Genomic DNA, 57,671 nt, shown 5'->3' with positions numbered 1-57,671 from the left:
GGACACCATGGCTTTATCACCCGTGTTAGAAGATTACTCGTCTAAAACATATTTGGAAAAACTTGATGCATACTGGCGTGCAACGAACTACATTTCAGTAGGTCAGCTTTATTTAAAAGACAATCCTTTGTTGAGAGAACCTTTGAAAGATTCGGATGTAAAGGTTAAGCCTATTGGACACTGGGGTACGATTCCAGGCCAAAACTTTATTTATGCTCATCTTAATCGTGTTATTAATAAATATGATTTGAACATGCTTTACATTGAAGGTCCTGGTCACGGCGGCCAAGTTATGGTTTCAAATTCATATCTTGATGGAAGCTACACCGAAATTTATCCGCAAATCACGCAGGATATCCCAGGTATGAAGAAACTGTTCAAACAATTTTCATTCCCTGGCGGTATTGCTTCACATGCTGCGCCTGAAACCCCTGGATCTATCCATGAAGGCGGGGAGCTGGGCTATTCCCTTTCTCATGGTGTAGGTGCTATTCTAGATAATCCGAATCTGATCTCGGCTGTTGTTATTGGGGATGGTGAAGCTGAAACGGGTCCATTGGCCGCTTCGTGGTTCTCTAACCGATTTATCAATCCAATCACGGATGGCGCAGTGCTGCCGATCTTACATTTAAATGGCTTCAAAATTAGTAACCCAACGATTATGTCTCGCCAATCAAAAGAAGAGTTAACCTCGTTCTTTAAAGGTTTGGGTTGGGAACCATTCTTTGTTGAAGGTGAAGATCCTGATCACATGCACCCAGAAATGGCGAAAGTATTGGATACTGCCATCGAAAAGATTGAAGCTATTCAAAAGAATGCGCGTGAAAATAATGACCTTACTCGTCCGGCGTGGCCAGTGCTTATCTTCCGTTCACCTAAAGGCTGGACAGGTCCAAAGGAATGGGATGGCGTGCCGAATACAAATTCGTTCCGTGCCCATCAGGTTCCAATTCCGGTCGATCAAAAAAATATGCAGCACGCGCCTGCTTTATTAGAATGGCTGAATAGCTATAGACCGGAGGAATTGTTTGACGAAAACGGTCGGTTAAAAGCAGAGATTGCTAAAATTTTGCCTACTGGCGATAAACGAATGGGAATGAACCCTGTTGCGAATGCAGGTAACCTTATTAAAGATTTGAAATTGCCTGATTTCCGTAACTATGCGCTGGATAACTCCACGCCTGGTAAAGTGATTGCGCAAGATATGTCTGTGTTAGGTAAATACGTTAAAGATGTGGTCGTTTTAAATGAAGAGAATCGTAATTTCAGAATCTTCGGGCCTGATGAAACGATGTCTAATCGCTTGGCACCTGTTTTTGAAGTAACCAAACGCCAATGGATGGATCAAATTATTGAGCCTAATGATGAATTCTTGTCATCGTATGGTCGTGTCATTGATTCCCAATTATCCGAGCACCAAGCTGAAGGATTGCTGGAAGGTTATGTGTTAACAGGTCGTCATGGTTTCTTTGCAAGTTACGAAGCCTTCCTGCGTGTGGTTGACTCGATGATCACTCAACACTTCAAATGGCTGCGTAAAGCAACGGATCAAGGATGGCGTGCAGATATCCCATCATTGAATGTTGTAGCTACTTCAACGGTCTTCCAACAGGATCATAATGGGTATACACACCAAGATCCAGGCTTGTTGGGACATTTGGCTGATAAGAAACCAGAATTTATTCGTGAGTATTTGCCAGCTGACGCCAACTCTCTTTTAGCTGTTTTTGACACTATTTTAAATGACCGTCAAAAGATCAATTTGGTTGTTTCGTCCAAACACCCACGTCCACAATGGTTCTCTGCTGATGAAGCGAAAGAATTGGTAGACAAAGGGTTGAAGATTATTGACTGGGCAAGTACAGATCAAGGCGGAGAGCCTGATATTGTCATCGCTTCTGCTGGTACAGAGCCAACGATTGAAAGCTTAGCTGCGATCTCGATCTTGCATAAAAAACTGCCTGACTTGAAGATTCGCTACATCAACGTAGTAGACTTACTGAAGCTGAGAAGCCAAAAGTTAGATCCTCGTGGATTATCTGACGCTGAGTTTGATCAATTTTTCACAAAGGACAAGCCAGTCGTATTCGCTTTCCATGGTTACGAAGGTCTGATCAAAGATCTGTTCTTTGATCGTCATAACCATAATCTGCATGTACATGGTTACCGTGAAAATGGCGATATTACAACACCATTTGATATGCGTGTATTGAATCAAATGGATCGTTTTGACTTGGTGAAGGAAGCTGTTCTAAGCTTGCCTAACGCTGGAAAGTACGCAAATATTGCGGATGAAATGGATGCAATAGTTAAGAAACATCATCAATTCATTCGTGAAGAAGGTATTGACTTGCCAGAGGTAGAGAACTGGGTATGGGAAGGCTTGAAATAAAAAAGTATAGTACATTTCAGCTTTGTGTTGGACAACCAAGCAGTCAAGCATGAACTGGAATATATGATTTGGTAGTATTATGGAAGTGCCTGGCCCCTTGAATTCAAGTATGATTTCAACGGGGATCAGGCACTTTTTGATGTAGCACACTGAGAATTTAATAGGGAAGTCACGAGCAAGTGGGTAATAAGTATATGGGAACCGAATGGTTCACTGTATTTTGTCTGAATATTGAAGAGGTGTTATGGTATAAGAGAATAGGAGAGGAGGCTGTTAATATGAACCATCAAATTCCAGAGAAGGTATTGAATGATGGCACTAAGGTGCCTGCCATTGGATTTGGAACTGCTGGGTTGAAGGGTGCAGATGGAGTAAAAGTGATAACCGGCGCGATTGATGCGGGTTACCGTCTGATTGACACAGCTTTTAACTATGAAAATGAGGGCGCTGTCGGGAAAGCTGTCCAGCAGAGTTCAGTACCGAGAGAAGAATTGTTGATTTGCTCCAAACTTCCAGGTCGTCGACATGCATATCAGGAAGCCATTGTCACGATCGAAGAGTCACTATATAGAGGCGGTTTAAACTATTATGATCTGTATTTGATCCATTGGCCGAATCCCAAAATTGATCGGTATGTTGAAGCCTGGCAGGCATTGATTGAGGCGAAGAAGCGGGGCTATATTCGTTCGATTGGAGTCTGCAATTTCCTGCCTGAGCATACTGAACGATTGATTCGGGAAACAGGTATCGCGCCGAGCATCAATCAGGTTGAACTGCATCCATTATTTAATCAGGAGCATCAGCGTACCAAAGATGCTGAACAGGGCATTGTGACGGAATCGTGGAGCCCTTTGGGTCGCGGTCACAGCATGATGGAGAACGAGGAGATTGGGAAAATTGCCGCTGCTCATGGCAAAACCGCGACACAAGCGATTTTACGTTGGCACATCCAACTAGGAGCGATCCCAATTCCTAAGGCTTCTTCTGTAAAACATCAGACGGAAAATCTGGACATTTTTGATTTTGAGTTGTCACCAGAGGAAATGAACGTGATTTCAGCGCTTAGCAGGGAAGATGGACGGCTATGGGACCAGGACCCCAATTCCTATGAAGAACTGTAATCTACAACAATGAATTCGAAGGGTTCAAAAATCTGTAGAGGGTTTTTGAACCCTTTGCTTTTTAGTAATAGTGGAAAGGATGCGATAGGCCTGAATATAGCTATGATGAATGATGAACATTTTTAACCGGATATGATGTATGATATGGGGGAATGCAGTCTTTTTGAAGGAGGGCATCATGGGGATTTTGTCAAGGTTTAGGGATATTATGAAGGTGAATATCAGCGCCTTATTGGATAAGGAGGGTGATCCAGAGAAGACCATTGATGATTATATGCGGAACTTGAACAGTGATCTGGGCAAGGTGAAAGCGGAAACGGCCTCGGTACTAGCTGATGAGAAAAGAGCGAAAAGAGCACTGGATGAATGTAGAGCTGAGATCAAAAAGCTCCAGCATTATGCAAGTAAGTCTGTGGAAGCTGGCAATGAAGATGAGGCTCGAAAGTTTCTGGAACGTAAAATCTTGCAGGCAGAGAAACTGGAATCGTTACAGACCTCCTATGAATTAGCTTCGGCAAACGCCGTACATATGAAACAAATGCAGGAGAAATTGGTGTCCGATATAGGGCGTCTGGAAGTGCGGCTTGCCGAACTTAAAGGGAAGCTGGCGATCGCCAAAGCACAGCAAACCTTGAATGCTATGGGCGACCATGATTCTGGCTTTGAGGCCTTGGAAGAGAAGGCAAACAAGGCATATGATGAAGCGATGGCGATAGCTGAACTCCGGGGAGAGACGAAGGACGACCTAGATGCGTTATTCACGCAATATGAGAAGAGTACCAATGCAGAAGATGAGCTGGCTGCAATCAAGCAGAAAATCAATTCCAAAGAATCATAATAGTTTCTACATGAAGAGGTGAGCAGATGCCGGTTATCGAATACAAATGCCCCAACTGCGGCAGCGGCATGGTCTTTGACAGTGAGACAGGAATGTTATCTTGCCATAGCTGCGGAAGAGAGGACAACATCGATACGATTCCTGATCCTCTGACCAATCGTGTTTTTTCAGAAGATGAGGCCCATGAGTATCATTGTAATAACTGTGGAGCAGTAATTATGACCGAAGTGGAGACGAGTGCAACGGTGTGCAGCTTTTGTGGTTCTGCCGTGGTACTGGGTGATCGACTGACCGGGAAGCTGGCTCCGGCGCAGGTTATTCCCTTTTCGATCAGCAAGGAAGAAGCCATAGCTGCGTTCAAAAAATGGTGCAAGAATGGCCGTCTGACACCGAACCGATTTATGATAGCCGATCGAATCAAGGGAATAACCGGTATGTATGTCCCCTTCTGGTTATATGAATTACATAATCAAATTGAGGTTCAAGGTGAAGGTAACCAAGTGAGAACCTATACGAGCGGAGATTACGAATATACAGAAACGAAGCATTTTGATGTATATCGGAAAATCCGTTTGAATTACGTGAAGGTTCCGATTGATGCTGCGGAGAAAATGAATGACGAGCTGATGGATAAATTGGAGCCTTTTCCTTATGATCAGCTCAAACCTTTTAAAACGCCATATTTAGCGGGCTATATTGCGGAAAAGTATAGTTATAACGAAGAGGAGCTTTTCCCGCGCGTGAAAGACAAAGTGAAGGAATATATTGATGCTTATATTCAGTCCACGGTGTCAGAGTATACGTCTGTGAGTTACACGGAAAAGCAAATTGATACTACATTAAAACAAGCGGATTATGTCCTGCTCCCAGTATGGGTCATCCACTATGACTACAATCAATTGGAGCATACGTTTGCGATGAACGGTCAGACGGGCAAAGTAGTTGGTAAGCCTCCGATTAGCAAGTTCAAAGTGACAGCTTGGTTTGCAGGCATTTTCGGCATAACTCTCTTTTCATTAAGGTTCATAACTTGGCTAATAATGGGGGGAGGATTCTATTGAAAAAATATAGAGCCATTGTGGCTGTTTTGTTGTTCTTTGCTGTTTTTCTAGCGGTTCCTATGGAAATGAAGGGCGAAGTAGCAACGACAGAGATGAAGCCATTGATTTTTGACGAGGCGAGTCTACTTAATCAGGAAGAGTATGATGTGTTGAACTCTATGGCTAATCAATACGGTGCCGCGAGAGAGACAGACATTATTATTTATACGACCAACAATCCCGACAATATGGATGTTATGAAAATGACACAGGATTTTTATGATGATCATGGTCCGGGGTATGACAGGGCTCATGGAAATGCAGTCATTTTAACGATGGATATGAGGAATAGAGAGGTGTACTTGGCCGGATTTTATAAGGCAGAACGGTATCTGGATGACGACAGGCTTACTAAAATCCGCCATGAAATTACCCCGGATCTGACGAACGGCAACTATGGACTTGCCTTTCAAAAGTATATTCTCGGCGCGCACAAATATTTGGCTATCCGCCCAGGGGTGAATCCGGACAGTATATTTTTCAAAGGCTGGCTTCACTTGGCGATTGCGCTGGGATTGGCGTCTATTATTGTAGGTAAGATGGTTTCGAGTTCCGGCGGTCGGGTTACGGTAAATCGGCAGACCTACGAGGATGCAAGCACCTCAGGGGTTCTTGCACATCAAGATCTGTACACTCACACCACGACAACGAAGCGGAAGATTGAAAAGAGCAGTAGCAGCAGCTCATCAGGCGGAGGGGGCGGAACCACCAGCGGCGGTCATTCGCATAGCGGCAGCAGAGGATCATTTTAACGGAAGGGATGGATACAGCACATGGGATTCTTCAGAAATCAATTTGCAAATGTAGTAGAATGGGAAGAATTTAGGGATGACATGATCTTTTGGAAGTGGAGCAATCGTGAAATTAAAAAAGGCAGTAAATTAATCATCCGCTCCGGTCAGGATGCGATTTTTGTCAATAACGGCAAGATCGAGGGTATCTTTGAGAATGAAGGGTCATATAACATGGACTCGGATATTATTCCATTTCTATCGACATTAAAAGGGTTCAAGTTCGGTTTTAATAGCGGCATGCGGGTGGAGGTCTTGTTCGTTAATACGAAGGAGTTTACGGTCAAATGGGGAACACAAAATCCGGTTTTGATTCCGACCCCCCAATTGCCAGGCGGGATGCCGATTCGTGCCAATGGTACATTTAATTTTAAAGTAAACGATTATGTTACGCTTATTGATAAGATTGCCGGGGTAAAGGACAGTTATCTTGTAGAGGACGTTAAAATACGCATTACTTCGGTGTTGGATCAGTTATTGATGAAGTGGATCAGCAGAGAAGGCAAGGACATGTTTAATCTACAGGCAAATGCTTCTGATATTTCGAAGGGCATTCAAGAAGACCTGGATATGCAAGTGATGGACAACGGTATGACGATTACAGGCTTTCATGTGATGAGCTTCAATTATCCTCAAGAAATCCAAGATATGATTACGAAGACGGCTTCTCATGAAATGATCGGTAATCTGCAAAAGTACCAACAAGTGACGATGACCGACGGTATGGCATCGGGGAATGTAAAAGGCGGCGGTGCTGCGTCGGATATGGCGAGTATGATGATGGGCATGAATATAGCCAATGAAATGATGAAAAATTTGAACCCAAGTCAACAGCCTCAGGCTGAGACTCAGCCTGCACCCGATGCCCCCACTCCTTCTGGCGACGGTAAAAGGCCAAATTTTTGTCCGAATTGTGGTACAAAAAACGAGGGAGCTAACTTTTGTCCGAATTGTGGACATAAATTGAACGGATAGCTTTGTAAACCAAACAGCAGTTGTTGCAGAGTATTCTCTGTGATGACTGCTTTTTTATTGTAGTTTGTTCAAGCATTTTCTTTATAAATCTGATTTATTGGATTGAAAAAAGTACACAGGATAAGGTACTATAGCTATATAGTACGCATTTACATTAACTAATTAGGTATTACATTAATAAACTATAGGTATAGGAGCCACAAAGATGACCAAATTCCAAGATCAAATCATTGCGCGGTACAAGTTTGATGATGCAGAGAACGTCGGCAAGGATAGCTCCGGACAAGGTAATGACGGGATTGCTTCAGGCACAGCAGCACCTACGATCTCCCATGCTACAGGAAGAGCGGCTTTGGCACTTGAGGGAGGACCCAACGGAACATCTTATATTCAGCTCCCTTCTGATCTGTTTAAAGATGTAAGCGATAACACCGGTGTTACAGTGACGGCTTGGGTAAACTTCGGCAGATTCACAGATATGTGGGAACGTGTTTTTGACTTTGGTAAAGCGCATACTGGGCCTTATATGTTTATGACACGGAATCTGCGCGGAACTCTTTTCACTGAGGTGGATTTGTCCGTAGACCCAGGAAGAGGCTTTGTCAGGGATGAGTGGATGCACATAGCCCTGTCTGTAATCGGCACAAAAGGCGGTACGTTAAGCAGTGCGGGACCGGTGGTATATGTTAATGGTGAAGTGGCAGCAGACGGTTCCATTAGCCAAACCTCCAGTGGTAACTATGCCAAGCTGCGCAAATGGTTCGAAACGTTTGCAGATACGACCAACTATAGCAACAATTTTATCGGTCGTTCCCAACATGCAGCCGATGTAGACTTTGCTGGCTCGGTTTCGGACTTCCGAATTTATAAAGCAGGTTTGACGGCGGATGAAATTATTGAGGTCATGTGCGATTCATTGACAGATGAAGAGATCGTGAAGCTTGCTCGAGATAAGTATTTATCATTTCCGACGACAATTATAACCAAAGACATAGCTCTGCCAACGGTTCTGATGGGTGGAAGAGTAGAAGTGACCTGGAAATCCAGCCAGCCTAGCATACTCTCTGACCATGGGCAGGTTCAGGCGATTACCTCCGCACAGGGAGTCACCGTTACGGCTCTCTTGACCAGAGGTTCAAGCAGGATAGAAGAAAGCTTTGAAGTATCCGTTCTTCCAGAACAGTTGCCTCCATACACGCTGACCATTCATGGGAATAAAGAAGTTGTGGATGTCAGCGAAGTGATGTACGGCTTGTTCTACGAAGATATCAATAACGCGGCAGATGGTGGGATTTATGCAGAACTCGTGCAAAATCGTTCTTTTGAATCCTTTGAGTTTGATACGTATTCCCATGCTTCTGGTGAATGTGGCTGCTCTACAGGACGGAACCGCAATCCATTGTTCGCCTGGTCTGGTGATACGGACAAGATGGCTCCACAACATAGCGGTGGATTAAATGAGTTTTTGGGCGCAAAAGACAAGGATGTGAACTCTTATTATGTGACGGTAGCGGATGGGGCAACGATTCGGAACAAAGGCTTTTCTGATTCTAACCAGAATTGTGCCATGTCCATCCGGGAGCGTGCCAAGTATGAGTTCACCATCTGGGCGAAGGCCGATTCTGCGGGTACAATCACACTGCAACTGCAAGACTCAAAGGAAAAGGCCATCAGTGATTCGGTAACCGTACAGGTGGAAGGTGGCAACACGTGGAAAAAGTACGGCGTCGATTCCAAGCTGGTGCTGACAGGTACAGCTACGGTTCTGGGACAACTGGCGCTTACATTTGAAGGCGACATTTCCATTGATATGGTTTCCTTATTCCCACAAGATGTATGGGGGGCGGGAGAGGAAGAGCACTCCCCATCGGCACACGCCAACTATCAGGGTAATCCGAACTACCGATTGAGAAAAGATCTGGTGAACGCACTGGTCGGCATGCATCCGAAGTTTTTGCGTTTTCCAGGGGGATGTATTTCCGAAGGATCGTTTATATGGGAAAACGTATATGACTGGAAGGAATCCATTGGGGATATCGAGCTGCGCAAGGAAAACTTTAATGTATGGGGCTATATGATGACCATGGGTCTTGGTTATATGGAATACTTCCAGTTGGCAGAAGACCTCAATGCAGCTCCGCTTCCAGTTATGGCCTGTGGTGTGCTCTGCCAAGCCCGCTCGGATTATGCTCATCCGGCTGGCGGCGCATTAAGAGAATACTATATCAAGAATTTTACGGATCTGATCGACTTTGCGATCAGCGTTGATTTTGAACATAATGAATGGGCTGCCATGCGTAAAAAAATGGGCCATGAAGCACCGTTCGATCTGCGTTATCTGGGCGTGGGGAACGAAAACTGGGGCACAGAGTTCTTCGCCAACTTTGAAGTGTTCAAGACATCGATTGATGAGTACATGGAGAAAAACTACCCAGGATATGAGCTGCACATTATCTCCACGGTTGGCGCTCAAGCAGACGACGATGCCTATCAACAGGGCTGGAAGTTCCTGAGCGGTAATATGGAGGGCTCTGCCAAGGTTGCTTTTGCGGACGGTAACCAGGTGACGGAAGAAACTGTAACCTGGTATGAGAAGCAAAAAGACTATATGGACACCATTGCCGATGAGCACTATTACCGTTCTAATGAGTATCTGTTGAATAATGTGGACCGCTATAATTATTACTATAGAGCTTATAACGCTGATGGCAGTGTCAACTGGAAAGAAACGTCGAAGGTGTTTGTTGGGGAGTATGCCTCGACAGATAAAAATACATTGGCAGGCGCAGTCGCAGAAGCAGCAGTGATGACGGGCTTCGAAAATAATGCCGACGTCGTCCGGTTGGCCGCGTATGCGCCGCTGTTTAACAAAGTCCTGACGGATGGAACGTACAGATGGACACCGGATTGTATCTGGTTCGATGACGAAACTGTATGGTTTACACCAAACTATTATGTGCAGCAAATGTATGCCCAATATTTGGGTAATAAAGTATTGGCCACTTCGTTCTCTACTTACAAAAACGGCCAGCCAATTGACCTCATTCCTCAGGGTGGAATTGAGATCGCGACAGGTAACGCCGAGGTTGTGGTTAAGCGTGTGACTGTTACTTCGAATAAGGACGGCAGTGTGCTGCTGGATCAAGATTTTACCAAGGCATTGAATTCAGCCTGGAAGGTTATTCCTGGTTCCGTGGGATATACGGTGGAGGAAGGCAAGGGGCTTGTCCTCAAAGCCCAAGATAGCGGGCTGAACGGCCTGTACATCTTGAACGACAGCTGGAACAACTATAAGGTAGAGGTCGTTGCTTCCCGCATTTCCGGCACGGACGGTTTTTATGTGGGCGCAGGTCTCACGGATATTACCGCTGAGAAAAAGAACGTCATCGAATACGCGATTGGCTATGACGGCAATGCTACCGGCGTGAAGGTTTACAAGCAAGGCATAGAAGGCTATACCATGGGTGACTACTCTTCCAGTACAGCTGCGGGCAACTTGAGAGCAGCCAGCTATGAAGAACTGGCCGATAATACCGACTACACCATCACGGTGAACTATGGGGGAGAAACGGGCAGCAACCTGATTTGCTCCTACACGGACGGCAAGACAACCAGCAAAGTGCTGGATTACAAGCTGGAGGCTTATAACAGGGACGTGTTTCATTCGGTGACCCGAGATGCTGAACATGTATATGTGAAGCTTGTGAATGCCGACAACGTAGATAAGGCAACGCAGCTGAATCTACAAGATTTGAATGTTGAGTCCAGCGCCAAGCTGATTACACTAACCGGCGATTCCTCGCTTGTTCATGTACCTAACGTGAATAAGAAAAATGATGAAAAGGTAGTGCCTACCGAACATCAGGTCACACTTCATACGGATTCTGTCCTCTTACAATTACCGGCTAATTCGGTAAATGTACTGGTACTGGATCTTAAAGCGTAGGGTACGAGATAGTTAGGGTAAGGATGTTGGAACCTTTTCCTGCTTAAAAACAAAAGGGGTGTCCCAAGCAGCCGTTTTATGGCTTTTAGGACACCCCTTTTTTCTATGGATCAAGTCAGAACGTTGTTGTCTCGATTTCCCTGACGGGCATTACTTCGTGCTTCTGTTTACCAATTCACGCGGATTGGTGCCATCGTCTATCGTTAGCGGGGTAGGAGCACCTGTAGCAATTCGTTCCCAAGGTACCATTTTAAAGTTCTGATTTAACTTCTTGCCGTTTTGGAGATTTTCGTCATCTTGTGCAACGAAGATACCATGAGGGAAATTCTTGCCTAATCCATAGCCAAGAACATCAATACCGTCTGTGACAGACGTACCATCTACGGTAGGGCTGTCGCCGATCGTGAAGTTGCTAATATAGGCATTGTCGCCTTGTCGTTCATAGATCGCATAGCTGCTGTTGCCTTGACTGGAGGCCATCAGGTACCCCTTGCCGTCCTTGCCATAATACAATGTGAGTCCCTCTATGTCATCGTGAAGTCTGCGTCCATCTGCAATATCAACACGTTGCAGCGGCTTGGATGAACCGTCTGGCTCGGCGCTATATTTCCAAACGGCGTAATCCTCTTCAGCAATGTACAGCGTACCATATTCATCATCGGCGACCATGCCCTCGGATTGCGTAGCCAGCTTAAACTGGCGGACAAGCTTGCCGGCAATTTTGCCGTTTCCGTTGTCAGTCAACTCATATTGCTCGAATTCGCCCTCTTTGCCCAAAACGAGCGCGTAAAACTTATCTGTCTTGAGGCTATGGTATAAACTAAATCCATATACTTCTTTCATGGTTGCTTTAATAGGTTTGCCAACCACGTTGGTCAATGTTCCTGATTCACCATCAATGGCAAAGATATCGATCGTATTGTTGGTTCGATTGGTTGCGCCTGCAATATCGATCTTTTTACCACCCAGTGTAAAACCGTAACGAAGATCCACGTTGTTCATTTTTCCGACTTTGATGTTCTGTAGTTGCTTGCCATCCAGATCATAGACTAAAATTCCGCCGCCTTTATTGGTAGCTAGAATTCTGCTTTTATCCGGATCAACCGGATTGAGCCAGATCGCAGGGTCATCAGCTGCATCTTCTCCATCCTCCACGGCTTCTGTTTCGACAGATGGGGTCACTTTATAGGTGGGAACTGCGTCTTTAGGATCTGCATATTTGCTATTTTCTGCTTCAAGCGCAGTAATCACTTTTGTAGGAAGATATACATTTCCATTGATTATTTTAATTTCACGGTCTGCTTTTCCGGTTTGGCCGGCTAGACGATATTGCTTCTCACCGACTGTAAAAGTTCCCACAATGCCATTTTTCAGCTTGACCAACACTGAATGGTCATCACTATCCCATGTAATAGTTGCCCCCAATTTATCTGCTTGTGTTCGTAGTGGTGCATACCCAGATGGTTGAGTGTCTGCCGCATGGATCAGGTCTGGTGATACCAGAATTCCTGTTAACATGGTTAATAATGCTAGTTTAGTTGACTTCATATGTATGCCCCTTTTCTGATGTGAAAATGATATAACCGACTCAGTATAAAGCGACAATATTAAAAGAATACAATCGAAATGTAAAAGAAATGTAAAAGAGACGTAAACATTCAATTGGTGGCTGGTTTCCAGTATTGTTGTCTGTAATTTTTCGGCGACATTCCGAATCTTTCCTTGAAGCACTTTGAAAAATAGCTGGCTTGGGAGAATCCTGTTTCCTCCGTAATTTGTTGGATGGACCAGTCGGTTTGCAGCAAAAGACTGCGTCCCTGATCCAGACGGTAGTCCATTAAATACTCAAGTGGTGTGCGCTGAAAGGTGGCCTTCATGCATCTAGCAAGATAATTTTGATGTACGTGAAAATGCGCCTCCAGGTCTTTATTAGTAATCGCATTTCTGTAGTTTTGTTTTAAGAAAATTTCGATCTGTTCAGCTAACTTGGAGGAACTGCTTTTATAATTCTCATCATATTCCAAACTCTGAAAAATATTCACAAATGTTTGTTGAGTCTCCCATAGAGCCAGCTTTCGGGTTTTTAGAGTAGAGGCTAGTAAATAGTCCAATTTGGAGAACAGCTCATGGGGATTAATTAATTTCTGATATTTGGGTAGATGGATGGTGGTATGTTCTGAGTGAAAATGCAGTTCAGGAATGGGGGTGCTAGGGATAATAAAATTCGGCGAGGATTGGGCACACCACATACTGTTGGTTTGAAAATGAAACCAGTAAAAGGAGGTTTGTTCTGTACATGCCTCTATGGGGAAATGGTGCTTGTCCGGCTCAAGAATGAGAGCATGATTTTCAGTTATCTTCCACGATTCATCTTCCTCACCGATGTGCAGTAGTCCTTCTTTAATGATAATTACGTCAAAATAACCCAAGTTATAGCGATTCGGATGCCAGTCCCCTTTTTGATATGTAGTAAAATTTCCCTCTATAAAATAGGGCAATGGAGGAACAAGGAAAGATAGAAAGTCTGTTTTGCTCATAGAAGTCAGCTCCTTTGTGTGTGAAATCGTATAAGTTTTAGTTAAAGATCGCGATTTTTTTTATAAATTCAGGTTGATAAAATAAGGACTGTAGCAAGGGGCGCTCAGGTTAGCCTGTTCGATATTATCATTACTTTATCCTTATTTTTTCAAAAATGAAAGCGTTCTATTTCCAGGAAGGGATGTTTATTCAATGAAAACGGCAAAGCCAGTGAAGCATGTCATCGTCGATGATTCATTTTGGAAAAAGTATAAGCAGGTTGTGGCGGAAGAGGTCATTCCTTATCAGTGGAAAGCACTAAATGATGAATTACCAGATACAGAACCCAGTCATGCGATTGAGAACTTTAGAATTGCGGCCGGTGAATCCAGTGGGGAATATTATGGAACCGTTTTCCAAGACAGTGATCTTGCCAAATGGCTGGAGACGGTCGCTTTTAGCTTAAGGGATCATCCCAATTCTGCGCTTGAAAAGCGGGCCGATGAAGTTATTGAACTGTTGGGAAGGGCTCAAGCTGAGGATGGGTATCTGAATACGTATTATCTACTCAAGGAACCCGATAATCGCTGGACGAACCTAAGAGATAATCATGAGCTGTATTGTGCCGGGCACTTTATAGAAGCGGCTGTTGCTTATTATGAAACGACAGGTAAGACGAAATTTCTTCACATTATGGAGAAATACGTAGACCTGATTCAGCAGACTTTTGGTACAGAAGAAGGGAAACGGAAAGGCTATCCGGGCCATGAAGAAATTGAGCTGGCCTTGATCAAATTATACGACGTAACGGCTAAGGATCAATATCTCAAATTAGCGCAATATTTTATCGATCAGCGGGGACAGCATCCAATTTATTTTGTGGAGGAGCAGGAAAAGAGAAAGCATATTCAAACAGAGCCCACCTGGAATGATGATAACAACATTAATTTCGGCCTAGGCTTTGAGTACCAGCAGGCACACCAACCTGTACGGGAGCAAAAAGAGGCCGTCGGCCATGCGGTAAGAGCAGTGTATTTGTATATTGCGATGGCAGACCTGGCTGCCAAAACAGGAGATGCTTCCCTGTTACAAGCCTGTGAAACGCTGTGGGATGATGTCACGAACCACAAAATGTACATTACCGCCGGAATCGGATCTACGGTGAATGCGGAAGCATTCACTTGCCATCATGATCTTCCCAATGACAGCATGTACTGCGAAACTTGCGCCTCTGTAGGGCTAGCTTTCTGGGCCAATCGCATGCTGCGCTTAGCGCCGGACCGGAAATATGCCGATGTTTTGGAGCGCGCGTTATACAACGGAACGATCAGCGGAATGGATCTGGATGGGAAACGGTTTTTCTACGTGAATCCGCTGGAAGTCAATCCTTTTCAAAAATCGAGAAAGGATCAGGAGCATGTAAAAACAGAACGGCAAAAATGGTTCTTCTGCGCCTGCTGTCCGCCCAATTTGGCGCGAATGATTGCATCAGTGGAGGACAATATGTACACCCAGACTGATGATACGTTATATACGCATCTGTATATTGCCAGCAAGGTGAACATGACTTTATCTGGTCAAGAGGTTGAAATTACACAAACCCATCATTATCCGTGGGATGCGGATCTCGCTCTTTCGATCCATGTAGCAGAGCCAACTGCATTTAAATGGGCACTGCGAATCCCAGGGTGGTGCAAGCAGGCAGAGGTCAAGGTGAATGGGGAAGTTATAGCGCTAGACCAGCTTGAAAAGGGCTATGTCGAGATTCAGCGCACTTGGAAGGACGGCGATGTGGTCACTTTGCATTTGGCTATGCCGGTCGAGCGCATTCGGAGCAACCCGCTTGTCTCCATGAACCAGCAGCAAATTGCTCTCCAACGCGGTCCAGTCGTGTACTGTCTGGAAGAAGCCGATAATGGGGCGAACCTGGCAGGGCTAAGATTACCAAAGGGTAGTCCTATTACAGAAGAGTTTAGCGAAAATCTGCTAGGTGGCATTGTAAAGCTGACCATAGAGGGACATCGGGTAAAAAGTTCGAATGCATTATACAACTCGGAGCCCCTTGAACTTGTTCCTCAACAAATTACCGCTATTCCTTACTACGCCTGGTGTAATCGGGCCAAAGGGGAAATGCGTGTATGGGTTTATGAATCATAATTCATTCGCATGGGGAGAGGAAAGATCATGAGTACGAGAATTGTGAGTACGGAACCACCTGAAAAAGCAACCAGTACCGTTCCTTTTCATCGTAAAATCAGCTATTCATTAACGGATACGGCTGGCAATCTACTATACTGTGTCATTTCCAGCTATCTGTTATATTTTTATACAGATGTATTCGGTCTTTCTATCGGGATTGCCGGGACATTACTATTTATCACCCGTTTTATCGATGCCATTGATGCCCCGATCTGGGGCATCCTGATTGACCGGACCAAGTCCAAATACGGTCAGAGCAGACCTTATTTTCTATGGCTAGCTGTTCCGTTTGCCGTGTTCATGGTCCTTACGTTTACGACACCCAATTGGAGTGAATCGGGGAAAATTGCATACGCGGCTATCACTTATATCATAGCGGGTATCCTGTATACGGGAATCAGTACGCCGATTACGTCTATTCTGCCTAACCTGAGCACCAATTCCAATGAACGCGTGGTCTTGAACTCTTTCCGTATGGTCGGGGGGAATGTGGGCTTCTTCATCGCCACGACGTTCACATTACCCCTCGTAGCCTTCTTTGGACAGGGGAATGATCAAAAAGGCTTTTCTTTAACACTCGTTTTATTTGGAATCATGGCGATTATTATGTTTTTCATAGCGTTTGCCGATTTGCGTGAAAATGCGGCAGTGAAAACGAAATCTGTCCCGATTGCTAAAAGCTTTACAGCTATCAAGCGAAACTGGCCCTGGATGCTCGTTGTAGCTGCTAACCTGTGTTACTGGATCGGCTTGAATATTCGTTCTGCCACGCTCATTTTTTATCTGCAATACAATCTGGATAGTAAGGACTTGGTGCCTTTAATCAATGGATTGACCTCTTTGCAATTGATCTCGATGGTTCTGATTCCGTTTTTCGCCAGAAAATTAAGTAAAAATACGATCATGATTATCGGATTGATATTAGCTGCACTAGGTCAAGTCGTGATTTTAATGGGAAGTACAAACTTAACCCTTATTATTGCTGGTTGGATCATAGGTGCCTTAGGATCAGGCTTTGCGTGCTCGATGCCATTTGCAATGTTGTCCGATACAGTAGATTACGGGGAATGGAAAAATGGAATTCGGGCAAGTGGATTCCTGACTTCTATTGGAAGCGCATTCTGTATTAAAGCGGGTAGCGGAATTGGCGGATTATTGCCAGCATGGGTTATGGGTAGCACAGGCTATATTGCTGGAAAGGTTCAGACCCCGACTGCTTTGTCAGGCATTCAGTTCAGCTTCATCTGGCTACCGTTTATCGTCTTCTTGATCGGAATCATTCCTATGTTTTTCTATAAGAAATTCGAGAAGAATGAAGCTTCTATTCAACAAGATTTAATTGCGAGAAGATCATAATCATGCTTTTAACAAGGTGTTAATAAGATTTTATAACATGGTCATGCTGCTTAAAAACCTGTTCACTGAGCTGAGCAGGTTTTTATGTTTTTTCTATTCAAATGTGATTAAAACCATTGACAGAATTTTCTTTTAGAGTGATACTTCTATGTAGAGAAAAGTGTACAGAATCAAGAGCCAGAGACATCTAGCCTTGCAACTTTATACATTTTTTCGCCATGAAAGACTCTTCTGCTGAAGGGTTTTTTTCAATTTGATAAAAAGAAAGTGATAATATGAGTCAACTGAGTGTAAGGATGAGGACGCATGGCTTTCTAAATAGACATTTTTCAGGAGAGTCCATTGATTATCGGCAGATTATTGCCCTGTTTATCCCGCTTCTGATTGATCAGGCTTTTATTGTGGGTCTTAATTTGGTGAACACGGCTATGATTAGCTCGTCAGGAATGGCGGCGGTCAGTGCTGTAAATATGATTGATTCACTAAATATTTTTCTAATTAATGTATTTGTGGCTGTGTCTACCGGGGGGACGGTTGTTGTGGCGCAGTATAAGGGAAGCGGTAATGACCTTATGGTCTCTAAAGCAACCTCCGGTACCATATCCTCCGTTTCCTTGCTGGCCTTATGCATCAGTCTGTTTATGATCGTGTTGTACAATCCAATTTTAAGTGTGCTGTTTGGCTCCGCCTCGCCTGATGTATTGGCTAACGGCAAGGTGTACCTGCTGGGAAGCTGTATGTCTTTTGTAGGGATTGCGATTGTTGAAGCGGTATGTGGAGCGCTGAGAGGGATCGGCAAGACGAGGGCATCGCTGGCTCTTTCGCTTATCATGAACCTTTCGTACGTGCTGCTGAATGTCGTATTTATTAACTTGTTGGATATGAGTGTACTGGGCATGACGATTGCAGTCAATGTGTCCAGATATGCAGGGGCTGCCTGCGCGTTGATTTATTTGGTCAGGGTAGATGATGACTTGCGTGTCCAGCTTAGGGATATGCTTTATTTTAATCTGGCTATGCTTAAAAAGATTCTGTTTATTGGTCTTCCTTTTGCGGCGGAACAGATGTTTTTTAATGGGGGTAAAATTTTAACCCAAATTTTCATTGTGAACCTGGGGACCAATGCATTGGCGACGAATGCCATTTGCTCATCCCTAGCTAACGTGTTCCAAATTCCTGCAAATGCTCTGGCTCTTACAATTGTGACCGTGGTCGGTCAATGCATGGGGCGGCGAAATGTACACGATGCCCGCAAGTTTACCAAATCGTTTATTTGGCTGTCGTCCGCTTCGTTTATTGTAATGGGGCTGATCCTAATGCCTTTGTTTAAGCCGATGGTAGGGCTGTTTCATCCGCCTGCTGAAATTGTAGATGACATTTTTATGGTCATGCTGATTAATACGTTGGCCCAGATTCCACTCTGGTCCATCGCCTTTATTACACCCTCTGCGCTTAGGGCAGCAGGTGATTCTAAATTTACGTCCCTCACCTCAATGCTGTCCATGTGGCTATGTCGGGTAGTGCTCGGATATGTTTTGGGCATTGTGTTCAATTGGGGAATTGTGGGTGTTTGGCTGGCCATGGATATTGAATGGGGGGTGCGGGGGATCGTTTTCCTCTGGCGCTTCCGCGGCAACAAATGGGTTCAGCACCGTTTGATCGACTGAATAGGTCCACTACTATAAAATTGACCTCGGATGAGGCCCTTTATAGTAGTGGATTTTTTTCTAGACGCATAGGGTTACGTGCGTATTACTCCATGCTGATCCCTATATTGCCTAACTGCGCTCCCTGCTGCATACGGTAAAAGGCTTGCGCCGTATCTTGTAGAGGGAAGACGCCGTCTGTAATGGGATGAAGGGAATGACGCTCCATGAATTGGAGCATATCTGCGAATTCCTCGCTGCTGCCCATAGAGGTACCGATGATGCTAATCTGTGGGAAAAATATGGAGCGAAGCGGAAGTTCTATGTGATCTCCTGAGCTTGCGCCAAATGTAACGATTCGACCATCCGGTTTGATGACATCCAGATATTTATCGAACGTAACGGGTCCGATGCTGTCAAGGATCAGATCCACGGTGTCTCCGTTCATACTTTCTTTCCAATCGCTATCACTGTCGAATGCATGATGAGCGCCATGGGTGAGGGCAGCTTGTTTTTTGGCTTCGCTACGTGATGTGACGCTGACCTGTGCGCCCGCTGCTAAAGCCATGAGCATGGCATACGTGGCTACCCCGCCGCCAATACCGGGGATGAGCACATGATCCCCTTGCTGAAATTGGCCTCTAGTGAAGAGAGCGCGGTAAGCGGTCAAGGCAGACAGAGGCAGTACCCCTGCTTCTTCCCAAGACAGGTAAGCTGGCTTGCTGACGGCATTTTGAGCGGGAATGATGACCGATTCGGCCAATGCTCCATCCGAAGGACCACCCAAAATGGCAGGAACCAAGGGAACGAGGTGCGCCTTTTCCCATCCGATACAAGGATTGATGATTACTTCAGTGCCAACCAGCGAGTTTGGAACGCCAGCGCCTACAGCTTCGATCACGCCTGCTCCATCCGATCCGAGAATGAGTGGAGCGTCGTTGGCGGTTCGATCCGCCATGAGGAACAGATCCCGATGATTCAAGCCCGCGGCTTTGAGTCTGACCTTCACTTCGCCGTGCCCCGGATGTCTGTCCGTAACGTCCTTATACATCAGGCCCTCAAGGCCGCTTTTGCCGGTATGTATTACAGCTTTCATTTTAAAGCCTCCTGTAGTCGATTTTAGATGCATTTGCATGTACTTTGAATTGTACAGAGCGGCAAGCATCCGGTAAAATGAACAAAATCGAACGTCAGTATCATAAATGATCATACCAAGCAGGTGACGTGTACATGGAAAGCAGTGATTTGAAAATTTTTCGGGCGGTTGCTCGCGAGGGCAGTATCACAAGGGCGGCACAAGTGTTGAACTATGTACAGTCCAATGTGACCTCGCGGATTCAGCAGCTTGAGGCACAATTGAACGTACCGCTATTTCGCAGATCTAATCGCGGAATGACGCTAACATCGGCAGGAGAGAATCTGCTGGAGTATGCGGAATCCATACTTACCTTGCTCGACGAGGCAGAGAAGTCTACTCAATATTCGGCTCAGCCTGCGGGACCGTTGCGACTGGGCTCGATTGAGACGACTGCGGTTACGCATCTAACCTCATTATTGACGGGATATCACGCTCAATACCCTGATGTGCATCTGTCGCTTATGACCGGGGGGACGCATGCTCTTGTACAAAAGGTATTGAATTACGAATTAGATGGGGCATTCGTCTATGGCCCTGTCGATGATCCCAATATAGAGCATGTGGCAGCTTTCGAAGAGGAGTTGGTGCTTATTTCGGAACCGGGAGAAAGTGATATGAGCAAGTTGCTCGCCAAGCCTATGCTGTTCTTCGATATAGGCTGCACGCATCGGGCAAGAGCGGAAAGCTTTCTGAGCGAAGCAGGTGTAGATGCGTATCAGACTATGGAATTTGGGACATTGGAAGTCATTGTGGGTGGTGTAGCCTCTGGCCTGGGGGTGTCCATGCTTCCACACTCGTCAATTGTAAAGGCGAAGGAGACGGGAAGGATTGCTTCGCACCGTTTACCCGAAACATATAGCAAATTAGAGGTGTGGTTTGTTCATCGGCGGGATTCGGCTTACTCCAGTGCGCTGTCAGGCTTGCTCCACTGGATGAAAAAGGATGCTATACTTAACTAGGATTAAATTGACATCAGGGGTGTATCATTTGGAAGAACATCATTTATCGAAAAATCCATCTACAGTAGCACCGGGAGAATTTGTGAGGAATGGCGGCTATCAACGACGAGAACCAGATAGGATGGCGGTATTATCAGAGACATACGGAGCCTCTATCTTTTTCAGAAGATGGGCCGCCTGGATGATTGACTTCATTCTTATCGTCTTTGGGTATGGAGGGCTGGTTTATTTCACAACGAAGAAACTATCTGAAACGGGAACTCCAAATCTGGGCATGGTAGTAATTCTCTTCTTGATTGGCTCTTTCTGCTATTATCTGTTACTGGAAGGACTTACAGGCTATACGCTGGGCAAGTTTGTACTTCGTATTCAGGTTGTGAATGGAGAAGGAAGGCCACCAGGCATGATTAAATCGTTGATCCGTACGCTCATATATCTGGTGGATACGAATCCGCTGCTTTTCTGGGGGCTGCCCGCCGGCATCTGTGTGCTGGTGACACCTCGGAAACAACGAATTGGAGATATGGTCGCCAATACATATGTAGTTAAGGTACGGGATTTGGGGAAGGTAGGCAGAAAGAAAAACGGAATTATTGCAGGAGCCATCATCCTGATGACGATCGCTTCGATTGTCTTGGCTGTATCCTTAATTTCTACGCTCATTACTCAAATCGTGAAGCCAGAGGTATTTATCAGTAAGGATAACCAGTTTGCGATTACGGCTCCGTGGAATTGGTCACGAGATAATGGGATTAATGAGGAAGCGGATATTTCCATTAAAAATGAATTTACCGATAGATATTTGATTGTATTGTCTGAACCGAAAAGCGACTTTGACAGCAGTATGACCCTTCAAGAATATAAAGGGATTATTGAAGACCATTTGGTGTCAGAAATTACGGACCCCGAATTGGGGCTGGCCTCCGACAGGGTGGTGAATGGATACCCAGCCATTGAATTCACCCTAAAAGGAGAAGTAGACGGGATTCCGATCATGTATAATGTGACCACGATTGAAACGCCTTCGCATTATCATCAAGTGCTTGCTTGGACCTACGCTTCCCGGTACGGTCGAGCCCAGCAAGAGCTGCGCAAGATTAGAGACAGTTTCCGTGAAATGAACATGATGTAACGTGAACATGAAGCAGCTACTATATTCGAAGTTATTAGGGTAAACAAAAAAAGCAGATAGCTCATAGGAGCATCTGCTTTTTTTTTTATTTAAGCTGAATTTAAAAGATGAACATCAAAAACGGAGCAGGCGGAATAGTGCTGTACAAGCAAAGCGGTGGCGATGGGAAGCACTATCCGCCTGCGTAGTGGCGTTATCGTAGATTTATATAGATCATTTGGTCATACAATAGAATGTCTGATCACTCGTAATCCAGCCACTTTCGCCACCTTGCCTTGTGGATGGGCTTTGAATTGAATTGTCACTTCATTTTTGTGGTTCGTCACAGACAGAGGCAACTCATAGGCAAACGTCTCGAATTTATTCATTTCCTCGGATTCCAGCTTGCCTTCTCCCAAATTCTGACCATCTGCGATGATGTCAAAGTCACGATGAGAGCGGTCGGAGTCCTTCAGATAGGTCACTGCTAATTGGACAGGCTCATCAGGGAGCACCTTCATGACAAAAGAGAACCAGCCCCCAGGCCATGTATCGCGATATTTGCGGTTATAGATGGACCCCAAGCCTACATGTTCGCCAGTAAAGGCATGATCCCGTTCAGGCTGCATTTCGGCAGGCTGCACAACATCCACTGTACGTCGTTCCAGTTCCAGCTGGTACGCTAACGCGGTACGGTATTCTGCCTCTGTTGATGTCCACTCCTCCTTGGAAAAGAGATCCCAATAAACGGTATAAGAACGATCATATATCTGATAAAACGGACGAAGCTGCAACTCTCCGATATAACCCAGGTCGCTTAGATGGAATGTATTCGGCTCGATCCTGTCAGCAGTCAGCTTGGTTGCCAAGGAATCAGCCGATCCGATCAGAACAGATGCCAGCAGACGTTCCTCGTTGGACTCCTGTTCAACAGGACCCAGATCTCCAGCCAGCACAAGTGGACCGTACATGAAGGCAATTCGTCTCGGATTATCTGGCATTTCCTCAACTCTTACTGTCATAGGAATATCGTACTCGACCGTATCTCCATCGTTCCATTCCCGTTCAATTACAATATAGCTGGTAGGACGTGCCTCTGCGGCATACTCTTCCCCGTTGATCTTAATCATCATGCCCTGCTCCGCCCAGTGTGGGCATCTTAGTTTGATCGTGAAGAACTTGGGCTCCTTGCTTATGACACGCAGCGTTCCTCGCCCATTTTGCGGAAAGAGAGTTTCTTGTTGGAGCTGTACATCCATTTCATCCCACGTCACAGTAGAAGGGACATATTGGTTAACATAGATTGTATTTGCTGTGTGAAAATAAATCGCGGTGCCGTACATAGAGTGACTCTCCATACCGGACCCGACACAGCATGTAAAATCCTCATATTGAGAATTGAAGGACTTGTGTCCACCCATCTCCAGCGATACAAAATAGCACACCCGTCCATCTACAGGCTGCTGTGAAGCCAGAATATGATTAAACATTGCTCGTTCATAGTAATCAGCATAAGCTGCATACGCGTCCCATTCGAACATATGTCTTGTTAATTTCAGCATATTGTAGGTGTTGCAGGTTTCACAGGTGCCTTCACCCAAACGATCATTCAGCTTGCCAGGTTCACCAAAATGTTCATTATAGCTATTGCCGCCGATTACGTAGGAATGCTTATGAACCACCCGATCCCAGAAAAAGCGGGAGAGGTCCGCATATAGAGGTTTGCCTGTCACTTCGAACTGCCGTGCTGCACCAATGATCTTAGGAATTTGCGTATTAGCATGTCGTCCTGCCAGCGTATCGCGGCTGTCTGCCAGATCATTCAGCACTTCTCCATGATAAAAGCGTTCCGCCAGATTCAGAAAGCGTGTCTCTCCGGAATGTTCCGCCAGATCGGTCAGCACCTCGTTCATGCCGCCAAACTCGCAATGGAGCACCTGTTGCACCTGTTCATCGCTCAGTCCTTGGAATACATCCTCCAGCCAGTCGCCGAGTTTGATTTCCATCGCTAATGCTTTGGGATGATGAGCGAGCAGGTGGGCATCACGCAAGCCTGCAAAGAGCTTGTGCATCGTATATAGCGGTACCCAGCCTCCGTTAAGATCAAAGCCCTGAGAACGAATATCTCCGGCTTTGACCTCTTCAAAAATCTCTTTCCCGCGCGGAATACCGGAAATGTATCCGTTTCCATGACTGCTTTGACATATTTCCAACTCGTCGATCACATAGTTTACTCGTTCCAGCAGTCTTTTGTCACCTGTTGAGGCAAACATCAGCGCACAGCCAGACAGGTAGTGACCAAGTGTATGTCCACTGATGCCGCGCGCCTCCCAGCCCTCATAATGAGCCGCTTTGGGCTCCAGTCCCGCATATTCACGAAAACGTGACAATAAACGGTCGGGTTCCAAACTCAGCAGATAGGTCGTATTTAGCTCCATGGCGTGGTAAAGTGGGCCGGAATCAATGCTTACTTTATTCAAGTCAAAAGCTTGTGCTTTCAAAATCATCGCTCCTTAGCTAAGATGAAAGTGTATATTTCTCCACTACATTAGCATTGCAACCGCGGTATGTCAGTAGCTTAACCATACAATGGGTGGACAAATCCGAACATGAATCTAAAGAGGCGATAACATGACCTATCTGAAAGTAAATGTAGATACTCCGATCCAACTAATCTCGGCAGGCGAGTTTGTTTCCGAGGTGCCATGGAAGCATATGAGCCGTTCCATTGAGAACTTTGAGTTGATCCTGGGTGTCCAAGAAACGGTATATATACGGGAGGAACAGGAGGATTTTGAAATAGGGGAAGGAGATATTCTATTGCTGTACCCTGGTCGTACGCACCGAGGATACCGGGAATCATTGCCGGGGGTTAAATTTTATTGGTTTCACTTCGATGTGCCTGCGACCCCGAATGTATTATCTAGTGAGGAAATGAAGCAGGAAACAAGTGCTATGGACGGGCTTTTGCAGCGTCATGGCGTAATGCGCGATATCTATTTACCGCAAAGCGTACAGGCAGATAATGGAGATCGGATTCATATTATTGTCAATCAAATTTTGCATGTCGCCAACTCACATTATCTTACATATCACAGTGCTAACTATTTGTTCACCTCACTGCTGATTGAGATATCTGAACTGGCCCTCAGTCGCTTGATCTCCAATCCTGTCCATTCACAGGGGAACGTGAGTATGAACAAGATTATCGAGTGGACTCGAATTCATGCTGAGGAACCGCTGACCGTGACCGATCTGGCTCGGAAGTTCAATTACAACAAGGATTATATATCTCGTTTATTCAAGCAAAATACGGGCATGCGCCCCTTGGAGTTCATTCACAGTATTCGAATCAACAAAGCGAAGGAACTAATTTCCCGTACAGATATGAGCATTAAGCAGGTTGCGGAGGAAGCGGGATACACGGATGAGAAGTATTTTATGCGATTGTTCAAAAAGCGAGTCCATATGACTCCCTCGCAATACCGGAATGCCTATCACAAAACATTTATGAACAATGTCTAGTCCATTTCCGCTTGGATCGGGAAATTTTATAGATAAAACATGGAGGAAGAGTCGGCTAAAATAAACTTGTAAGCGTTTCACTTATAGATAGAGGGGAGGAGAGACATCCACCATGATTACTAGAGAACAGATTTATTTGGATGAGAAGCTGGAGACCAAATCGGCTGTGTTTGAGTTTATTGCTCAAGAGGCTGAAAAGCTGGGTGTCACCGTCCATAGGGAGCAACTGGTACAGGATTTATGGGAGAGGGAAAAGGTATATTCGACAGGGCTTCAGGACCAGTTTGCCATCCCTCATACGCAAAGCGAGGTGGTCACCAGACCGGCAGTCCTCGTCATCCGATTGCAACATAGCATTGACTGGGACTCTCATGATGGCAAGCCTGTCCAGTATATTTTTAGTATTTTGGTGCCTAAAGGGTCTGTGGATGTATCCCATTTACAAATTATTTCCTCGCTCGCAACCCTGCTTTTAGAAGATTCCTTCAAAGAGGCGGTAGCGGACGCGAATAGTAGCGGCGATGTGTATCATTTGCTGGAACAATATACAGAAGGGTTGGTGTCATAATGAAAATTGTAGGCGTTACATCGTGTATTGCGGGGTTGGCTCATACTCCAATGGCGGCCAAAGCGCTGGAAAAAGCAGCAGCACAGCTCGGTCACCATATTAAAGTGGAACAGCAAGGTGCATTAGGCCAAGTGAACAAGCTTACAGAGGAAGACATTGCAGCGGCGGATTTTGTATTGATTGCTTCGGATCAGACGGTGAAGGATGCGGAGCGGTTTGAAGATACAAAAATCGTTCGCGTTAAAATCGGCCATGCGGTCAACAATGCGGAAGCGGTACTCACCAAAGCGGTGGAAGCGATCTCTGCTCAAAAATAAGGTTAGGAAGGCAACACGGAGAATCAGCAGCGTAGCTGACTTACATGTTATCCGATTGTCCGATGAGCCTTTGAATTAACAGTAGTATTCATGATGGGGGAGAACACGATGAAAAAATGGCTCGGTGAAGCTAAAAAGCATCTGATGACAGGCATTTCTTATTTGCTTCCGGTTATTATTGCAGGCTCCTTGATTGTTGCCGTGTGTAAAATTATCGGTCTGACCATGGGGGTCACCGACTTTGGCCCATATGCTGACAAAAGTGGATTTTTTCATATTTTATACTTAGTTGAAAATGTAGGTTGGCGCGGAATTGGACTGCTAAACATGGTTCTGGCTGGGTATATCGCCTATTCGATTGCTGACAAGCCTGCACTTGCTGCAGGGCTGATCGGCGGTGTGCTGGCGCAGGAAACAAATGCGGGCTTTCTAGGCGCTCTTGTTGCAGGTTTTTTTGCGGGGTATGTCACCCTCTGGGTGAAAAACAGAGTGAAAATTACAGGCCCAGCCGCTGGTTCTGTTCCGCTGATTATTTTGCCGCTCATTACGGTAGGCTTAACCGGGATTCTCATGTCCGTCATTCTGGGTGGGCCGCTGAGCGCGATTAATGAAGGACTGGTCAACTGGATTAAGCATATGAGTGAGAGCGGAACCAGCACCCTGGTGCTTGCCTTGATTTTGGGGGCTATGATCGGGTTCGACCTTGGGGGCCCTGTTAATAAAGCAGCCTGGATGGCGGGAAATGCGTTATTCCTGTCGGGCGTGTATTTACCCAATATTTTCGTAAATATTGCGATCTGTATTCCACCTCTGGGCTATGGAATTGCAACTCTAATTTTGAAAAAACGCTTTTCCAAAACGTATCGGGAAGCTGGAAAGGGCTCTGTGATCATGGGCATTATCGGAATTACAGAAGGGGCTATCCCGTTTACACTGCGTAATCCTGCCAAGCTGATTCCAATAAACATGATTGCCTGCGCAGCAGGTGCAGCATTGACAGCTTTGCTAGGCGCACATGTCATCATGCCTCCAATTGGCGGTTTGTATGGCGCGATATCCGTCGGTACTCCGTTTGCATATCTGGCTGGAGGGATTACAGGCGCATTGATCATTGTAGCTGGAACCTTGCTCGTCAACTTCCGTGAGGAAGAGCAGCAGGCTGAAGCGAAAGAGGCATCTGTTAAGAAAAATGGAGAAGACATAGAACTCGTATTTGACTAAATATCACTAGACAGAAGATAGATGGAGGGAGAACGAGATATGAGCCGTACAAAAGTGCATGTCATACCCCATACTCATTGGGACCGGGAATGGTATTTTACCACTTCCAGATCGAAAGTCTACTTGGTGAAGCATGTGAAAGAAGTATTGGATGCGTTGGAAAACGGGGACGGTTTTAAATACTATCTTTTGGATGCTCAAGGGTCATTGCTCGACGACTATACCCGCTGGTGCCCGGAAGATGAAGAGCGCATTCGCCGCCTAGTAAGCGATAAGCGTCTGATGACTGGACCGTGGTATACGCAGACCGACCAATTGGTGATTTCCGGAGAATCTATTGTACGTAACCTGTATTACGGTATGGAAACCGCACAGAAATACGGTCATGCCATGAAGGTCGGATATGTGCCGGATGCCTTCGGTCAATCGGCGCAGATGCCACAGATTTATCAGGAGTTTGGTATTCGGCATTTTCTATTCTGGCGTGGGGTGGCAGATAACACCAATCCAAAAACCGAGTTTTTGTGGAAGGGATCGGATGGCAGTCAAGTGTTTGCGGTACAGATGCCGTTTGGCTACTACTATGGTGGCAATATTCCGGAGGAAGCGGGAGAACTTGAGGCGTATCTCGATAGTCAGATTGGTGCGCTGGAAGAAAAAGCGTCCACTCGCCATGTTTATTTTCCCAACGGTTTCGATCAGGCGCCGATCCGCTTGAACTTGCCGGAACTGATTCGCACGTTTAACGAGCTGGACCCGGAACGGGAATATGTGATGAATGAGCCGGAACGTTTCCTTGAAGAGATTGAAAAAGACAGCAGTGACCTTCCTGTACTGGAAGGAGAGCTTATGGAAGCCAAGCATATGCGTATTCATAAGTCGATTTTTTCCACACGGGCCGATCTTAAGCAGCAAAATAATGAGATTGAAAACTTAATCGTGAATACGCTGGAGCCTGTACTGTCGATCAGTCATGCACTTGGACATGAATATCCACATCATATCGTGAAGGATATATGGAAGCTGTTGTTTGAAAATGCGGCTCACGACAGCATCGGTGGCTGCAATAGTGATACGACGAACCGGGATGTGGCTTTTCGTTACAAACAGGCACGCGATATCGCGGAGAATTTACTGGAACTGCACAAGCGAATGATCGCGTCGAAGATTAAGCAGGAGGAGACTTTTGCCTTCACCATCTTTAATACGTTGCCGTACCCGCGCAAGGGAGTGACGGAGATTGAAGCTTACTTGCCGGAAGGAAGCTTTGTCATTCGGGATACGAAGGGTCAGCAGCTTCCATATACGATTACCGAGAAAGTGGAACAAACCGATTACGTGCTTGGCCAGCATATTGATCTAAACCCGAGCAAAAAGGTGTACCTGCCTGAGCGTGTGTTTCGTGCCAAGCTGTTAGTGGAGCTTCAGGAAGTCCCTGCTATGGGGTATACACAAATCGTGTTTGATTTCAGTTCGACTGGGGATGCGATAGCAGAACGCAGCAACGGAGACTGTATTGAAAATGAATTTTTTACGATATCTGTACAGGAGAACGGGGCATTAAGCATTACGGATAAAGTCTCGGGGCGCGTGTACGTGGATCAAATGGTGTTCGAGGAAAATGGAGATGACGGAGATTCCTACAACTATTCTCCGCCAGAACGTGATCTTACTGTTTCTTCGCTTGGTGCTGATGTGGAGACGATAACATCCAAAGGTCCGGTAGCCGAGGATCTGTCCCTTCGGATGAAGCTGAAGGTTCCGTATGACTTAAATGAGCGTTCCGCTGCTCTGACTTCGGCTGAGTTGCCACTACAGGCATCGGTCTCGCTACGTAAAGGCGAGCGTCTGATACGTTTCTCAGTGGATGTGGACAATCAGGTGTTGAGTCACCGTCTGCGGGTGCTTTTTGATACCGGGATTGCCTCCAAGCTATCCATTGCAGATCAGCCGTTCGGCGTCATTGCCCGTCCAACTACGCTGGAGGAAGTCAAGGTTTGGGAACGGGAGCAGTGGACGGAGAAGCCGATTACCATAGAGGCGATGCAAAGCTATGTTGCGTTAAACGATGGCTCACGTGGAGTAGCGGTGCTGACCGAAGGGGTAAGAGAATATGAAATCATAGGCCCTGAACATGATACAATAGCGCTGACGTTATTCCGTACTTTTGGATATATGGGTAAGGAGAATCTGCTATATCGCCCAGGTCGTGCCTCGGGAGAAAAGATCGTCGAAACGCCGGACGCACAGCTGCTAGGTGAGCTTTCGTTTACGTTTGCTCTACATGTCCACGAGTCTGGGTTTGATGAGGCGGACATCGCTCGAGCAGCGAAGGAATATTTAACGCCGTTGTCCAGTTATCAGCTGTCTGATTTTCTCAACGGTCGCTTAATATTTGCCTTCCGTGACGAAGAGAGAATATTCGAGCAAAACTACAGCTTGTTATCATTTAGCGAGCCTTCCAACGTCATCTTAAGTGCATTCAAGAAAGCAGAACATAGCGATGGGTATGTCGTTCGTGTATTTAATCCTTACCTGAAGAAAGACGCAACTGCACGTATCACATATGGTGGATCAGCCCACTACGAGTTGGTTTCGCTGGATGAGCGCTCCAAGGGGGAGACACTGGTTGCATCCGCTTCGGAGGGTGCACAATTGCCGGAATTGCAGCATTGCAAGCTGCTGACAGTACTGGTAACCCCGGAAATAAAGTAACGTGGCAGTAAAATACGGTTTATCGGAAAGGAGGTCTTAATCTACATGGTTTTTCCCTACAAACGCTTGAAAAAGCTGTACCAGCTCATTAGTGGAAATGATCAAGGCTGGTCTTGGACCACCAAGGCGCTCGCTGAGCGGCTGGAGGTCACGGAACGGACAATCCGCGACGACCTCAAGAAGCTGGATGGTATGCTGAATGAATTTGGAGCACACCTGGAATCCAAAAGGGGCAGCGGCTATACGATCAGGGTTGATGATCATGAGAGATACGGTTTGTTCGCGGATGAAAGTCAAGAAGAAACAGAAGTAGGTCAGCGCCTGCCAGAGGCTCCAGAAGAGCGCATACGGTATGAGCTGTTCAAGCTGCTGAATGCGAGGGCATACGTGAAGATGGAAGACCTCGCCGATGAGCTGTATATTAGCCGGGCAACGATGAATAATGATTCTAAAATCATCCGTCAGATTCTGGAGGATTATAGCCTCACCTTACGTACCAAGCCAGGATATGGTGTGAAGGTGGTTGGGGAAGAAAAGAGTATTCGTTACTGCCTGGCCGAATATGCCGACATCCGTGATGAAGAGGGACAACGCAGCGGTATGCCCTTGGAGCAACAACAGCTGTTTCAAGGATTAGATCTCTCGCAGATCCGGACAATTATTCTAAAGCATTTGCAGTCCAGTGGGACCAAAATGGCTGATTTGGCCCTGAAAGACCTTATTACTCATCTGGCGGTCATGGTGCTGCGGGTGAAGGAAGGACATGGGATAGAACGCTTTGAGGCAGTGGTGGGCAGTCAGCGGGATATTGAATTGGCTACCACCATTATGAGGGAAATGGAAGAGGTATTTGGCATCATCTGCCCTGAAGGAGAACTGGATTATGTTCTGCTGCATATTGTCAGCAAAAAGATGACCGAAACCGAGTGGGAGCGTCTTCAGTCTGACCGTCTCTTCTTGGCAGTGCACGGGATGCTGACGTTTGTCTATGAACGCTTCACCTATGACTTGCGTGACGATGAACGGTTATCCCGGGATTTATTTGTACATTTGAAGCCAATGCTGATCCGGCTGGAGCATGGCATGAACATGCGCAATCCGCTGCTTGGACATATCCGCAAGTATTATCCGCTTGCTTATGAAATCACAGTAGGCGCAGTAAAAGAACTGCAAAAATCGTTTCCATACGACATCAATGATAACGAGATCGGTTATTTGGCACTTCATATCGGAGCTGCACTGGAACGTAAATACCATATTCCTCATCGGCGTCGCAAAACCGTGTTGCTGGTGTGCGGCTCCGGCTACGGAACCGCCCGTATTCTGGAATCCAGGCTGCGTTCGCTGTTTGCTGAGCTGGATGTATCCCGTGTGGTTTCCCTTCGGGAATACGAGGAAATGTCCACCGTCGATGAGGACCTTGTCATTTCGACCATTCACTTGCAGCAGCGTAAGGATAAGCCTTCGGCGGTGATCAGTCCGATCCCTTCGGAACGGGATATGGAGACCATGACACGGATGGTACGCGCCAGCGATGAGGAACAGGAGACATCATTGCTGCGGTATTTTGACAAGGAATGGTTTATGACCCGGTCCGATCAGCCGAGCAAAGATACCCTGATTGAAGAAATGAGCGGTATTTTACAGCAAAAAGGAGTGGTGACCGACAAGTTTTTGCCAGCAGTCATAGAAAGAGAGCAGCTGGGTTCTACTGCGCTGGATCGAGGGATGGCCATTCCCCATCCTCTGGAGCTAAGTTCTAACCGAACAGTCGTAAGTGTGTGCTTGCTGGAAAATCCGATTCAATGGGACGCTAACCATGAGGTTCACGTGGTATTCCTGCTCTCAATCTGCAAAGAGGACTATGAGCAGGCCATGGGAATTTATGATTTGTTTGTAGAACTGATCCGGCAGGAGGAAACACTTGAACGATTAAAGCATTGTCATTCCTTTGATGCCTTTATGCTAATCGCCCGTCAGGTGCTCGCAGTCAAGAGTAATGATTTTTATTAAGGGTGACCATATTATCTACTCTCATATGGAACGGAAGAAGAGATCCTAAGGGTCTCTTTTTAGTATTCTACGTCCTTATATCTGCTAGAGAAATAGCTTGTCAGACTGTAATTTGGTAATCTTATGTAAGACTTGTATGGGAATATATTTATATTATTTCATTCAAAAGGGGCGAGTGAGATGCTGAAATCACCATTAAAGGAAGAACTGACTCGAATACTCGAAGAGCATTCACTTGATGATGAATTAAAAGAAGAGCTCTATCAGGAAGCCGAAGCTACGATACAATTTCATCTAGAGCATGAGGAAAACTATGAGCACGTTGGAAATAGTCGGATCGCCGGCTATCCAGATCTGCCGCCTTCGATCGAGTGGCCGTGTAATTCAGACGGAGAATATTATACGTTTATTGCTCAGATCAATCTAAGCGAGTTGCCTTTTTCACCATTCGAGGGATTGCCTCATCAGGGCATATTATACTTTTTTCTTGGGCTGGATGAGCCAGCTTATGATATTGACCATAAAGTCTTTTACTATAACGGTGACAGCAGCGCTTTGAAGAAAACATTACCGCCCGCTGGGCGCGTAGAGGTGTCGGCAGAGCAACGGGATTTCACCGCCTATGCAATTTCCTTTCATCCGATCCTGACACTACCATCGGAGGGTGAGCTAGGAGATATTCTTGTAGATCAGTACGAAGAGCTTTATGAGCTTCTATATGAACATAGCGACACGGTGTGGGGACAGCATCAGTCTTTTGCCGGGAATACTCGTCGGGATGCTTATCTGTGCCGAAACGGGCTAGAGGGTCTTCTATTTAACTGGCATAAGAGTGAGAGTCAGATCCACCAGGAAGCCGAGCAAGCTATACATAGGGGAAGTACGGAGTATGCGGAGCAGTTACGATCCAAAGTGCTGCCTCAGCTGCAAGAATACCAGGCGAATCAGGAAAAGCACGATCAAGCTTCAGAAAATTGGCACGTTCTGCTCTCTGTATCATCCTTGAATGAGGTCGGTATGTGCTGGTGGGACGCAGGGTATTTGGAGTTTTTTATAGATCAAAGGGATTTGAAAAACCTTGATTTTACGCGAACGTATGTTAATCTGGCAACGAGCTAGCCGGGGCGCCACTCATGTTTATGATGAAGGCAAAAGGCCGGGGTTAGAGCAGGGTGCTTTTTTGTTTGATAAAAAGTAGTGAATTGAGCATATGGCACAGTAGGTTTGTTTTGCCTGACCGTTGGGAATTGAACGATTAATCAAAGGTGGTCCTATATAGGACTGCCTTTTTTAGATGTAAATGAACGATTGTACTCTGTTATTAGTCTTATAGATGAGACCACAACAAGGGGGGGGACACACATATGACTGATCGAGAGCTATTTGAACTATATAAGGAACAGATATATTATTTTTGCTATTATCTGATGCAAAATCAAGCAGATGCGGAAGATGTTTGCCAAGAGGTATTTGTCAAAGCAATCTTGGCCGACAGGTCAAAGGTACAAGATCTCAAATCATGGATTTTACGAATTGCTTCCAATGAGTGCAGCAATGTGCTTAGAAGGCGAAAGACTGGGCTGATGAAGGAAATACGAACTTTTTTATTGTCACGCCCTCATTTATTTAATCCGGTGGAAGAGAGCTTATATCATCGAGAAACTCAGACAGAGCTACACAAGCTATATAACAAGCTTCCAGATAAAATTCGAATGGTCGTGATCCTTCGTTATGTAAACGAATTGACTGTGCCGGAAATATCTAGAGTTATAAATATACCCGAAGGAACAGCTAAATCCAGATTAAATCGGGGGCTTAAACTGCTAAAAAAAATGGTGGTATCTCAAGTAAAGGAGATGAATAGCAGTGAGTCGGTATTTTGAAAAAGAACAGCATATTCCTCAACCTGAGTATGATGCAATGTGGGTGAATATAGAACAGGAAGCAGCCAGACGAAAAGAAACTCTGCAACAGTCAGAGGAAGCACCTACACCTAGAACAAAAATTGTTCCTGTGAGTATCGTATTCTCATGTTTTTTACTCGTTGCCATCCCTGTATTCGCTAGTGTAACTATCAATTGGGATAAAATAGGCGGACGTAGTGTAACCAATGCGCTAAATAATGGTATTGGCCAGCGGTATGATCTAAAAGCAACCAATGCAGGCATTACGATGAATTTGAATGGTGTTGTAACAGATGGTGAAAAAATGAAAATGCTTATCTCTCTGGATCCAGGAATCGATCCAACCAGTTATATTGGGTTTGCTATAGAGAACACTATGGTAACTAGCAATTCTAATAACAAGGAACGAGCACACGGATATTTAAATTACGATCCTAAAAGCCAGAAACTCCTTGGTATTTATGAAACTGTTGATACATTAAAAGATCGGAAACAAGATTACACACTTGAGGCACAAAATCTAATTTTTTATCGTAACCAGGACATTCCTCTAAAGACGGATCATCAAGCCGGGGATACACTTGTTACGGGGACCAAGCAGTATCCTAACATTTATATAGAATCCGTTCGACAAACCAACAACAAGACTGTTGTCCGCTTTAGAGTTGCTACAGCTCCATCTGATTTAGGACGTGGGAACCCGCATTTAGTAATGAAAGTGGGCGACAAAGAAATAGACGCAATCCCCACCATTCTACCTAGCGACAGCCCAGACTTGCATATTGAGCAGGTATTCAACATGACTGCACAAGATTGGAGTAAGGCAAACCTCCATTTTAGTTACATTGAGGAAGCAAAACGAATTGAGGGCACCTGGAATTTCGAATTTGAAGCGGATGGGAAAAAAGCAAGTGAAGCGATTTATTCTAAGAAGTTGCATAGCAGCACTGAATTCCAAAATAATACAGGCGCTACCCTAGACCAACTGATTGTTACCCCCTTGGATATTGAAATTCTAGTAACAGAGCGTGATTCACTTAAGAAAGGAAATGTTCATTATAAAACAGTTCAACTGGTTATAGGTGATAAAAAAATTAGCGGTGGTCGGAATATTAAAGGAGTTGATCCTGAAAGTTATCAACACTTATATCAGTTTGAATCTCCAGAATGGTATAAGGACTGGTCTGATATTCCAATGAAACTTATATTGAAAGATGCTGTCATTGAGAAACGTGATACGTCTAAAAATTGGGTCACTCTTCATAAACCTAAAGAAGAGAAACAGTTCGCTGGCCTTAAAGCGGACGGTTATCAAATTGATTTTGCATACTATACAGAGGGAAAAGATTTGATTGTCGAATCGAAATCCGGTTCCCCTGGCTTCAAAGGTGTCAGCCAAACAACGATGCGAATTAACGGCAAAGAAGTAATACCTGAGATCATTGCGAAGGGCATGGTATCCACAGGCGTTAATGTTGATCGTTATAAAGATATTAAATTAGACGGAAGATTGGAACTAAATCCTGGCATCTACAAGTACAGTGATCCTGGACGTGATATTGAAGTTGTTTTGAAATAGATAGGGCGTTCGCCGCCTATTCTACAATTACGTAAATACAAAAGCCCTTCCGGCTTTCCATGAGGGAAGCAGCGGAAGGGCTTTTGCTACATATATATTGTCCATACAGGGAGTTTATTTATATCCGCTGCACGGTGAACTCGAATTCCAGCTTTTGATCGGCTGGGATTTGATATTCCTCATGTACTGGAGCACCCCAGCTGTCGTCGCCGCCTACGCCCATTTGCTTGCCAGCTACGGTGACAACGGTGTAATACACGTTCGGTAACTCATACACATGGTATGCACTTTCTAGCTCGAACGCTGTATACGGCGAAATATTGCATTCCACCGGCGCGGTGGCAGGTGCGGTAATGCGGATGCCCCGCTGGGAATCGTCAGTAATATCGACACGGCGCACGCCTGTACGATTGCCGGATTCCTGTGGCACGACATACCCGGACACGTTATCCGCAGCTTCGTTGCGGAATACGCCAAGTCTAGCACCGAGGGCCCGGTCGATGTAATTCTCCTCTGGTCCCATCGCATACCAGTCCAGATGGCGGTAGTCCGCTGGAACCTTGAACGAAAGGGCAAAGATCGGCAGGTTAGGCAGTCCCGATACACCTTCATAGGTGGATTTTACGTTCAGACTGCCGTCCGCCAAGACGGTATAGGCTACCGTTACCTGTACGTCTGCATGAATGCTCAACGTGTAGCGGAACGTAATGGTCACAAGGTCTGCCTGCTCTTCCGTGACCTCGATGTCCACACATTTACGCGTCAGACTTGCAGCGAACCAGCCACATGCTTCAAAGCCGAGTGCGGTTCCCCGATCATTGTCTGTGGTCGCCCGCCAGAACAACGGGGCAGGAGGCGTAGCAATCATCTCACGTCCCGCGTAGCGAAGTGAAGTCAGGCTGCCTGCTCCTTTGGAGAACATGATGCTGAAATCTGTACCGTGAACGCCAATATTTACATCGCCATGTACTACTCGTAGGGCTCCACCTGTAGGAGCTTTTAGCGGACTTGGATCTTCCACAATGAAAATATGCTGCCCGAAGGCCACTTCATGCCCAGCCTCAGCCCAGAGCGTCGCTTCCTTCAATACAAGCGCCGTGTGAATGACATATTCCCCAGGCTTCCCGTCTGTGCTTGGGAACGTCAATGGAATATAGGCTTCGGTCTGAGCCGCCACATCCACATGACTCACATTTCGCGTGATCTCTTGACCTTCATGCAACAGGCTGTATACCAGTCCATAGTCCCCTGTTCCCTCGAACAGGTTTTCGTTGCGAATGGTCACACCTTGGGTATCCGGGATGAGCTTCAGATTTTGATACAGGAATTTGACCTCCTGCATCTTTGGTGAAACCTTCCGGTCCGCATAGACAATTCCGTCCGTACAGAAGCCATAGTCTGTCGGACGGTCGTCAAAGTCGCCGCCGATCGCGAGGTACTCGCGTCCGTAACGATCTTTTTTCATGACCGCTTGGTCGATGTAATCCCAAATAAAACCGCCTTGATACAGCTCGTATTTGTTCTCTAGCTCGGTATACTTGTGCATGCCGCCCACGGAATTGCCCATCGCATGCATGTATTCGCAACTGATATATGGCTTTTGTGGATTGTCGTTCAGGTATTGCTCGATATCAGCGGGCTTGGCGTACATCCGGCTCTCCATATCGCTGGTATCATCGTACGTACGATTGTGAAACACGCCTTCGTAGTGTACCAGACGGCTCGGATCGGTGGACCGGAAATAGTTAGCGACATTGCGTAGCACTTCGCCTGCATACGACTCATTTCCGCAGGACCAGATCAGAATGGATGCATGGTTTTTGTCCCGTTCCAGCATGGAAATGGCGCGATCCATAACGATATCCTGCCACTCAGGCAGATTGGCCGGAATATTCCACGAAGGCTCGACTGCGCCGAGTTTTTGCCAGGAACCGTGTGTTTCCAGGTTCATTTCGTCAATCACGTATACCCCGTACTCATCGCACAGTTCATACCACAGTGTCTGATTCGGATAATGAGAGGTACGTACAGCGTTCATATTGTTCTGCTTGAGCGTCCGAATATCCCACAGCATATCTTCACGGGAAATTGCACGTCCGGTACGAGCGTTAAATTCATGGCGGTTCACACCCTTAAAGATGATGCGCTTGCCGTTCAGATGCATGACCTTGTTCACCATCTCGAATTTGCGGAAGCCGACCTTTTGTGGGATCACCTCGACGAGTGTTCCATTGGCATCATAAATTTGAATGAACAACGTGTACAAATAAGGCTTTTCCGCGCTCCAGCGCTCCACTTGCTCCAAGGTTGCTGACAGCGAGGCGATACCATCTGTAAAGTCAGCTTTCAAAGAAGCTACTATATGTCCGGTGGCATCCTTCACATCGACAGTTGTATGGGCTGTTGCTGGTTGCTCCAAAGTCAGTTTCAATTCCAGCAGGCCCTGCGTGTAGGTAGCATCCAGGTCCGCCTTGGCATGCAGGTCGCGTACGTGAACAGTAGGGATCGTGTACAAATATACGTCTCTGAAAATGCCGGAAAAACGCCAAAAATCCTGATCCTCCAGCCAAGCTCCCGTACTTCTTTGATATACCTCTACCGCCAGTTTGTTTTCGCCAGCTTGCAGGTAGGGTGTCAATTCAAAATCAGACGGTGTAAAGCTGTCCTCGCTATAACCGACAAATTGTCCGTTCAGCCATACATAGAAAGCCGACTCAACACCTTGAAAAGAAATGAACACAGGTTGCGCGTCAGAAGCCATATTTTCAGGCAAAACAAAGCTTTTGATATAGCTACCGACCGGATTGTGGTCTTGTGGAATATGAGGTGGGCGAACATCCGAATGTCCGTCCCACGGGTACATCGTATTGGCGTACTGCATTTGGCCGAAGCCTTGCGTCTGGATATGACCTGGTACCTGAATATCGCTCCAGCCGCCATATTCAAAGTCAGGGGCATAGAATTCTGCTGGGCGAGTGGCTGGATTCGTCGCATAGTTGAACTTCCAGCTCCCATTCAGGCTGTGACGCCAGGCCATATCGGCCTGGTGCTCTGCTTCCTGAAGCGTGGCGTAATATTTATGATCGGAATAGGCAGGCAAGCGATTTACGGCGAATTTGGTTACATCGGTGAGCCAGTCCAGACTAGGGGTATGAATGGTCAAGGCGAACACTCCTTATTTTTAAATTGAATGAAGACCGTATACAGAAATCTATTATTTTACCGAGCCGACCATACCTGCGACAAAGTGCTTCTGCATCAGGAAGAATACCAGTGCAGTCGGCAATGTGGACAGGACAATGGCAATCATAATAACGCCGTAGTCCGGTGCATAGCTGGAGCCGAGGTTCGAGATCAACAGCGGGATGGTTTGATTTTCTGGCGTTTGCAGTACAATCAGAGGCCAGAGGTAGTTGTTCCAGCTGGACATGAACGTGATAATTGCGGCAGCGGCATAGGTTGTTTTCATCGTAGGCATATACACCCGGAAGAACAGACCCAGCTCGGATAATCCATCCATCCGGCCAGCTTCCAGCAGATCCTTGGGAAACATCTTGGTGCTTTGACGGAAAAAGAAGATCAGGAACGCCGTAGTTACGGTTGGAATAACGACAGAAGAGAGCGTATCAATGCCGATCCACGGTATCACATTAGAAATGCTGCCGAACATCCGGTAAAGCGGGATCATAATCGCCGCAAACGGAATCATCATCGACATCAGCAGGATATTGAAGACAACGTCTTTCGCTTTACTTCTGTAAATTTCAAAGCCATAACCAGCCAGTGATGCAATGAGCATAGCCAGCAACGTCGTTGAGATGGAAACCTTTGCAGAGTTACTGAGCGCAGTAACGATGTCTACTTGTTCGAGCAGATTGTGCATGTTATCCATCAGGTGGGAGCCAGGCAGAAGCTTGCCTTTGGTCACATCGACTGACAGGTTCGTGGAGCTGGATAGCATCCACAGGAACGGGAAAATCGAAATGAATGACACAAGAATCAGAAAGGCGTACGTAAATGCTCTTTTTGTTTTCATCATTTTTTCTCACCTGCCACTTTAAACTGGATAATCGACAAGATAATGATCATAATGACGATGGAATAAGATACGGTCGCCGCATAACCAAAGTCGGATGAATACTTGAAGGACAGATTATAAATATATTGCGAAATAGAAGATGTCGCGTTACCTGGTCCACCTTTGGTAATATTCATGATTTCATCGAAGAGCTGAAGTGTACCAATCGTCGATGTAATCGAGGTGAACAGGATAATCGGCTTAAGCAGTGGAACGGTAATGCTGAAAAACTGCCGGATCGGGGAAGCTCCGTCAATACGGGCCGCTTCGTAGATGGAACTGTCAATGTTTTGAAGACCCGACAGGTAAAAGATCATGTTGTACCCTGTCCAGCGCCATGTGATCGCGATAATAATCGTTACTTTGGCCCAGAAAGGATCTGTAATCCATTGGATTGGCGTGCCAATCACGTGCAGGTTCAGCAACAAGGAGTTTACCAAACCGTCAGCCGAGAACAGATACTTGAAAACAACCGAATAGGCTACAAGGGATGTGATACACGGCAAGAAGATGGCGGTGCGGAAAAAGCCTTTGAATTTCAGGTTTTTATCATTCAACAATACGGAAATAAACAGAGCCAGAATGACCATTAAAGGTACCTGGAAAATTAAGTAGATAAACGTATTCTTCACAGCGGTAATGAACATTTTGTCAGTGAACAGACGCTTATAGTTATCAATGCCGTTAAAGCTCAGATTAGACCCAGTACCCGTCTTAAAGGATAAGATTAGCGCCTGAATCATCGGATAGAAATAAAAGGCGGCAATCATGATCACTGCGATGGATATGAACAACCATCCTGTCATACCTGCTTTAAGACGTGTTGTAGTCATTTTGGGCGCGGCTGTCTTCATACCATGTCAACTCCCTATGCAGCAATAAAACCTTGAACTCGCAAGCCCAAGGTTTTAAGTGCTTATCGTTTTATTGTTTAGCCTTGGCTAGATGGACTGACTTATTTAAGCTGTGCTTCCGCTTGTCCTTGAGCGTCCTTCAGAACTGCATCTACATCTTTTCCGTTCAGGTAGTTTTGAATTTCAACAGTCATGATGTCCTCAATTGCATAAGTGTGCAGGCCATAATTGACTTTTGGAACTTGTTTAGTCCAATCAGCAAATTTCTTGTATACTTTGTCGCCACCGAAGTAAGCATCTTCCACGTCATAAGCTTTACCGCTGGAAGCTGCGTTCAATGAACCAACAATTCCGATTTTGCTCAGCATATCTTGATACAGCTCTGTATCTGAACCAAATGTTTCTTTCAGGAAATCAGCAGCGGTATCTTGACCGTCCGAGTTGAGGACATACCAGGAGCTGCCGCCGAGGCTGGAAGCATTCACGGATTCAGGTATATTTTTCAGTTTAGGGAAAGGAACTACAGCCCATTTACCGGATTGCGAAGCTTCTGCCTTAATCGAAGGCGTAATCCAGTTACCTGTAGGTACAGAAGCAACTGCACCGCTGTTGAATGCGGCCAAGAATTGACTCCAGTCGGCATTCATTTTAACGATGTTGGCGTCGAACAAGGCTTTGTACGTCAAGAGCGCTTCTTTCAGAGCTGGATTACCAGCCAGGTTTGGTGTTTTACCGTCTTCTTTCAGGTACCAAGAACCTGCAGTTTGGATCATGCCACGGATCAGACCGAGATCATTCGGATCTTGAGTCAGCATATCTTTGCCTGTTTTTTGTTTTACAGCTTTACCGATTTCAATGAATTTGTCCCAATCAATATTGGTCAAGTCAGCTACTTTGTAGCCAGCTTGTTCCAGATAATCCGTTCTTACATACAATCCCATAACGCCGGAATCGAAAGGAACTCCATATTGCTTGCCGTTGTAGCTAGTCGGTCCGATTTTATAATCAGCGAAGTCGGATGCTTTGATCGAATTAGTCATATCATGGAAGGAATCGGGATAGGCTTGCAGGAAGTTCTGTGCCCGGTAATCCTCAATTAGAACCACGTTTGGCAATCCTTTAGTAGAACCGGAGTTGAGGCCGGCATTCATTTTTTGAACGATATCGTTTTGAGCATATTCGACAATGTTTACGGTTACATCTGGATGTTTGGCAACATAGCGATCTTTTGCCAGCTTCAGGGCTGCGATGTTGAAGTTCGGGTCCCAAGCCCAGACTGTAATTTCTTTCTTGCCTGAATCTGTGGTCGTAGCTGCTTTCTCAGAATTGCTGGAGCATGCGGATAACAAGATCAAGCTTGCAATCAGCAGAAGGAAAGACATTTTTTTCATTTTGTTCAACCCCTACTCTTTTTTTATATGTTGCTAACCATGTAGAACTTTTTTGAAAGCGGTTACCTTGTTTATGAATTTAGTTTATCATCCTTGCTTTACTGGCAGTTAGGAATATCTTTATACAGATTGGTCTTATTATTATGATTTATCCAAAAAGGTACCGCTTACATTTGTACTTTCTTTAGACTTAGGTAATTTTTATAGATTGAACTAAAGATTTTCACGAAGCGCCATTGAGCGGCCGGATGGTGCTTCCCATCGCTGTTGTGCCTAGATGGCTAGCACCATTCCGCCCACTCCATTCTTGTTTCACTTCTTTGTTTCGTTCAGCCTATATTTTTTATGAGGTAGGAGGAGCGGGTTTTACGATCAGTGGCAGTGTCATTCTTACTTTGGTGCCCTCGCCCTTCTTGCTGGAGATGGTCACACCATATTCTTCTCCATATAAAAGGGTAATGCGATTGTGCACATTCTGGATGCCGATGCCCGTAAATAGTTGGCGTTTGCTCTTGGGGTTCGGCAGTCCGTCCTGCGCTGTATGCCCGTCCAAATCCATACCATCTCCATCGTCGACTACTTCACAGATCAATGTATCCTCTGTTTTCGACACCAATATATAGATGTGCCCTGTGTTTTTCTCATTAAACGCATGGAAAAAAGAGTTTTCGATAAAAGGCTGAATGATAAGCTTGGGCACATGATACTCCAGACAATCGGGTGATACAAAATAATTTACCTGTACCCGTTGCCCATAACGCACATGATTAATGAATACATAATTTTGCATGTTGGCCATTTCTTGCTCGATGGTGATCGTTTCGCTCACATTGCTGATTGTATTTTGCAGCAAGGAAATGAGTGCATTGATCGTCTCGGCGGCGGTTTCCTTGTTTCCTTTGAGCACTAGCATTTTGATTGAAGCCAATGTATTGTACAGAAAATGTGGATTGATCTGCCGTTGTAGTGCAGCAAGCTCTGCATTTCGTTGGCCTTTCTGCGTTTCTAAAAGCTTATGAATATAATCATTGAGTTCATCAAGCATGTAGTTGTAAGCATGACTTAACTGTCTGACCTCGTAGCTACCCGTGACCGGGATATAATTATCAAAATTTTTCTCGCGTATAGTCGACATTTGCTTGACCAGCCGAGTCAGAGAACGAATCAGGCGACGTGAAATGAGAAAAACAATCACCAAAGCAATCAGTACAATGGCGATACAGATCCAGACAACAGATTTAACGTCAATAATTTGCCCAACTGCGGTTTGCCTATCGATCATGTTCACCAGATAAAAATCAAATGAAGGGATATAGTTGGAAAGAACGATGCTCTCCTTATTCATTACATCCGCATTAATATAGTTTAGTCCCTGTTCATTGATTTTGGTGGCATAGCCCAGCAGCTCACTGGAGCGTTGTCCGATTAGGTCCTGACGGTTGCTCGATACGATCAGTCCTGATTTGTCCAAAATAAGCACATCATTACCGTTACTCGTGAAATTGTTATAAAAACGCCGAAATTCTGGCTCCCGAATGGCAATGTAGATCATTCCGTACAAGGTGCCACTGGTTCGCTCCATAAATGGTTTAGAGGCGATAATATAGGGTGAGGGTTTTTGGACGGTGCTAGTCATTTGTTGATGAAATAACTCCGTATCCATTTGATACATAAGCTGTGCCGGGCGTGCTACACTTCGGGCCGTAATAGCACTGCTCTTAAGCTGCTCCGCAGTTACAGGCCAATAGGAGGAATCGGAGTAAAAGCTCCGTCCGTTCAGACCTGTTACAGCGACACCGACATCATAAGCATCGACGTTCGATTTAATTTGCTTCATTTGCTGTGCCATACCGAAGTAAATCCTTGCCGAGTTAATCGAGTCAGATTGGCCGCTAGTCAAATAGTTTTTGACTGTTCCATTTTCCGAAGCGTGGGTTACAGCATTCACGATAGAGTCATTGAAGGATTCAAAGCTGGATTGAATCTGGCTAAGCACCTTGGCATTGGTAATACTGAATGTCTCAGCGAATAGTCGTTCAGACATTCGAATCGTCACCAAAGAGGTCAGCAACGATACCGCAGTGATGCTGACCACCATAACAATAAAGATTTTGAAGAACAGACCTTGATATTTGATCTTGTGGATATATCTTTTCATATTCGATCTCTTTTCTGCTGGCAGATATGCGCTTGCTCTCTAATGGAGATGCTCCCGGCGGTACTGGCTGGGCGAGTAGCCCTTCACTTTTTTGAACACTTTAGTAAAATAGCTGGGGTCCGAATAGCCTACTGTACTGCTAATATCTGAAATGGGCAGCGTCCCCGATCGCAGTAGTTCAGCAGCTTTTTCAACCCGAATTTTGTTCAGGTACTCGCTAAATCCCTCTGTATGGTGTGCCGTAAAATAACTGGACAAATAAGAGGGGTTAAAATGAAAATATTGCCCAAGGGTCGTCAAATTGAGTGTTTCAGCATGATGTTCCTCAATATACTCCAGCAATTTTTTCATGCTTGCACTACTTCCTTGCTGCGTCTTAGCCAGGATCTGTCGGTTCGCTTCCTCTAAAAAAGTCTCCAGCAACCGTACGGCTTCATGTACATGAGGGGCATCATTAATTGTTTTGAAATACGAATATTTCGCCGCATCCAGTTCCTTCATATCATACCCCTGATTCCCGAGCAAAATTGTAATGTTGAACACGATATTTCCGAGCAGCGATTTGAATTCAAAAGCGGTCGATGTGTAGTTGCCGGACATGGCGGCTACATAGGACCTCAAATCCTGAAAAGCTGTATCAAAATGCTCACGCTTCATCTCTTCCGTAAACTGTTTTAAGTTAAACGAACGATTCACCTGAACAGGCTGAGGGAGTTCATCTTCGATCAGCAGCGCTGTCTCTGGGAAATAAAAGCGGTAACTTAGTAATTTGGGCAGTTCATCCTGATAGACACTGCTAATCTGATTAAAATCATCAAATAGATGACTGACCGCCCAGCCTGTCTGTGGATCGAGCTGCTTTGTCTCTTGAGCAACTTCCCTAACCGCAGCCATCCAGGCATCTAATTCCCGTGGCCCCAGATTGGCTAAAAAAACGGCCGCATACCCATCCGATGGCAGCTGTCGCAGAACGATGTGTTCACAGGCAGAGGCTACTCGGTCTGTAAGCTTGGAAAATAGGTCCGAAGCCGAGGGATTGGTAGAGCGTCCCTTATCTTGCTGTACCGACTGTTCTATACCTATGAGCGCAAAACGGGCGTAAGGAAATGCTTGCTTCACCAGCTCAACGTCATAATCTATGCTATAGCCAGAGATCAATTTTTCGATCACATGATCCATCGTGATTTGATTATTCCCGGCATCTTCCTGATATTGAATGGATGGAATTTTGCGGGCTGTTCGCTGGAGCACCTGAAGCAGCTCATCTGTGTCCAGCTTGGGCTTTAAAATATAGTCAGCCACACCTTGCTGAAAGGTGGAGCGTACGTAATTAAACTCGCCGTAGCTGCTGAGCACAATCACCTCGATATCTGGATAGTTCTGTCTGACGATGCGTGTCAGCTCCTCACCATCCATGATCGGCATTACGATATCCGTAATGACAATATGAGGACGCAAGGCTTCAATCAGCTCCAGCGCCTCTTTCCCATTGGAGGCCTCACCTACAATTCGAAATCCGTATTGTTCCCACGACAAATGATGTTTGATCCCTTGCCGTACCAATATTTCATCATCTACAATTAAAATGTTGCATAGCTCATTCATGACAGCACTCTCCATAATTATATCTATTCAAAAAAGACGCCATTAAGGCGAGGGCCTAATCATCTGACGGACATAGTTGATAACGCTTCCAACTTTAACTAAAATCTAAAGCTTTTAATCTTTACATGCTAACATAAACGGCAGGGTGATTCCAAAGATAATTTAGTTCAAATGGCATACAAAAGACAAAAAAGGCTGCCGAGAAAATCTCGACAGCCTGAACAACCGGGATTACTTTATACAGTACCCCATGTCCGATCTCCTGCCAAATATTTTTCAGTCAAAATAGACAGCAGTTGAATACCAACCTCGTTATGTCCTCCCTCAGGCAGGATCAGGTCGGCGTATTTCTTGGAAGGCTCAATAAATGCCTCGTGCATCGGCTTAACCGTCGTCAAATAGTGATCATGGATCGAATGGATGGTGCGACCGCGTTCCTCAATATCGCGAAGAACCCGACGGAGAATGCGCACATCAGGGTCCGTATCCACAAATACCTTAATATCAAGCAGGCTGCGGAGTTTTTCGTCTGACAGCACGTGCAGACCTTCCAACATAACGATATGATTCGGCAGAAGCTCTACCGTCTCGTCCGTGGAACGAGCATGAACCGTAAAGTCATACACGGGCGCTTGAGTCGCTTGTCCTTTTTTCAGACATTGGAGATGCTCAATCAGCAAGTCGTTGTCAAAGGCAAACGGATGATCATAGTTGACCAAAGCACGTTCGTCATAACTCAGATGTGAATGGTCTTTATAGTAGTTATCCTGAGATATGAAAGTCACTTTATTAGATCCCAGACGCTCAACGACGGCGCGTGCGACCGTCGATTTACCGGAACCTGTACCGCCGGCAATACCAATAATAAGCATGGCGTTTCACTTACCCTTCCCTAAATGTATCCCGATACAACTCAAGTATTGTAGCACAATGCACATTTTTTTTCATCACTGTTGCACGTTGTATTTCTTCCATTTCCGTATTTTAGTTCTGAATGTTTTGAACGGTGCTACGGAGTTGATGTGAATCCATCTCGCCATAGGCCAGTTCGGATTAGTGCCTGTCCAGTTGTAAATGCCCTGGGTGAAGAGCTCTTCATGACTGAGTGTGTCTACCCAATCCAGCCATGTCTGTTCCGCCAGCTTGAGCATATTGCGTAATTCATGTAGAGAGTGGTGGGAATAGGTCTTGTAGAATGATTGGTATAGTTCGCCTAGTCTATTCCACTTATAATTCGGGGCGGGCATGATAACGGTTTTTCCCTCCCGTTCGTCTTTGTCCCAACTCATGACGAGATGAAGCCATCCGAGCTGGTAGGCAATCATTTCTGCGGGTGTTTTATCTACTTCGTCGATTCGAGTATCCTTGTGGCTTTCGTCGATGTCCTGGAATTCACCGTCAAACCGTAAGTAGGCGGTATGAATGGCTTCTTTTAACTCTGATTTGGAAGCGTAGTCGTAGCTAGACATCTAATCGCTCCTTTACATGAGAAATTGGTGATACTCACCCCTTTATATGTACCATTCTCAATATGACAACCGTATGTCTTATTCAAAAATAAAAAAATCTCGTTTTTTGTGATTTTATGAAACATCATTTGGTGTGTTCGCGAAAAAGAACGAAAAATTAATAGAAAAATTAAGACAAAAGATAAGTAATTAGACATATTTTAATATTTATTTAAGTGCCTATAATTATTGGAGTATAGCGATTAGGGGCCCTCATTGGTGCATGGATATGATTTCCTCCATCAATACGTTATATACCGTTTGCTTTAGTATTCATAAATCCAATTGAGAAGGGAATTGTGATATGAAATCGAGTTTGTTAAAAAAATGTGCAAGTGTAATGTTAAGCAGTACGTTGGCACTGTCTTTATCATTACCGCTATTAGGCCACGCACAGGCTGATGAGAATGTACAGGTAAGTGATGATTTTGAACAAGGAGAAGCTCAAGGCTGGTCTGCAGATTCGGGGAACTGGTCTGTGGTCAAGGACGGGAATGGTTCTACATACCAACAATCTAGTCGAAGCGAAAGCCATTCCGTAAAAGGCAATACCTCATGGACAAATTATAGTGTGCAAGCAGATGTATATGTAAATGATTTTAATGGCTCTAATCGAGTATATGTGGCAGGTAGATACACGGATTCTAACAACTTCTATGCAGCATCGTTGTACAACAAGAAAGGCGGAGCCCTTGAGATTCGTAAAAAAGTTAATGGATCTATGAAGACACTGGCTACCAATAAAAAATACAAACTGGACACCAACACATGGTACAGAGTGAAGCTGGAGCTATCCGGTTCGGAAATCAAAATGTATGTTAATGATCAGCTGGAGCTGTCCGCAACAGACGCCAGCCTCACAGCTGGAGCTATGGGTCTGGTAACGTCCAAAACCGTTGCTCAGTTCGATAATGTGATTGTATCCGGTGCTTCTTCAGAAGGGGGTACAAGTACACCACCTGTGAAGCCGACACCGGGTACAGAACAACCGACTCCTGGGGTGGAGCCTAGTGTAACCTCCAAAAATAACTATAATTTGACTGGCTTTTCGTATGGTAATACAGGTGGTGGGAACATTGCCGATACCGATGCCAATTACAAAAAGGTGTACAATGCTGTAGATCTTAACGAAGCACTGAAAAAAGGCAGCAAGGTTAAAGTGATTGAGATTATGAATGATCTGGACCTTGGCTGGAATGAAATTCCTAGCGCTGCGAAGGCAATGCCATTTAGTGCCAACAATCCTGTACAAACACATCCTGTTCTAAAAAAGACAGGGGTGAGCAAAGTCTATATCGAGAATATGAATGGAGTTACAATCTTCTCGGCCAATGGTGCGAAAATCAAGCATGCCGGTTTTGTCATCAAACGAAGTTCTAATTTGATTTTCCGTAACCTTGAATTTGATGAACTTTGGGAATGGGATGAAGCAACCAAAGGAAACTATGACAAAAATGACTGGGATTATATTACCATCGAAGGTGCAAGCTCTAAGGTATGGATCGACCATTGTACATTTAACAAAGCCTATGATGGCCTGGTAGATGTGAAAAAGGGCAGTAACGGAGTTACGATTTCCTGGTCCTTGTTCAGAGGAGATGACCGCAGCTCCAGCAGCTGGGTAACCCAACAAGTCAACGCGATGGAAGCAGATAAGTCCTCCTATCCTATGTACGCTTATTTGAGAAGCAGTGCAGTGGGCATGAGTAAAGAAGATATCATTGATATTGCAGCACGACAAAAGAAAGCGCATCTGGTGGGTGCCACGGAAATGGCAGGCGACAATGCGGATTTGGAAGTGACGCTGCATCATAATTATTATCTGGATATTCAGGACCGGATGCCGCGTTTGCGCGGTGGTAATGCTCATGCGTATAACATCGTTATGGATGATGCTGGATTGGCCAGAGCCAAAAAAAGAATTACGTCCGACATGGCCAAAGCGATCGCTGCCAAAGGATATCATTTTGACGTCGTGGGTAATGGTGCGATTTCAACAGAAAACGGCGCAGTGCTGCTAGAAAAATCGTATTTAATTGATGTGTTTTCTCCGGTACGTAACAATCAAAAAGACCCTAACAAAGCGGATTATACAGGTAAAATCAAAGCCGAGGATGTTATCTTTTCGGACAACGGTGCCGTGTTCAGAGGCGGCAGTGACGCTGCGAATAGCCCATTAGCTCCTTATCCAGCGAAGGCTAAGACCTTCTCTTGGAATGGGTTCACAACGTTGCCATACAGCTATACAGCCGAAGACCCTGCCAACCTGGTTGCTCAATTGCAGGCCAAGGATGGAGCGGGCGCAGGCAAGCTGAACTGGTCGAGTGAGAACTGGCTCAAAACGGTGTACAATACAGCCGCTACGAAAGACGTACAAGTGGAAGAAGATTCCGAGTAGGTAGGTAGTTTGAAAAAAAGCAGTCAGGACAGATGCGCTCTGTTCTGACTGCTTTTTTTGTTAAACACGTTTAGGCTGCGTTCGGTACGAATTTAACCAATAACGACAAATGAGGACACGCCAGCAGGTACGGATCTAACGCGGAATAATACTCCATCATCTCTAAAAGTACGCAGAATATAAGGCTGGTTCGTAGGTGTGCGGACTCTGTTGAATCGGGCAGTACCAAAGCGGTCGAAGCCTGCAGCTTGCACAAAGGTTCCATCTAAACGCCGGAGTGTTGCAAAAAATCCAGACGTGTTAAAAGGTACACCATCATTATTAGCCCAGATAACTGTAAATCTACGAAGGGTTTGTGTTGGACTCACATTGCGATATCTCGTAACAGGAACCTTTCTGCCCGTAGATTTCAGCGTTTGTGGAGGACGAATGGCCACTAAAAATCAACTCCTTTGTTGTGATGAGATATTAAATGCACACAAAGGAGTGTTGGACCGTGCTATAAACTACTCTTCCTTAAAATAGGCGTATAACGAACTTAGCACCTCATTATGCCCAATCGCGCCGTAGCGTGAAGAGGTCTTTTAACGCGTCTGTAGACAGCTCAGTAATCCAGCCCTCGGTGCTGGTGATAATTTGGTCACTGAGCTGCTGCTTGCTCTCCAGCATTTCATCAATACGTTCCTCCAGCGTACCCAACGAGATAAATTTGTGAACCTGTACATCTTTGGTTTGTCCCATCCGGTAGGCTCGGTCTGTAGCTTGATTTTCCACAGCTGGATTCCACCAGCGATCAAAGTGAAAGACATGGTTGGCAGCTGTCAGATTGAGGCCCACCCCTCCGGCCTTGAGCGATAAAATAAACACGGACGGCTGCTCGTCAGGGGGAAGCGTATGTGATTGGAATTGATCAATCATTCGGTCACGCGCAGTTTTGGATGTACTACCGTTCAGATAGAGCACGGGTTCTTGAAGTTCCTGAGCGAGTACCTGCTGAAGCATCTGACCCATACCAATATACTGCGTAAAAATAAGACAGCGCTCGCCCTCTTCCCGCAGCTCCTTGACCATAGCCAGAATGCGCTCCAGCTTGGATGAACGGCTAATAACCGCTTCAAGATCGTGCTGACTATAACCAGAAGCTACTGCATCCAGGAGCGCCTCCTTAGTTAAGAGAGCAGGGTGGTCACAAAGCTGCTTCAACTGGGTCAGGGCTGATAAAATGGCTCCTTTGCGCTCAATCCCCTCCAGCTTCTGCATCCGTTCCATCAGTTCTTTAACAATCTGATCATAGAGCGCGCCCTGCTCGGAGGTGAGGTGAATATACGTTTTCATCTCGTTCTTGTCAGGCAAATCAAGCTGTATCGCAGGGTCCTTCTTTTTGCGACGTAGCATGAAGGGCTGAACCAGCTTTTGCAAATCCAACGTGCGCTGCTCATTATGTTCTTTTTCAATAGCATTCATGAAGCGATTGCTAAAGGCGCGTGAGCTGCCCAGATAACCTGGATTGATGAAATCATAAATGGACCATAGCTCGGACAGCCGATTTTCAATAGGTGTTCCTGTCAACGCGATACGATGACGTGCAGGGAAGCTGCGCACAGCTGTGGATTGCTTGGTTTGAGCATTTTTAATGTTTTGCGCTTCATCCAGGCAGATCGAATCCCAAGTCATGCTCTGCAGCAGCTCTTGGTCCAGAGTTGCCGTAGCGAAGGAGGTCAGGATGACATCAGCTTGCTCGACTTTTTCGCGGAACAAGTCTCCTTGTTCTCGCTTGCTTCCATAGTGCAGCATGACCTTCAAGGAGGGAGCGAAGCGGCTGAGCTCCTTCTGCCAGTTGCCCAGCACTGAAGTCGGGCAAATCAGCAGCGAACTGGAGCGCACACCTGTCTCGGCGGCAATGTCCTGTAGGTGCAGTAAATAAGTGATAAACTGCACCGTTTTGCCGAGTCCCATATCATCGGCTAGGCACGCGCCCAATCCGAAGCGTCGCAAAAAGGCAAGCCATGCATACCCGTCCTGCTGATACGTCCGCAGCTCGGCTTGCAGCCCATCGGGTACGTCCAAAGCGGGCCATTCCGATTGCCGTCCGAGCTGGCTGATCAGCTTCAGTAGATGAGCGTTCAGCTCTACTTCCAGTCGGAAGCGTGCCGGGTCCTCCGGCTGCTCGCCCGAGGCGTCGCCTTCAGGCTCGTCGGTGTTGCCGAGCAGATGCAGCTGCAGGATGTCCTGAAAGGACAATCCCTGAGTGCTGTCGATCCCGGCCATGGCACGGCGGATTTGCGCCAGCAGCGCAGGGTCGAGCGCGATCCATTGGCCGCGGAAGCGCACCAAGCGCTCGTTGCGAGCCACAAGCTCGGCGAACTCCGACTCGCTCAAATCGGCATCGCCGATGGCCACACGCCAATCGAACTGGACAATGGAGTCCAGTCCGAACAGCGAGCTGCCCTTCGTGCGCTCTCCCGCCCCTTCGCCTGGGCGTACCTTGGCCCGCAGTTTCGGCTTCTTGCGGGTGGCTGCCTCCCACCAGGCCGGCAGCAGTACCTGCCAACCGCTTTCCAGCAGACGCTGGCTGTCGGTCGTCAGGAATTGCCACGCGGCTTCGTCAGAGAGCGGGCGGCTCAGTATGTCATCGCGGCTTCCGGCACGCTGCCCTGCGGGCAAAATGGCGGTCAAGCGTTCCAGCCACCCGCCTGAGCGCTCACGCACATGCGCCGTCCATGCATCAGGCCATGATCCGGATGCATAGCCATCAGCGGCGAGCTGTACAGGCACCAGCAAGGCCGGGTCCTGCTTGTCCTGCAACACAAGCTTGAGCTGCCAGGACGGCTCGTCGTCCTCCAGCTCTGGCTCCAGCAGTTGCAGAAGCGGGCGGAACGGCGCCGTATCGGCCTTCCAGCCAATGGCGATCAGCCATGCCTGAGCATCCAGGCCTGCTGCGACCTGGCGTTGGGGAGCGAAGAGAATCGGATATTCTCTTCGCAAGTCAGCGGCTTCCGCTTCGGTGCCGTACCAGCGCTGAAAAACAGCGGCCGAGAACGCCGCTACCAGTCCATCGCGCTCGTTCTGATCCAATCTGTCGAGTAAAGCAAGTTCTGCCGGTTGGATGTTTTCCAATGCTTCTGCATCCCATTCCCATTGCAGCTTCCCCGCTTGAAACGATGTGAAGCTGGGCACATAGGCTTTCGCTTCAATACAGTGAGCCAATGGAGGGATCAGCCGAAGCCACGGGGCATTGGCCTCGTCCCAGATCCATTCGATATGCTGTAGAAGCTCCTGCTCTGCCAGAAAAGGAATCACTTGCTCCGAGGGCAGCACGATAATATCTGTGTCTTGAACATGCTGAATCTCTAGCTCGGTGCCATAAAATGAAGCCTCATGCCAAGCAAACAAACGTTGCTTCAACATTTGACCGGAAATGCTATAGTTCATGGAGGAATCGCCATAAATTAGCGCGTCTCCATAGGTAGTTAATTGGATGTACACCGTAATCGTTTCGGTATATTGGCTCATGATAACAATTTCCCTTTCCGCAATTCCTCCTGTAGCGCCCGCAGGCGGCTGTGACGGCTGGTAAAGGTCATGAAGAACAGCTCCCAGCGTGTTTCTTGCTTCATTTTTTTGTACAGCTTGAACAATCGCTTTAACAGCTTAACTGCCGCTTTATAGCTAGATCTGTTTTTTTCCAGCACATAACGTTCTACCGCTTGATGGTAAAAGGGCAGCAGCAACTCAGGCGCGTTCTTTTCGATGGGTTGCAGCACGCTCACTCGAAAACTCAAAGGTTCACTGCGTATGCTTAGCTGATAGTCGATCCATTGCCGCCATTTTTCATGAGCAAGCAGGGCCTCTTCATACATCCCCCCGGCAAATGGAAGCATACCCATCAGCGTGTCCCACATGTCCTGTTCTGCTTCTGGAAGGTGCTGCAAAACCAGCTCCCAATCATGCATATAATCCTGTAAATGATCGTCCCGATGACTGTGAAGGAGGGGGCCGATATGCTGCAGTCCATCCTTGAGACGTACCCAATCTGCGGCCTGTCGCAATGCATGTAAGAACAATAGCAACTGGCTGGAGGAGATTTTTAGTGGAAAAGCTCGTTCCGCCTCCTCTAGTAGTTCCCAGGCTTTATGATCCTGCGCTTGGTAAACATACATCCAGCTCTGAGCCAGCATCCACGGAAGGCGTGCCAACGTAGCACTACGCTCCTTTTCAGCTGCAAGTAAATGCTGTAATTCTTCCGTATATATGCTAGGGTCCTGCCTTGCAGGATACACCCAGTACAGCCAAAACTGATAATATGCGTCTGAAAAATAAGTACCGTTCCGCGACTCTATCAGCATTTTCTCGCGTAAATAAGCTAAAGTTTCTGCCATACGAGCTTCGTGCATCGGTTCATCAGTTAGCTCCAGAGGACGCTCAAAATCACGTTCAATCGCCTCTTTCAGCTCATCTGCGGCGATTTGGGTGTAGTAGCCCATATAGGTATGAGTGGGGTAACCCGTCATGGGGGCCTGAGGTACCAGCTTCTCCAGTACACGCAGATGGGCATGCAGTCCATATAGCTGCTGCATACCGGGTGAGAGCGGCGGCTTCACAGCATAGATCGAAGCTAAAGCACTTTGCACATATTGGGAATTTTGAGTGTGCACATGATTAAGGGCGATACACTGATCGAACAGATCATGCCATTCGGAAACGGGCATGTCCGGTAGGTTGCTTGCTTTTTTACGGAGAGCATCTCTTGTTGCTTCCTTGTGATCCGGCGAAGGGTTCGACCGGAAAGTAGGTGCGGTACGGGTGTCTGCTTGTGTAGTCAGCCGTGCGAATCCTGCCGAATGAGCGTTCACTAATGCATGCACGGAACGTTCCTGTTCATTCGCGTAATTCAGCAATACGGCGATCATATGCTTGCAGTTGGTGCGAACAGGGCATGTACATCTGCTGGCAGCAAAAGCACTCAAGTGGAGATCCACTTCGTAGAGCTCATTCCCATCCACGACAGCCGCGATATGGTCAGCATCAGTCATTGCGAATTCTTTGACCTTTCCCTGCTTAAAATACTGAAAACCTCGTTTGATCGTTACATCATTAAAATGGTCAGCCACGTTTTGAATGAGCTGCTGCCACTGTATATCATCCATAAGATAGGTTGGTTTCATATGCAATAGTCTCCTAAGAGAGAATAGTTGATCTGATATTGATCTAATAGTAGCTTAACTCTTCCATTATATCAGTTCACGAATATAAATTGAGTGGAGGGGGCAGTTGGAAAATTCCGAAGAATAACCGCTGGGGGTAAAAAGTGAAAAACCCCTTACGCTATAGCATAAGGGGGGCATTCATTGGCAAGAACGAGGAGGAAGTATCCCCTACTTCTTCCCATTTGGCTTCTCTGTTCGATGGAAGACCATAGAGATGACGAGAAGCACCAAGGGTACTGCCGCGCATACCACTATTCCAAAGTAACCTATTATTTTATCGAAGTTGCCTATTTCAATAAAATTTTGGGGATACATGCTCAGGCAAAATAACATAATTAACGGGAGATAACAGATATACCTGTTCCACTTTTGGGTGAGCTGGCTGATCCCAGCCACAATATAGAAATAATAATTTGAGGCGGTCATGAAAATTTTGATCGTCCACAAAATGATAAATAATATTTCAAATCGTTCCAGAAATGCGCCGGGGAATTCAATTTGCTGTGCAAAAGAAACGACAGGCCATTGCAGTCGGGAAACTTCTTCAACGGACATACAGCCAACGACCATCGTTACCATTAAAATATACAAACCCATTGCAATCGAGTAGCCGATCCACCCGGCCTTCCATGCTTTTTGTGGGTGGGTCATCACATTAGTTAATATAAGAATGGATTCAAAACCCATTGTAGAGAAAGGTATAACTTTAAGTGATTCAAAGATCGGACGCCATCCTTTATGGAAAACAGGACGCAAATGATCAAGATTGAAATGGTTGACATTAAGAACGATCAACAATAAAAAAACAATAAAGGTTAAAGGGAAAAAAAGCTCAATCAATCGAACCATTGCATGGAGACCGCCCCAGGTCAGATACCCGATAAGCAGAAGAAATGGCAAGAGAATCATGCTTATCGGGGTTCTCTCCAGTGCAAGACCCTTGAGGAATTCCGCCATCATTCTACATACAAAAGAGCAGATCATCATGCAAAATACAATAAATGCGATATTGATCAGAAGGCCGATGAATTTACCTGCAATCACAGGATTGAACTCATAGAACGTCTTCCCCGGAAATCTATGGCACAATTTAACCTGGATAAAAATGACGACGATTCCAAGCAGAGTTGCCAGCAAAAGTCCCTGCCACACGTCGGGCGTTTGCGTCTTCTCTGCAATGGTTCTTGGTAAACTGACAATACCCACAGCATACACGGTCGAAGTGACGGTAAATAAGGCTTGTATTGTGGATATTTTTTCATGTTTCATGGAAGGTATATTAGACATTATTCACCCTCTCCTTTTGTATAAGCACCAGTTCGCTCGATCTGTACTTTAGCCTTAACATCGATTGGTATTTGACTGAATGTATCTTGCCAATTTTCCTTTACCCGATCCCAGTAAGCGGGATAGTTCACTTTTACTTTTGTGCCAAAACCGACCACATCTGCTCTCATTTCTTTCTGGAGTGTGTTTAGCGATTGGGATACGTTATATTTGATTTCATCCTGCGCCTCTTGTTTAGCGGTTTGAATGAATGATTCCTTCAGGAAGTCTTCAGAATTAACCGTGCTTTCGTTTAGTTTAATATCTGCTTTAATACGAACTGTGAATGAGAGGTCCTGCCCGTTGAGGTGAGGAATAAGTTTAGTGTGGACATCCTCAACTTCAAACACCACGGATTGATTTGACTTTGAGCTCTCAATTCTAATAATTGAGCCCTTCGTTTTTCCCAGCATCCAGTTGATTCCGATGACATCCTCTTCGTCCAGCCAATAAGCAAATTTCTTCGTTTTGCCGCTGATCAGAGCTGCGCCAGAGAAGTGGTTGCCTCCATTGGTTTTTATGCCTTGAACGAGGAAGTCAGCTCCTTGTGAGATATGCGTAGAAATTTCCCCTAATGTTATTCTATAAGGTATTTTTGAATTTAAATTGCTGTTTTTAGCCATTGCTTCAAGGTCAATAGAAGGGATCTCTTGATGTTTACCGATCTTATTGAGCGCTTCTTTCGCATCGCCTTTTATGATCATAACAAGTGATTTTCGACTTGGTTTATAGGAGCGAGTAAATGTATCTAACAACTGGTCGATTCTTCTTTTTTGTATAGCTTGGTCACTAATCAAAATCAGGCGAATAAAACTATATAAAGGAGCACGGGATACCTGCTTGGCCTGTTCCCTGGAAGCAGACTGGATGGAATCCTTGTTAAAGGTTGTTACGTTGCTGTACATATTTTTTCTGGATTTCTGCGCGATTAAGTGCTGATAGGTAAGTTCCAGCATATTCTGCTGATCCATATCAATGGCGACACCTTGAATAATACTCAAGTTATCGATCTCTCTGCTATCCCAACAACCGGTGAGGAGAGCACACACGATCCATGCGGCAAAGCATTTTTGCACCCAGAGGGTGCGACGAAACAGAAAGGCGTAAGAAATCATAGGTTTACTTCCTTTTCCGGTTAGAATGTGTTTCGTCCTGTGTTTTTAGCATCATAGGACGCTTTCTGAGGTATTTAAAAGGAACCCGTACCAAGGTGTC

General features: G+C 45.9%; 40 protein-coding genes (1 of these 40 only partly in view). 22 read left to right on the top strand and 18 right to left on the bottom strand.

Translation table 11 applies throughout. The features are described from left to right. The first annotated feature begins 7 nt into the window (after window positions 1-7). From HFD99_RS17925 to HFD99_RS17895, 7 genes are all read left to right on the top strand, one after another. The gene (locus HFD99_RS17925; RefSeq protein ID WP_044786805.1) at window positions 8-2,392 is read left to right on the top strand and encodes a phosphoketolase family protein; all 2,385 of its coding nucleotides are present in this window, start codon (window positions 8-10) and stop codon (window positions 2,390-2,392) included. Between the two features lie 278 nt (window positions 2,393-2,670). After that, the gene (locus HFD99_RS17920; RefSeq protein ID WP_123796638.1) at window positions 2,671-3,513 is read left to right on the top strand and encodes an aldo/keto reductase; all 843 of its coding nucleotides are present in this window, start codon (window positions 2,671-2,673) and stop codon (window positions 3,511-3,513) included. Window positions 3,514-3,691: 178 nt separating this feature from the next. Continuing rightward, on the top strand, window positions 3,692-4,351 hold the full coding sequence (locus tag HFD99_RS17915) for a PspA/IM30 family protein (protein WP_123796639.1): 660 nt from the start codon (window positions 3,692-3,694) through the stop codon (window positions 4,349-4,351). 26 nt (window positions 4,352-4,377) lie between these two features. Continuing rightward, window positions 4,378-5,412: a TFIIB-type zinc ribbon-containing protein gene (locus tag HFD99_RS17910; RefSeq protein WP_107734419.1), complete on the top strand. Its 1,035-nt coding sequence runs from the start codon at window positions 4,378-4,380 to the stop codon at window positions 5,410-5,412. Further along, a complete protein-coding gene (locus tag HFD99_RS17905; RefSeq protein WP_123796640.1) occupies window positions 5,409-6,203 on the top strand; it encodes a TPM domain-containing protein in 795 nt (264 codons plus the stop codon). Before HFD99_RS17910 ends, HFD99_RS17905 begins: the two co-directional genes overlap by 4 nt. A 21-nt stretch (window positions 6,204-6,224) precedes the next feature. Next, window positions 6,225-7,217 (top strand): SPFH domain-containing protein, encoded by a 993-nt coding sequence (locus HFD99_RS17900; protein WP_016820147.1) that lies wholly within the window; start codon window positions 6,225-6,227, stop codon window positions 7,215-7,217. Window positions 7,218-7,422: 205 nt separating this feature from the next. Further along, window positions 7,423-11,163, top strand: a complete 3,741-nt coding sequence (locus tag HFD99_RS17895; protein ID WP_123796641.1) for an alpha-L-arabinofuranosidase C-terminal domain-containing protein — start codon at window positions 7,423-7,425, stop codon at window positions 11,161-11,163. A 150-nt stretch (window positions 11,164-11,313) separates the two neighbouring features. Here HFD99_RS17895 and HFD99_RS17890 read toward each other — a convergent pair whose 3' ends face one another. Both HFD99_RS17890 and HFD99_RS17885 read right to left on the bottom strand, forming a co-directional pair. After that, complete coding sequence (locus HFD99_RS17890) at window positions 11,314-12,711, bottom strand: phytase (RefSeq protein WP_123796642.1); 1,398 nt, start codon at window positions 12,709-12,711, stop codon at window positions 11,314-11,316. Window positions 12,712-12,821: 110 nt separating this feature from the next. After that, a complete protein-coding gene (locus tag HFD99_RS17885; RefSeq protein WP_016820150.1) occupies window positions 12,822-13,700 on the bottom strand; it encodes a helix-turn-helix transcriptional regulator in 879 nt (292 codons plus the stop codon). 193 nt (window positions 13,701-13,893) lie between these two features. On the opposite strand from HFD99_RS17885, the gene HFD99_RS17880 reads away from it, so the two are divergent. The 3 genes from HFD99_RS17880 (at window position 13,894) to HFD99_RS17870 (ending at window position 18,902) form a co-directional block, all read left to right on the top strand. Next, the gene (locus tag HFD99_RS17880) at window positions 13,894-15,837 is read left to right on the top strand and encodes a glycoside hydrolase family 127 protein (protein WP_123796643.1); all 1,944 of its coding nucleotides are present in this window, start codon (window positions 13,894-13,896) and stop codon (window positions 15,835-15,837) included. 27 nt (window positions 15,838-15,864) lie between these two features. Then, on the top strand, window positions 15,865-17,235 hold the full coding sequence (locus HFD99_RS17875) for an MFS transporter (RefSeq protein WP_039276538.1): 1,371 nt from the start codon (window positions 15,865-15,867) through the stop codon (window positions 17,233-17,235). Between the two features lie 275 nt (window positions 17,236-17,510). Beyond that, the gene (locus HFD99_RS17870) at window positions 17,511-18,902 is read left to right on the top strand and encodes an MATE family efflux transporter (protein ID WP_117290506.1); all 1,392 of its coding nucleotides are present in this window, start codon (window positions 17,511-17,513) and stop codon (window positions 18,900-18,902) included. An 85-nt stretch (window positions 18,903-18,987) separates the two neighbouring features. Here the strand turns inward: HFD99_RS17870 and HFD99_RS17865 are convergent, their stop codons facing one another. Further along, window positions 18,988-19,977 carry a zinc-binding dehydrogenase gene (locus tag HFD99_RS17865; protein ID WP_117290504.1) on the bottom strand — a complete coding sequence of 330 codons (990 nt, stop codon included), beginning with the start codon at window positions 19,975-19,977 and terminating at the stop codon, window positions 18,988-18,990. 134 nt (window positions 19,978-20,111) lie between these two features. Here HFD99_RS17865 and HFD99_RS17860 point away from each other — a divergent pair, with 134 nt between their 5' ends. Continuing rightward, entirely contained in the window at window positions 20,112-20,978 is an 867-nt protein-coding gene (locus HFD99_RS17860) for a LysR family transcriptional regulator (RefSeq protein ID WP_167440970.1), read from the top strand. Next, a complete protein-coding gene (locus tag HFD99_RS17855; protein WP_117290502.1) occupies window positions 20,962-22,110 on the top strand; it encodes an RDD family protein in 1,149 nt (382 codons plus the stop codon). Before HFD99_RS17860 ends, HFD99_RS17855 begins: the two co-directional genes overlap by 17 nt. Before the next feature lie 221 nt (window positions 22,111-22,331). Here the strand turns inward: HFD99_RS17855 and HFD99_RS17850 are convergent, their stop codons facing one another. Further along, entirely contained in the window at window positions 22,332-24,590 is a 2,259-nt protein-coding gene (locus tag HFD99_RS17850; RefSeq protein WP_117290500.1) for a glycoside hydrolase family 127 protein, read from the bottom strand. Window positions 24,591-24,720: 130 nt separating this feature from the next. On the opposite strand from HFD99_RS17850, the gene HFD99_RS17845 reads away from it, so the two are divergent. The 9 genes from HFD99_RS17845 (at window position 24,721) to HFD99_RS17805 (ending at window position 35,931) form a co-directional block, all read left to right on the top strand. Next, window positions 24,721-25,614: an AraC family transcriptional regulator gene (locus tag HFD99_RS17845; protein ID WP_016820157.1), complete on the top strand. Its 894-nt coding sequence runs from the start codon at window positions 24,721-24,723 to the stop codon at window positions 25,612-25,614. 112 nt (window positions 25,615-25,726) lie between these two features. Next, the gene (locus tag HFD99_RS17840; protein ID WP_025363724.1) at window positions 25,727-26,182 is read left to right on the top strand and encodes a PTS sugar transporter subunit IIA; all 456 of its coding nucleotides are present in this window, start codon (window positions 25,727-25,729) and stop codon (window positions 26,180-26,182) included. Continuing rightward, window positions 26,182-26,499, top strand: coding sequence for a PTS fructose transporter subunit IIB (locus HFD99_RS17835; RefSeq protein WP_025363725.1), 318 nt, complete (start codon window positions 26,182-26,184; stop codon window positions 26,497-26,499). Before HFD99_RS17840 ends, HFD99_RS17835 begins: the two co-directional genes overlap by 1 nt. 108 nt (window positions 26,500-26,607) lie before the next feature. Further along, on the top strand, window positions 26,608-27,720 hold the full coding sequence (locus tag HFD99_RS17830; RefSeq protein WP_025363726.1) for a PTS fructose transporter subunit IIC: 1,113 nt from the start codon (window positions 26,608-26,610) through the stop codon (window positions 27,718-27,720). A gap of 39 nt (window positions 27,721-27,759) precedes the next feature. Continuing rightward, window positions 27,760-30,435 carry a mannosylglycerate hydrolase gene (gene mngB / locus HFD99_RS17825; protein ID WP_025363727.1) on the top strand — a complete coding sequence of 892 codons (2,676 nt, stop codon included), beginning with the start codon at window positions 27,760-27,762 and terminating at the stop codon, window positions 30,433-30,435. 45 nt (window positions 30,436-30,480) lie between these two features. Further along, the gene (locus HFD99_RS17820) at window positions 30,481-32,448 is read left to right on the top strand and encodes a BglG family transcription antiterminator (protein WP_025363728.1); all 1,968 of its coding nucleotides are present in this window, start codon (window positions 30,481-30,483) and stop codon (window positions 32,446-32,448) included. A 180-nt stretch (window positions 32,449-32,628) separates the two neighbouring features. Continuing rightward, window positions 32,629-33,567 carry a YwqG family protein gene (locus tag HFD99_RS17815; protein ID WP_025363729.1) on the top strand — a complete coding sequence of 313 codons (939 nt, stop codon included), beginning with the start codon at window positions 32,629-32,631 and terminating at the stop codon, window positions 33,565-33,567. A 245-nt stretch (window positions 33,568-33,812) separates the two neighbouring features. Next, window positions 33,813-34,331, top strand: a complete 519-nt coding sequence (locus HFD99_RS17810; RefSeq protein WP_025363730.1) for an RNA polymerase sigma factor — start codon at window positions 33,813-33,815, stop codon at window positions 34,329-34,331. Then, a complete protein-coding gene (locus HFD99_RS17805) occupies window positions 34,315-35,931 on the top strand; it encodes a DUF4179 domain-containing protein (RefSeq protein WP_025363731.1) in 1,617 nt (538 codons plus the stop codon). The genes HFD99_RS17810 and HFD99_RS17805 overlap by 17 nt, the downstream gene beginning before the upstream one ends. A 118-nt stretch (window positions 35,932-36,049) precedes the next feature. Here the strand turns inward: HFD99_RS17805 and HFD99_RS17800 are convergent, their stop codons facing one another. From HFD99_RS17800 to HFD99_RS17765, 8 genes are all read right to left on the bottom strand, one after another. Beyond that, window positions 36,050-39,094 (bottom strand): glycoside hydrolase family 2 TIM barrel-domain containing protein, encoded by a 3,045-nt coding sequence (locus HFD99_RS17800; RefSeq protein WP_167440969.1) that lies wholly within the window; start codon window positions 39,092-39,094, stop codon window positions 36,050-36,052. A 51-nt stretch (window positions 39,095-39,145) separates the two neighbouring features. After that, window positions 39,146-39,970 carry a carbohydrate ABC transporter permease gene (locus tag HFD99_RS17795; RefSeq protein WP_013368914.1) on the bottom strand — a complete coding sequence of 275 codons (825 nt, stop codon included), beginning with the start codon at window positions 39,968-39,970 and terminating at the stop codon, window positions 39,146-39,148. After that, window positions 39,967-40,863, bottom strand: a complete 897-nt coding sequence (locus HFD99_RS17790; RefSeq protein WP_016820161.1) for a carbohydrate ABC transporter permease — start codon at window positions 40,861-40,863, stop codon at window positions 39,967-39,969. Before HFD99_RS17790 ends, HFD99_RS17795 begins: the two co-directional genes overlap by 4 nt. 101 nt (window positions 40,864-40,964) lie before the next feature. Further along, window positions 40,965-42,254 (bottom strand): ABC transporter substrate-binding protein, encoded by a 1,290-nt coding sequence (locus HFD99_RS17785; RefSeq protein WP_016820162.1) that lies wholly within the window; start codon window positions 42,252-42,254, stop codon window positions 40,965-40,967. A gap of 343 nt (window positions 42,255-42,597) precedes the next feature. Next, window positions 42,598-44,412: a cache domain-containing sensor histidine kinase gene (locus HFD99_RS17780; RefSeq protein ID WP_039276562.1), complete on the bottom strand. Its 1,815-nt coding sequence runs from the start codon at window positions 44,410-44,412 to the stop codon at window positions 42,598-42,600. Between the two features lie 39 nt (window positions 44,413-44,451). Then, window positions 44,452-46,017, bottom strand: a complete 1,566-nt coding sequence (locus HFD99_RS17775) for a response regulator transcription factor (RefSeq protein ID WP_016820165.1) — start codon at window positions 46,015-46,017, stop codon at window positions 44,452-44,454. Between the two features lie 236 nt (window positions 46,018-46,253). Beyond that, on the bottom strand, window positions 46,254-46,889 hold the full coding sequence (udk, locus tag HFD99_RS17770) for a uridine kinase (protein WP_013368919.1): 636 nt from the start codon (window positions 46,887-46,889) through the stop codon (window positions 46,254-46,256). A gap of 75 nt (window positions 46,890-46,964) precedes the next feature. Beyond that, window positions 46,965-47,486 (bottom strand): ClbS/DfsB family four-helix bundle protein, encoded by a 522-nt coding sequence (locus tag HFD99_RS17765; protein WP_016820166.1) that lies wholly within the window; start codon window positions 47,484-47,486, stop codon window positions 46,965-46,967. Window positions 47,487-47,829: 343 nt separating this feature from the next. Here HFD99_RS17765 and HFD99_RS17760 point away from each other — a divergent pair, with 343 nt between their 5' ends. Next, entirely contained in the window at window positions 47,830-49,923 is a 2,094-nt protein-coding gene (locus tag HFD99_RS17760; protein ID WP_167440968.1) for a pectate lyase family protein, read from the top strand. A gap of 92 nt (window positions 49,924-50,015) precedes the next feature. Here the strand turns inward: HFD99_RS17760 and HFD99_RS17755 are convergent, their stop codons facing one another. The 6 genes from HFD99_RS17755 to HFD99_RS17730 form a co-directional block, all read right to left on the bottom strand. Further along, the gene (locus HFD99_RS17755) at window positions 50,016-50,360 is read right to left on the bottom strand and encodes a hypothetical protein (RefSeq protein ID WP_016820169.1); all 345 of its coding nucleotides are present in this window, start codon (window positions 50,358-50,360) and stop codon (window positions 50,016-50,018) included. A 112-nt stretch (window positions 50,361-50,472) separates the two neighbouring features. After that, window positions 50,473-53,436, bottom strand: a complete 2,964-nt coding sequence (locus HFD99_RS17750) for a DEAD/DEAH box helicase (RefSeq protein WP_045244946.1) — start codon at window positions 53,434-53,436, stop codon at window positions 50,473-50,475. Further along, the gene (locus HFD99_RS17745; RefSeq protein WP_090890823.1) at window positions 53,433-55,088 is read right to left on the bottom strand and encodes an SWIM zinc finger family protein; all 1,656 of its coding nucleotides are present in this window, start codon (window positions 55,086-55,088) and stop codon (window positions 53,433-53,435) included. The genes HFD99_RS17750 and HFD99_RS17745 overlap by 4 nt, the downstream gene beginning before the upstream one ends. 210 nt (window positions 55,089-55,298) lie before the next feature. Beyond that, window positions 55,299-56,417, bottom strand: a complete 1,119-nt coding sequence (locus HFD99_RS17740; RefSeq protein WP_031462626.1) for a GerAB/ArcD/ProY family transporter — start codon at window positions 56,415-56,417, stop codon at window positions 55,299-55,301. Beyond that, window positions 56,417-57,571 (bottom strand): Ger(x)C family spore germination protein, encoded by a 1,155-nt coding sequence (locus HFD99_RS17735; protein ID WP_031462627.1) that lies wholly within the window; start codon window positions 57,569-57,571, stop codon window positions 56,417-56,419. Before HFD99_RS17735 ends, HFD99_RS17740 begins: the two co-directional genes overlap by 1 nt. 4 nt (window positions 57,572-57,575) lie before the next feature. Next, window positions 57,576-57,671, bottom strand: partial view of a spore germination protein gene (locus HFD99_RS17730; RefSeq protein WP_016820174.1) — the final stretch only. 1,383 nt of this gene lie beyond the right edge of the window; the window shows 96 of its 1,479 coding nt (coding positions 1,384-1,479); its start codon lies beyond the right edge, outside the window — the gene reads right to left on this strand; it ends in the stop codon at window positions 57,576-57,578.

This window comes from Paenibacillus sp. EKM301P (assembly GCF_011800295.1).
In the GTDB taxonomy this organism is placed as follows: Bacteria; Bacillota; Bacilli; order Paenibacillales; family Paenibacillaceae; genus Paenibacillus; species Paenibacillus polymyxa.
The sequence above is the reverse complement of the archived record's forward strand: the minus strand, read 5'-3'. Positions and strand labels throughout refer to the sequence as shown.

What these genes read in the sequence shown, in the direction of transcription:
- HFD99_RS17925 (WP_044786805.1), top strand. Translation starts at nt 8, where the DNA reads ATGGCTTTATCACCCGTGTTAGAAGATTACTCGTCTAAAACATATTTG.
- HFD99_RS17920 (WP_123796638.1), top strand. Translation starts at nt 2,671, where the DNA reads ATGAACCATCAAATTCCAGAGAAGGTATTGAATGATGGCACTAAGGTG.
- HFD99_RS17915 (WP_123796639.1), top strand. Translation starts at nt 3,692, where the DNA reads ATGGGGATTTTGTCAAGGTTTAGGGATATTATGAAGGTGAATATCAGC.
- HFD99_RS17910 (WP_107734419.1), top strand. Translation starts at nt 4,378, where the DNA reads ATGCCGGTTATCGAATACAAATGCCCCAACTGCGGCAGCGGCATGGTC.
- HFD99_RS17900 (WP_016820147.1), top strand. Translation starts at nt 6,225, where the DNA reads ATGGGATTCTTCAGAAATCAATTTGCAAATGTAGTAGAATGGGAAGAA.
- HFD99_RS17895 (WP_123796641.1), top strand. Translation starts at nt 7,423, where the DNA reads ATGACCAAATTCCAAGATCAAATCATTGCGCGGTACAAGTTTGATGAT.
- HFD99_RS17890 (WP_123796642.1), bottom strand. Translation starts at nt 12,711, where the DNA reads ATGAAGTCAACTAAACTAGCATTATTAACCATGTTAACAGGAATTCTG.
- HFD99_RS17885 (WP_016820150.1), bottom strand. Translation starts at nt 13,700, where the DNA reads ATGAGCAAAACAGACTTTCTATCTTTCCTTGTTCCTCCATTGCCCTAT.
- HFD99_RS17880 (WP_123796643.1), top strand. Translation starts at nt 13,894, where the DNA reads ATGAAAACGGCAAAGCCAGTGAAGCATGTCATCGTCGATGATTCATTT.
- HFD99_RS17875 (WP_039276538.1), top strand. Translation starts at nt 15,865, where the DNA reads ATGAGTACGAGAATTGTGAGTACGGAACCACCTGAAAAAGCAACCAGT.
- HFD99_RS17870 (WP_117290506.1), top strand. Translation starts at nt 17,511, where the DNA reads ATGAGTCAACTGAGTGTAAGGATGAGGACGCATGGCTTTCTAAATAGA.
- HFD99_RS17865 (WP_117290504.1), bottom strand. Translation starts at nt 19,977, where the DNA reads ATGAAAGCTGTAATACATACCGGCAAAAGCGGCCTTGAGGGCCTGATG.
- HFD99_RS17860 (WP_167440970.1), top strand. Translation starts at nt 20,112, where the DNA reads ATGGAAAGCAGTGATTTGAAAATTTTTCGGGCGGTTGCTCGCGAGGGC.
- HFD99_RS17855 (WP_117290502.1), top strand. Translation starts at nt 20,962, where the DNA reads ATGCTATACTTAACTAGGATTAAATTGACATCAGGGGTGTATCATTTG.
- HFD99_RS17845 (WP_016820157.1), top strand. Translation starts at nt 24,721, where the DNA reads ATGACCTATCTGAAAGTAAATGTAGATACTCCGATCCAACTAATCTCG.
- HFD99_RS17840 (WP_025363724.1), top strand. Translation starts at nt 25,727, where the DNA reads ATGATTACTAGAGAACAGATTTATTTGGATGAGAAGCTGGAGACCAAA.
- HFD99_RS17835 (WP_025363725.1), top strand. Translation starts at nt 26,182, where the DNA reads ATGAAAATTGTAGGCGTTACATCGTGTATTGCGGGGTTGGCTCATACT.
- HFD99_RS17830 (WP_025363726.1), top strand. Translation starts at nt 26,608, where the DNA reads ATGAAAAAATGGCTCGGTGAAGCTAAAAAGCATCTGATGACAGGCATT.
- mngB (WP_025363727.1), top strand. Translation starts at nt 27,760, where the DNA reads ATGAGCCGTACAAAAGTGCATGTCATACCCCATACTCATTGGGACCGG.
- HFD99_RS17820 (WP_025363728.1), top strand. Translation starts at nt 30,481, where the DNA reads ATGGTTTTTCCCTACAAACGCTTGAAAAAGCTGTACCAGCTCATTAGT.
- HFD99_RS17815 (WP_025363729.1), top strand. Translation starts at nt 32,629, where the DNA reads ATGCTGAAATCACCATTAAAGGAAGAACTGACTCGAATACTCGAAGAG.
- HFD99_RS17810 (WP_025363730.1), top strand. Translation starts at nt 33,813, where the DNA reads ATGACTGATCGAGAGCTATTTGAACTATATAAGGAACAGATATATTAT.
- HFD99_RS17795 (WP_013368914.1), bottom strand. Translation starts at nt 39,970, where the DNA reads ATGATGAAAACAAAAAGAGCATTTACGTACGCCTTTCTGATTCTTGTG.
- HFD99_RS17790 (WP_016820161.1), bottom strand. Translation starts at nt 40,863, where the DNA reads ATGAAGACAGCCGCGCCCAAAATGACTACAACACGTCTTAAAGCAGGT.
- HFD99_RS17785 (WP_016820162.1), bottom strand. Translation starts at nt 42,254, where the DNA reads ATGAAAAAAATGTCTTTCCTTCTGCTGATTGCAAGCTTGATCTTGTTA.
- HFD99_RS17780 (WP_039276562.1), bottom strand. Translation starts at nt 44,412, where the DNA reads ATGAAAAGATATATCCACAAGATCAAATATCAAGGTCTGTTCTTCAAA.
- HFD99_RS17775 (WP_016820165.1), bottom strand. Translation starts at nt 46,017, where the DNA reads ATGAATGAGCTATGCAACATTTTAATTGTAGATGATGAAATATTGGTA.
- udk (WP_013368919.1), bottom strand. Translation starts at nt 46,889, where the DNA reads ATGCTTATTATTGGTATTGCCGGCGGTACAGGTTCCGGTAAATCGACG.
- HFD99_RS17765 (WP_016820166.1), bottom strand. Translation starts at nt 47,486, where the DNA reads ATGTCTAGCTACGACTACGCTTCCAAATCAGAGTTAAAAGAAGCCATT.
- HFD99_RS17760 (WP_167440968.1), top strand. Translation starts at nt 47,830, where the DNA reads ATGAAATCGAGTTTGTTAAAAAAATGTGCAAGTGTAATGTTAAGCAGT.
- HFD99_RS17750 (WP_045244946.1), bottom strand. Translation starts at nt 53,436, where the DNA reads ATGAGCCAATATACCGAAACGATTACGGTGTACATCCAATTAACTACC.
- HFD99_RS17745 (WP_090890823.1), bottom strand. Translation starts at nt 55,088, where the DNA reads ATGAAACCAACCTATCTTATGGATGATATACAGTGGCAGCAGCTCATT.
- HFD99_RS17740 (WP_031462626.1), bottom strand. Translation starts at nt 56,417, where the DNA reads ATGTCTAATATACCTTCCATGAAACATGAAAAAATATCCACAATACAA.
- HFD99_RS17735 (WP_031462627.1), bottom strand. Translation starts at nt 57,571, where the DNA reads ATGATTTCTTACGCCTTTCTGTTTCGTCGCACCCTCTGGGTGCAAAAA.